This window comes from Collinsella sp. BA40 (genome assembly GCF_008014645.1).
Lineage (GTDB): Bacteria > Actinomycetota > Coriobacteriia > Coriobacteriales > Coriobacteriaceae > Collinsella.
The window spans coordinates 1-40,791 of the sequence record NZ_VOWY01000019.1; the positions used below are offsets into that span (position 1 = coordinate 1).

The window sequence follows — 40,791 nt, forward strand, 5'->3', positions numbered from 1 at the left end:
GGCCTGCCGCCCATGTCGCGAGTCTACGGCGTAAACAACCTATCGGCACACAACAGCTAGCGCGCGAGGCTCGGGATGAAGCGAGCCAGGATAGCGGTGAGGAACGATGCCTCCGGGATACGGAGCTTCGCCGCGATGCCGAAGGTGACCAAAAGCGCCGGTAGGCCACCCGCGACGGCATAGAGCATCGACTGGAGCATGCCGCCGGAAAGCGGTCCCACGAACGTCTGGAGCGCCCACAGGATAACGGCGCCCACGAGCGCGCCAAGGCCGCCGAGCGCGCAGGCGCGCAGCCCCGATACGACGATCGACCGGAACCCGATGCTTCCGAGTTCGCGCCGAAGGATGAAGAATGTGACCAGATCGATGGACACGAAGAAGAACGTCGAGCTGAAGCCCACGACGTTGAACCCGTACACCGGCGTGAACACAAGGCAGATGACGATCTGGATGGCGCCCGCGATGCACTCCGCGATAGCGAACAGGTACATCTTACGCAGCGACGAACAGGCCTTCTGCAGATACGTGCACACACCGTAGCCGGGCAGCGAGATGGAAAGCCACACGAGATAGTTGGCAAGCTGGGAAACCGACTCGCCCGTCATGCGCGAGCTGCTGAGCATGCCTGCCAGGCACGGTGCAAACACCATGAGATACATGGCGAAGGGTATGAGCAGGAACAAGATCTTGCCCGACCCGTCGCGGATGCCCTTGACGTACGCCTTCATGTTGCCGCTCGCCACGAACGAGGAGAGCTCGGTAAACATAGCCGTGGTGATGGGGATGGCGAACACCGAATACGGCAGCATATACCAGATGCGCGCGTAATACGTGATGGATGCGCCGTTGGGGTTCACCGACAGCGAGCAGCTGCTCTGCACCGACGTGGTGGCGAACGACACGAGCGTCACGATGAGCGTGGGGATGCCGATGGTAAGCGTTTCGCGGATGCAGGGGTCATGCAGATCGATGCGGAAACGCAGGCGCACGCCATGCCTTCGCAGCGCGGGTATCTGCACCGCCACCTGCGATAAGACGCCCAGGGGGCTGCCGATGGCCAGCGTGAGGATGGCGATATCCTGCATGCCGCGGTCGACCAGAAAACCGTAGAGGAAAAACGATGCCGTGGTGATGATGTTGTTGACCACGGGGGCCGCGGTGCTCCAGAAGTAGTCGCGCTCGGCGTTGAGCACGCTCGAGATAACCGACGACAGCGCGTAGAGCACGATGGAGATCGCAAAGAACCTGAAGAAGTAGACCGACAGGTCGCGATCGAACTCGGCGCTGGCATTGAAGGACTGCGTCCAGATGATCTCGCTTGCGAAAATAAAGGAGAGAACGGCCAATCCGGTCATGAGCAGCGTGACGAGCGACAGCAGGTTGGATGCGTACGCGCTCGCGCCCTCGCGGCCGGCCCGACGTTTCACCGACACGTATACCGGAAGGAACGCCGTGACGAGCATACCGCCCATCACGAGCTCGTACAGGGCGTTCGGCATGCCGTTGGCAACCGTGAACGCGCTTGCGGTGATGGAAGCGCCCAGGCCGTACGCCTGCGCCCACGTGCGGAAGAATCCCGTGATACGGCTGATGATGACGAGGCCGCTCATGAGGGCGGCCGACTTGCCAACGGCCTCGGCATCCATGCCATCGTCCTCCGACGCGGCGAGCTCCTCCCGCTCAACCCCCTCCTCGCTATCGGCAACAGCGATCGCGTTGGGCGAGTCGACGACGGCGTCGGCGAAATGCCTGCCCGCCGGACGCTCGACGCGCTCGGTATCCTGTCGAGCCATCTATTGCTCCTCCCTGCACAGCGGGGCCACACGAGCACCCGTGAACGAAATCAGATCGAGCGGCGCCAGCTTGAGCTGGATGCCGCGCCTGCCTCCCGAGATGAAGATCTCGTCGTACGAACGGCAGCTCTCGTCGATGAGCGTGGGAAAGCGCCGCTTCATCCCCACGGGCGAACAGCCCCCGCGCATGTATCCCGTCGTGGGGACCAAGTCCTTCACATGCAGCATCGTCAACGATTTGACACCGGCTTCGCGCGCGGCGGCCTTGAGGTCGAGCTCGCGTGCGACGGGGATGCAGCATACGACGTGCTCCCCCGTCGCCGAAACCGTGACGAGGGTCTTGAAGCCCTGACCCGGGTCTTCGCCCAGCTGCTCGGAAACGTGAATGCCCGAGAGATCGTTTTCATCCACCTCGTAGGTGAGAACGGAAAACGCGATGCCGGCTCGTTCGAGCTCGCGCATCGCATTCGTCTTTGCAATCTTTGCTTTTCCCGCCATGCAACCAGCTTTCCGCGGTATCGGTGCGGTGACCGCGCACCGCGGCCATCAATGAATAAAAAACCGGCGGCGACTTGCACGCCGCCGCCGGTGAACAACCTAAGGGCTAGACGATGGGGCCGCCGCCCATGAAGCCACCGATGAAATCGAGCGTGCGCACGCCCACACCGGCACCGGGGATCGAATCGATCATCTGGCCGTTGCCGATATAGATGCCCACGTGGCCGGGACGCCTGCCGGCGTGCTTGAAGAACACCAGGTCGCCATAGGCGAGCTTGCTGCGATCGGTGGTAAGACGCGAGCCCACCGAGTAGTAAAGGCTCTCGGGGCTGTTGCTGTTGGAGCCAAGGCCGAGCGCGTAGTCGATAACGCCCGAGCACGTGAACCAGGAGCTGTTGGGGTCACCGGTCCAGCGGTAGCCCGAATAGGAATAACCCGAGCCGATGATGCCCCACGCGCGGTTGACCATGGTCTGCGCGGCGCCGGAGGTGGTGTGGTTGCCACCGCCCGTGGTACCGCCGCCCGAGCCGCCGCCCTGGTTGCCGCCGCCCGATCCAGTCGAGCCGCCGCCCGTGGCACCGCCGCCCGATCCGGTCGATCCGCCACCCGATCCAGTAGATCCGCTTCCGCCAGTCGTACCGCCGCCCTGGCTGGTCGAGCCGCCGGAGCCGTTCGAGCCGCCCTGCTGCGGACGCTGCTGCGCCTGCTGCTGGGCTTCGAGCTCGGCCTTCTTGCGAGCCTCCTCCGCCTCCTGGCGGGCCTTCTCGCGCGCGGCCTCCTGCTCCTCCTTGATCTTGGCCTTGACCTCGTCGGAGAGCTGGTTGTAATAGGCCTGCGCGTCGGATGCCGCGGCAGCGGCAGCGTTGGCCTTGACCTTCTGGTCGGAGACGAGCTTCTCCTGCTTGACCTTATCGGCCTCGAGCGAGGCCTTCTTGGCGGCAAGCGACTCCTGGAGTTCCTTGGACTGGGCGATCACGCCCTGCTGATGCTCCGCCGCTTTATCGGCATAGCGCATGCTCGAAACCAGGCTATCGAAGCTATCGGCGTTGAACAGCAGGTTGAAAAGACTCAGGGATCCGCCCTTGTATTGATTGGTGGCAAGGATGCCGAGCTCCTTCTGAAGGAGTGCGAGCTGCGCCTGCTCCTCCTTGATTTCGGCCTCGGTCTGGACGATGCTGTCCTCGGTGGCCTGAAGGGCGGACTGAACGCTCTGCAGGTCGTAACCGGCCTGCTCGGCTTGGGAATACAGCCTGTTGAGCTGTTCCGACGCGGCGTCGAGCTGCTGCTGGAGCTCGGCGGACGTGACGCCGTATGCATTCATGGGCACGCCGGCAAGGCCGAGGCCCAGTACTAAGGCGAAGGTGGCTGTCGGAATGGCAACGTGGCTGCGTTTGAAGTGTGCCATTGGTACAAACATCTCCTAACGTAAGCGCCTCGCACGCACCGTGGCACGCGAGACACGTCTGGCTCGCGCATGGGCGAGCTATGGACGTCGCTATATTCTAGCAGCATGCCGCGCCACGACCACGGCTTCCATCCCCCCTCCACACGCCCCGAGCGCGGCCAGCCGCCGAACACCGGTGGGCCATCCGCCGACCCGATGTTTGCGATGCACCCCATTCGGGCATAATGCGACCAGTTTCTCGGGGCACGCGCCCCGCATCATGGAAAGGAGCACGTATGCTACTCGAAGGTAAGAAGGCCGTCATCACCGGAGGCACCCGCGGCATCGGCTTTGCCATCGCCGAGCGCTTCATCGAGGAGGGTGCCGCCGTCACGGTGTTCGGCTCCCGCCAGCAGACCGCCGACGACGCCGTAGCCAAGATGCTCGAGCTGCACCCCGACGCCAAGATCTGGGGCCGCACCTGCGACCTCACCTCGCTCGAAGCGGTTACCGAGGCTTTCGCCGCCGCTGCCGAAGATATGGGCGGCCTCGATACCGTCGTGAACAACGCCGGCATCTCCCAGTCCACGCCGCTGCTCGATTACACGGCGGATGAATGGCAGAAGGTCATGGACCTCAACGTGACCGCCGTCTTCAACGGCTGCCGCGCAGGCGCCCAGATCATGATCGAAGCCGGCCATGGCGGCACCATCACCACCACGAGCTCGATGGTCTCCAAGTACGGCCAGCCCTCCGGCTGCGGCTACCCCACGTCCAAGTACGCCGTGAACGGCCTGACCCAGTGCCTCTCTCGCGAGCTCGCCCCCAAGGGGATCCGCGTAAACGCCGTCGCCCCGGGCATTACCAAGACCGACATGGTAGCCGCCCTGCCCGAGAAGATGATCGCACCGCTCATCGCCACCATCCCGCTGGGTCGCATCGGCGAACCCGAAGACGTTGCAAACGCCTTCGTCTACCTCGCGAGCGACATGGCGTCCTACGTTACCGGCGCGGTCATTCCCGTCGATGGCGCCGCCCGCTCCTAATCGCTCGCAGCCCTGCCGTGCGGCGCCCGTAGACCAGGGGCGCCACGCATGCTCGGCCGACCAACAGATTCGGTCTTCACAATGAAGGGACGAGGTATGCGCCTCGTCCCTTCATGTTTGCATCTCATTATGCCTGACCAGCGCTTTGGCGCGCGCGGTCCCGCTCGAGAAGAGGCGCCAAGAAGCGACCCGTATAGCTCTCGGGGCACGCGGCGACCTCCTCGGGCGTTCCGCTCACCACAACGGTGCCGCCGCCGCTTCCGCCCTCGGGGCCCATATCGATCAGGCGATCGGCTACCTTGATGACATCGAGGTTATGCTCGATGACCAGCACGGTGTTGCCCGCATCGACCAGGCGCTGCAGCACATCGAGCAGCTGGCGAACATCCTCGAAATGCAGGCCGGTCGTGGGCTCGTCCAAGATGTAGAACGTTTTGCCCGTCTGCCTGCGGTGCAGCTCCTTGGCGAGTTTCACACGCTGCGCCTCGCCACCGGAAAGCGTGGTGGCGGGCTGCCCCAGGCGCACATAGCCCAAGCCCACGTCGTAGAGCGTCTGCAGCTTGCGCTTGATCTGCGGGATGCTACCGAAAAAGGCCAACGCCTCCGTAACGCTCATATCAAGTACATCGGATATGCTCTTGCCGCGATACGTGACCTCGAGGGTCTCGCGGTTGTATCGCTTGCCCCCGCACACTTCGCACGGAACGTAGATATCAGGAAGGAAGTGCATCTCGATCTTGATCTGCCCGTCTCCCTTGCACGCCTCGCATCGACCGCCGGGGACGTTGAAGGAGAAGCGCCCCGGTGCATAGCCGCGCGCCTTCGACTCGGGCACGCTTGCAAACAGCGCGCGCAGATCATCCCACAGCCCGATATAGGTAGCCGGATTGGAACGCGGAGTACGCCCGATAGGCGACTGGTCGATATCGATGACCTTGTCGATCTCCTCGACGCCTTCCAGCTTCCTATACGGCCCCACCACGCGCGTCGAATGATGGATGGCGTTGGTGAGCGCGGGAGCGATGGTATCGGTGACCAGGGAGCTCTTGCCTGATCCAGAGACACCCGTAACCACGGTGAGCGTTCCGAACTCGATCTTCGCCGAAACGTTCTTAAGGTTGTTGGCACGGGCGCCCGTGATCTTCAGCGCGCCGCGTCCCGGTTTGCGACGCGTCTCCGGCACGCGAATCATCCGACGGCCCGTAAGGTAGGCGCCGGTGAGAGAATCCTCGGAAGCCATGATCTCCTGCGGCGTGCCCGCGCACACCACCTCGCCGCCATGTTCGCCGGCGCCCGGACCCATATCGATCACGTAATCGGCCGCGCGGATCGTGTCCTCGTCGTGCTCGACGACGATAACGGTGTTGCCGATATCGCGTAGACGCTCAAGCGTTCCGATAAGGCGCTCGTTATCGCGCTGGTGCAAGCCGATCGAAGGCTCGTCCAGGATGTAGAGAACGCCCATGAGGCCGGCGCCGATCTGCGTGGCCAGGCGGATGCGCTGCGCCTCGCCACCCGACAGCGTCGCCGAGGCGCGATCGAGCGTGAGGTAATCGAGGCCGACGTCGACGAGGAAGCGCAGGCGCTCGAGAATCTCCTTGACGATGCGACCTCCGATGAACTCCTGGCGCTCGGTAAGCTCGAGCCCCTCGAAAAAGCCGAGCGACTCACGGCACGACATGCGGCAGACATCGTAGATGGATGCGCCGCCCACGGTGACCGCGAGCATCTCGGGGCGCAGGCGCGCGCCGTGGCACGCAGCGCAGGGCTCTTCTCGGATATAGCGTTCCAGGCGCGCCTTGGTCTTCTCGTTCGTCGTCTCGATATAGCGCTCGTAGAGAATGTTGCGCACGCCGGAATACTTCGTATCCCAGCAGGTATCGCGACCGTCCTGCGTGCGGTAGTTGACGCGCATCTTCTTATCGCCCAAGCCGTCAAGGAAGATGCGCCGAACGCGCGCGGGCAGATCCCTCCACGGCGTGGCGGCGTCGACGCCCAGGTACTCGCAGAGCGCGCGGAAGATCTGCGGATAATAATTCGACTTTCCAAAGAAGCTCCCGAACACGCCCTCCTCGATGGAGAGGGATGGGTCCTCGATCAGGGCCTCGGCATCCACGACCTTCTTGAACCCCAGGCCATCGCACTCCGGGCACGCTCCATACGGGGCGTTGAAAGAGAAATCACGGGGTTGCAGGTCATCGATGGAATGGCCGTGCTCGGGGCATGCGAGCGCCAGGGAATACGTGTAGACCTCGCCTTCGGTGCCTTCGGGCGCATCGCGATCGGGCAGCAGGTAGACGCTTACGTTTCCATGGGCCAGGCGCGTCGCCTGCTCGACGGCCTCGGCGACGCGCCCCAGGCCGCTCTCGCGGATGACGATGCGGTCGACCACCACCTCGATGGTGTGCTTGAACTTCTTATCCAGCTCGATATCGTCGTCCAGCGAGCGAACGTCGCCATCGACGCGCACGCGGGAAAAGCCCTCGGCGCGCAGGTCCTCGAACAGCTTGGCGAACTCCCCCTTGCGGCCCACCACGACGGGGGCCAGCACGTAGGCGCGCCGCCCCGACCCGACCTCGAGAATCTTATCGGCCACCTGATCGGTTGTCTGGCGCTCGATCACGCGCCCGCACTCCGGGCAATGCGGCGTGCCGATGCGCGCGAATAGCAGACGCAGGTAATCGTAGATCTCGGTAACGGTGCCCACGGTCGAGCGCGGATTCTTCGACGTCGTCTTCTGATCGATGGAGACAGCCGGTGACAGGCCGTCGATGGAGTCGAGGTCGGGCTTATCCATCTGCCCGAGGAACTGCCGAGCGTAGCTGGACAGGCTCTCGACGTATCTGCGCTGGCCCTCGGCGTAGATGGTATCGAAGGCGAGGCTCGACTTGCCCGAACCGGATAAGCCGGTGATCACGACGAGCTCGTCGCGGGGTATCTCGACATCGATATCGTGCAGATTATGCTCGCGTGCGCCGCGGATGCTGATGGAAGCGTCTGACATGGGCGTGCTCCTTGAACAAATGAGGTTTTCGACCTCCCATACTATCGCAAGCATGGCGCGGAATCACGAACGTTTGTACGTATCATATGCTCACCATGAACGAGCGCGGGCGCCGCGTTGCTCGGGGGGTACAATGAACGGCGTACGAAATCGAAGACAGTCGAAAGGGGTCTTCCATGGGATGCGAACACGCACAGGCCGCAGGAGGCCAAACCGCCCCGCAGCAGTTCGAGGAAAACAACCTATCCGAGGTCAAGCACGTCATCGCGGTGCTCTCCGGCAAAGGCGGCGTAGGCAAGTCGCTCGTCACCGGCGCGCTGGCCGTCGAGCTTTCCCGAGCCGGCAACAAGGTCGGCATCCTCGACGCCGACATCACCGGCCCCTCCATCCCCAAGATGCTCGGCATGAGCGGTCGCCGCGCCCACGGCATCGGCAACCTCCTGCTGCCCGAGATCTCCACCCACGGCATCAAGGTCATGTCGAGCAACCTGCTGCTCGCCAACGAAACCGACCCCGTTCTGTGGCGCGGACCGGTCATCGCGGGCGCTATCCGCCAGTTCTGGAGCGAGACCTCCTGGGGACCGCTCGATTACCTGCTCGTTGACATGCCCCCGGGCACGGGCGATGTCGCGCTCACCGTCTTCCAGTCGCTTCCGGTCGACGGCATCGTCGTCGTCACCAGCCCGCAGGACCTCGTGAGCATGATCGTCGCCAAGGCCGTCAACATGGCCGACAAGATGAACGTCCCCGTCCTGGGCGTCGTCGAGAACATGAGCTATGTGGAATGCCCCGATTGCGGCAAGAAGATCGAGGTCTTCGGCCAAAGCCATCTGGACGAGGTCGCCGCGCAGTACGGCGTCGACGTGCTCGGCCGCCTGCCCATCAACCCCGCCTTCGCCGCGATGTGCGATGCGGGAACGATCGAAGAGAACCTTCCCGCCGGCATGCTGCCCGCAGCACTCGAGGCCATCCGCGTGACGGCGGAGCTCGCCGACGCCAAGGCCGCCCTCGCCCAGGATGCGAACGCCTGCGACTGCGGCTGCGACCACGCGTGCGATCGCGACGAATGCGACTGCGCCGAGCACTGCGAGTCGGCCGGTTCCAACTAGCCATGACGCCCGCCTTTCACACCTACGACGTCGCCATCATCGGCGGCGGGGCATCCGGTCTCGCCGCCGCCATCGCAGCGGCCCCCGTCGGCGCGAGCGTCTGCATCATCGAGCGCGACGTTGCCTGCGGCCTTCCCATCCTCGCCACGGGCAATGGCCGGTGCAATCTATCCAACTCCCGCCTCGCGCCCGCGCGCTATCACCACGAAGCGGCGGCGCGCGCGGTGCTGGGGCATCGCGGAGAGGATCGCATCGCCGACTTCTTCCAGCAGCTGGGCTTGCTCACCTGTGAAATCGAGGAAAGGCTCTATCCCGTAACGAAGCGCGCCGAATCCGTGCGCGATTGCCTGCTCGCAGCCTGTAAGCGACAGGGTATCGACCAACGCTGCGGCGCGCACCTCACGCACGCGGTCCGCACCGATTCGCGATGGCACCTCGAAATCGAAGAGCCCGATCGGCCGCGTCGGATCGAACCGGCTGATTCCAGCCGCCCCGCACTTCGCCGCGCCCGCAAGGCCCTGGCCGAGTCCGACCTCGTACACCGTTCGGTGGACGCCAGTGCCGTGATCATAGCTACCGGAGGCCGATCGGCAGACGTATGCGCCCTCTTCGGACTACCCCACAACGAGGAGCAACCCCTCCTCTGTCCCATCGAAGCCGCCCTCACCGCCGCCGATGGCACGGCGCTCGCAGGCGATGCCTCCCCCCTGCCGTCCCTCGACGGCCTGAGGCTCGACGGCATGCTCGCCCTCAAGCGCAACGGAGCCGCCATCGCATATGAAGACGGCGAGGTGCTCCTCCGTCCCTACGGCATATCCGGCATCGCCGCCTTCAACCTCTCACGACGTTGCCGGCCAAAAGATCGCATCGAGCTCGACCTCTTCCCGGACCTGACGACAGACCGCCTCGCACGCATCCTTCATGAGCGCCAGGCGCATGTTGGACCGTGGACCGGCGAGGCATCGTGGTTCGATGGCGTGCTCGCGCGACCGCTTGCGCGCTACATCGCGCAGGGCCTCGACGGCCATGCCGACCCGCTAACTCGCTGCGCCCACCTGCTTCACCACCTCACCTTCGAGGTGATTGGTACCTGCGAGCACCAGCAGGCGCAGGTTCATCGCGGCGGCATCCCCATGGATTCCGTCGACCTAGCAGACCTGTCCCTGCACGACGCTTCAGGCCTCTATGCGTGCGGCGAGGCACTCGACCAAGACGCCGATTGCGGTGGATACAACTTGGCATGGGCCTGGCTGTCAGGCATCTGCGCCGGAGAGCACGCCGGTGCCGTTTCGCGCCCGTCATACTAGATCCGATCGCTTCCGCTCGCGCTCCACGCGCTCGTCCGAAAGGGATTCACATGATTGAAGTCACAGAAATCAAGGTCGCGCTCGACGATGGCGTGGACGAGCACGCTTTCCTCGAGGCCGCCCTCAAAGATGTCTGCAGCATGCTGCAGGTTTCCCAAGGCGACATCCTCGATGCACAGCTCTACCGTACCTCGGTCGATGCCCGAAAGAAGCGCGATGTGCACTTCACCGTCACGATTCGCTTCGAGCTAGCCTCATCGGGCGCCGAGGAAGAAGCGATCGGGCGTGTTGCGGAGAAGGCGCGGCGACGCGTTCGAATCATCGAACCGCGCACCACGACATTTCCCCAACCGCTGGGCGCGCGCGGCGCGACGACGGACCGGCCCATCGTCGTAGGTGCAGGGTGCGCCGGCCTCTTCGCCGCGCTCACGCTCGCCGAAGCAGGACTGGAGCCCTTGCTCATCGAACGAGGCGACGATGCCGAGCGGCGCGGGGAAGCCGTCAGGCGCTTCAATGAAACGGGAGTTCTCGACCCCGAATCCAATATCCAGTTCGGGCTCGGCGGTGCGGGAACGTTCTCGGATGGCAAGCTCAACACGGGTACGAAAAACCCCGACCACCGTCTCATCCTGGAAACGCTGGCAGCCGCTGGCGCGCCGCGCGACATCCTCTGGGACGCCAAACCCCATATTGGCTCCGATATCCTTCCCTCAGTTGTAACGGCCATCATCGCGCGTATTCGCGCATGCGGCGGCGAGGTGCGCTTCCGCACCAAGCTGCTGGACATCGAGCGTTCCGATAGCGGCGCCGTCGTCGGCGTCACCGTCATGTCCGACGAGCGCGAAGAGCGGCTCGCAACCAGGCATCTCATCCTGGCATGCGGGCACTCCGCTCGCGATATCTTCGAGATGCTCCAGCGGCGCAATTTCACGCTCGCCCGCAAGACCTTTGCAATGGGCGCGCGCATCGAGCACCTCCAGGAGGCGATCGACCGCGCACAATATGGACCGGCGGCAGGTCACCCCGCCCTAGGAGCCGCCCCTTACAAGCTCGTTTCCCACGCCCCCAACGGCCGCAGCCTCTTCACCTTCTGCATGTGTCCCGGAGGCGAGGTCGTAGCAGCCGCCTCCGAAGAAGGCGGCGTCGTAACGAATGGCGCCAGCCTGCATGCGCGCGCCGGCCGCAACGCCAACGCCGCCCTCCTCGTTAACGTCACACCTAAAGACCTCCCCGGCGACGATGTCCTTGCAGGCATCAAGCTGCAGCGCGAATGCGAACAAGCCGCCTTCCAACTAGGCGGAGGCGACTATCGAGCCCCCGCGCAGCTCGTCGGCGATTTTCTCATCGGCATCCCCAGCACATCCGGAGCGGGCGTGATCCCCACCTATCCGCGCGGAGTCACCTGGACCGCCATCGGTCTCGTGCTGCCCGCATACGTCAGCGACACCATGAGACTCGGCCTACCCGAGCTCGCACGCCATCTCAAGGGCTTCGATGACGAGGAAGCCGTGATTACGGGCGTCGAAACCCGCTCCAGCGCCCCCATCACCGTCGTGCGCGATAAATCCTGCCATGCCGAACATGCCCCCGGCCTCTATCCATGCGGCGAAGGCGCGGGGTATGCAGGCGGCATCATGAGCGCGGCAACCGATGGCATCCGCTGCGCACGAGCGCTTATCGACGACCTCACGGCATAGAGGCAGAAGAGCTTGATCGAACCAACCCATATATGACGAAGAGGCTCGACGGACGTCGAGCCTCTTCGCTATCGATTCATATGCCGTGCGAACGAAACGGGATGGGAGATCGAGCGCAGCGTCCATCCGCCTTCGCGCCCGCATTCAAGCTCCAAGATCGTACAGGGTCCAAATCGACCCCTATAATCGCATTCCTCGACGCCAAGTTCGACGCGCAACATGTACGCAACCCCGGAATCGCACGCAGCGAGGACGCAGTCGTGCCCGGGGCGGCTCAGGAGGACATCGAGATCATGCAGCACGCGACCGCTGAAAGCATCCCAAGATTCGCCGCCGAACGGCACGTAAAACGAACCGTACGGGATGGGCGCCATAACGTCTTGGGGCAGGCCCTCGTAGGATCCGTAGCATCCATCGCAGAGTTCGACGCGATGCTCGAACACCGCACCCGGCAGGGCATACGACAAGGTCTCGCGCGAGCGCCCCGAAGCGCTCGCGTAGACATGATCGAAACACAATCCCCGTTCCGCCATCCAGGCCCCAGCCTGCCTAGCCTGCTCTACGCCCCGGAGCGTGAACGGGGAGTCGCAACGCCCCTGTATCCGGTGGAGCGAGTCGAACAGCGTCTCGCCCTGGTTAAGGACATATAATCGTCCCACAACGTGTCCCACAGACCTTATGCAGCGTCGGACGCCTTCGAGCCGCAGCGAAACGGGCAGGAACCCTTCACGGGCTCAACGCCGTTCAGCGCCAGCGCACCATACACGAAGCCCCAGCCGGCCAAAAAGAACTGCAGGCACGTCAGGGCAACGGAGCCGCCTTCGCCCGCGAAGTTCATCATGTTGAAAAAGGAAACCACCCAGATCACCGCGGCGAGAACGAGCGTTGCGATCCAATTGCCCGCACGCTTTCGCTCGATCTCCAACGCGATGAACATAACGTAGAACGCAAGGAAGATGCCCACAAATGAAAACGCGAGAGAAAACACCTTGATGTCGTACGGGAAAAACAGCTCCCAGAAACCGGCTACAAACATGAGGATGCCCAACGCGGGCTCTACCCAGCCCAGCACCCACGTAGAGGTAGATACGAACGAGGAGACGAATGTTGCGGCGCCTAAAAAGATACCGATCCACGGCAGCATCTGGAGCAAGCCGGCAAGGCCGTTGCGGGGCGTGATCATGAACATGCCCACACCGCCCTCGACGGGCGTAACGTACATATAGACCGCGAACAGGAAGCAGAATGCGGCCATAAGCACCAAGTTCCACTTAACCCCGCGGAGCGTCTTTACCAATTCCTCAACCATCTCGACCCCTTCATCGCGAAAGACGGCATAGCGGCTCACGCCGCACGACACTAAAACCGCATAAGTATACACTGTCGTACACTGTCGCGGTAAATCGCAAAGCGGCGCGGCGCGAGCCTTCGCATCGCAGTGCGCCGTCGCATGACCCCATCTTCGCTCTCCCCCATACAGGGACAACCACATCGGATAACAATCGCGATGAACGGATCTCGGGGCGTTATCTACCGAACCGAGCGCCCTTACGGACGCGGCCGCTTGCGAACGTCGAACCCTTGCGCGCATCACGGCGCAGCCGTTCGATGACGTCGTCTTCGCTCTCGCCCTCGACAAGGGCACGGATGTGCACGACGGCATCGCGCAAACGCGCCGCCTCCTCGAAATCCATGGCTTCGGATGCCGCGCGCATATCGGCTTCCATCTGCTCGATCACGCGATGCAACTCCTCGGGGGGCAGATCCGCGAGCTCCTCGGCCCAGCGCTGACCGTTTGAGGCAGACGTGGCGGGAGCGGTATCGGCGGCACCCTCCCCGGCAGGCGTAAAGAACTCGCCATGTCCAAGCGAGTCCCCGCGGCTGCGATCGCGCTTCCCTACCGATTCGGTCGCCTCCGAGATGAAGCTCGAGATGTCGTTTATCGCCTTGTGGACCGTACGAGGCCGAATGCCGTGGACCTCGTTGTACTCCGTCTGAATCGCACGTCGTCGCGACGTCTCATCGATCGCCTCGCGCATCGAATCGGTAATGGTATCGGCATACATGATGACTTCGCCGTCGGCATTGCGCGCAGCGCGGCCAATCGTCTGGATCAGCGAGCGGCGGTTGCGCAAAAAGCCCTCTTTGTCGGCATCCAAAATGGCAACCAACGAGACCTCGGGCAGATCCAAGCCCTCGCGCAGCAGGTTGATGCCTACCAGCACATCGATCTTTCCTTCGCGAAGACTGCGCAGGATCTCGACGCGGTCCAGCGTCGCCGTATCGGAATGCATGTAGTTCACCTTGATGCCGGCGTCCAGCAGATGATCGGTCAGATCTTCCGCCATGCGCTTGGTCAGCGTCGTCACCAGCACGCGCTCATGACGGGCTGTGCGCTCGCGAATCTCGTCGAGCAGGTCGTCAATCTGCCCGCGCACCGGTCGCACGTCGATCTTGGGATCGAGCAGGCCGGTCGGGCGGATGATCTGCTCGACGTTGTTCTGGCTCACGCGCAGCTCGTAGTCGCCCGGCGTAGCGGAAACGTAGATGAACTGCGGAATGCGCGCCTCGAACTCATCGTAGCGAAGCGGGCGGTTGTCCAGGGCGCTCGGAAGGCGGAAACCATGCTCGACCAGCGTCACCTTGCGCGAACGGTCGCCTTCGTGCATGCCGCGAATCTGCGGCACGGTCACATGGCTCTCGTCGATGATGCAAAGCATGTCTTTGGGGAAGTAGTCGATCAGCGTGAACGGCGGCTCACCGGGCTTGCGCCCATCGAGGTGGCGCGAGTAGTTCTCGATGCCGGTGGTAAAGCCCATGGTCTCGAGCATCTCGAGGTCGTAATCGGTCCGCTGTTGCAGTCGCTGCGCCTCCAACAGCTTATCCGATGCCTTGAGCTCGGCCACACGTGCCTCGAGTTCCTCCTCGATGCTCTTGAGCGCCGCTGTCACCTTGGGTTTCTCCGTAACGTAATGGGACGCGGGCCAGACCGGAATCGCATCGTATTCGCGCAACACCTCGCCCGTGACCTCATCGATCTCGGCGATGACCTCGACTTCGTCGCCGAAGAACTCGAATCGCAGGGGATGCTCGGCATACGGAGGGTAAACGTCGACAACATCCCCGCGCACACGAAAGCATCCACGCGACAGATCGTAGTCGTTGCGATCGTATTGGATGTCGATCAGCGCATGGATGAATTCGTCGCGCTCCAGCGGAACCTTTTTATCGATATTGGGCGCCAGGCCTGCGTAGTCCTCGGGGCTGCCGATGCCGTAGATGCAAGAGACTGAAGCGACAACGATAACGTCTCGACGGGACAGCAGCGAAGCGGTCGCCTGATGACGCAGCATCTCGACCTCCTCGTTGATGGAGGAGTCTTTCTCGATATAGGTATCCGATTGTGGAACATAGGCTTCGGGCTGGTAGTAATCGTAATAGGAGACGAAATACACAACGGAGTTGTTGGGGAAGAACTCCTTGAGCTCGCTCGCAAGCTGCGCGGCAAGCGTTTTATTGGGCGCCATGACCAGGGTCGGCTTCCCCAGCGCCTCGATGGTCTTTGCCATGGTAAACGTCTTGCCGGACCCCGTAACGCCCAGCAGCACCTGGTAGCGGTCGCCATCGCGCACCCCCTGAACCAACGATGCGATAGCCTGGGGCTGATCGCCCGACGGCTCGAACGGGGAAACCACCTTGAAGGGCGCGGGCTCGCCCTGCACGCCGAAGCGACGCAGCTCGCCGCCTACGCGTTCAACCTCGAAACTCTCCATGCCGCACACCCCTCACCACAGCGCGCGGAGCATCGAGCGGGCCGCCACGCGATAGCCGTCTCATACAATCATCGTACACATGTTCTAATGGATTGCAAGGCAAAACCGATGCGGAGATATGGAGGGCGCCCTCGGACCGGGCCCTAAAGGGTTGCACATCTCCGGCTGGTACCCTCTTACAGAAACGCCTCCGGATAGATCTGCTGATAGCGATCGTGCGCGTTGTTCACGCGAATCAGATATGCCTGGGTCTCCGGGAACGTGATGGCGTTATGCAGGACCGTATCCTCCTGCGCCCAATCGTTCACGTTACCCATGCCCGCGTTATAAGCGGCGATGGCGCGGTCGGTAGCCCCGTTGAAATATCGGATGAGATACGACAAGTAGGCACAGCCGAATTCGATGTTGGTTGCAGGGTCCTCGAGGTTGTCAGCCGAATACCTCGAGCCGTCCACGATGCCCTTCACCACCATATCGCGGGCGGTTTCGGGCATGAGCTGCATGAGGCCCCTCGCACCCTGGCTCGAACGCGCCTGGGGATCCCAGCCGGACTCCGTCTCGATGACGGCGGCGACAAGATAGGGATCGACTGCGTGATCGGCGGCGGAGGCAACGATATGGTCCTCGTAGCGCAACGGATAGATAGCGGTGAACAGCAGCGCGGGCGCATAGGAGTACACGGCAGAGATCGTGCCCATAAAGGCGACGGCCAGCAAGGGGACAAGACGAAACCATGTGAAGAAGCGCGTCCCGGAACTAGACATGGCGTCCCTCCATCCGCGCGGATCGGGAGGAAACCGGCAACGATACACCCAGTTCCTCCACCAAACGGTTGAGGGAATCGAAAAGCGAGTCGTCGGCCGAGGAGTTGTCGATGACACGGGATGCGAGCGACGCCAACCGTTCGTCGGAAGGCTGGCACTCGGCACGCCTATCGAAATCGGACGGCACCATACCTCGATCGATCGCGCGCACGCGGCGCACCTCGACCGGCGCTGTAATAGCGACCACCTCGTCTGCCAACGCGAATGCATCCGTAAAGCCCTCGGGGGCAGATACCTCCACAACGGCCAGGTCGTGCTCGGGAACCATCACCGAACAGCAATTCGCGGGGAGCAGGCGCAGACCGAGCTGCTCGAGCACCACGGGGTGGACGATAGCGTTCAGCCGCTGCGCGTCTTCGGGCGACGCGAACGCGCGGGCGGCAAGGGCGGATCGATCGATTCCGCCGCATGCGTCGAGCACGCCCCAGCCAAACTCCTGGGCGATCTCGTCCACGACGGCGGAACCCGGTTGGTAGAGATCCTTGGCAAGCTGGTCGAGATCGATGCGCAGGGCGCCCCGTCGCTCGAGGTAGCGAGCGGCAGTCGACTTGCCCGAAGCGATGTTTCCTATGAGAAATAGCGTAATCATAGCTACCTATCTTACGCATCGGACAAGACGTCGGCGCGATGGGCACGCGTATCCGTTCGAACTCCACGGGTGCACGAAGAAATGACAACAGTAGGACCAGTCGCAGGGGCACCGCAATGATACGAACACGTGTTTGCATCTGTGCTACACTGGATACGTATCCACAACTACGCAGTCGGCGGAGAGGAGATGTGGGCATGGAAGACAGATGCAGCGGCAGGAGCTCGCGGGCGCGAGACATCATCGATCGGATCGTAAGCGACGAGCGCTTCCGCGCCAGCTCCCATTTCTCGACGACGGTCTATCGGGACGAGCCGCTCCTCACCACCGGCAGGCAGATGGCGGGATACCTCCCCGACGAATACGCCCCTATGAAGGCCGTATCGCGCTGGGAGGAACAGCCGGGCGGCGCGCGCGGTAGATGGCTCAGCGAAGCAGAGCTCTTTTACCGCCAGGGCCTCGCCCTCGCAGACGTCGAGGACGACTGTCCGTATCGTGGAACCTACAAATCAACCTATCCCACCTACAGCACCATGAGCGACCGCCAGCTGCGCGGCTACGTCAGCTGGCGGTCGCGCGTACGAAAAGGCGATATCGAGGCCACGTTACCAGCCTTTGCCATAACCTACCTGCAAGAACTGATCTGCGGGATCGGCACCTCGGGCCCGCTCGATGGATTCGAGCGCCTCTCGTCGTTTGCGAGCGCGTATCGCGGGGTCTCTCCCGAAGTCGACAGGCGGGCGCCGGTATGGTTGCAAGACTATGCGATCTACCACGGCCTCGCTCCGCAGCTGCTCCCCTGCAGCGCCGAGCTACAGCGCGAAGAACACATCCTGCGATTCACCGAAACCCTGGAAAGGGTTCGCGAGGCCACGGGGCTCTCCTCTAAGGAGAAGCCCCGGCGGACACGCGGAGGACTAGCGGGCATAGGCGACGCAGACGCGGTCACGCTGTATGAGTCGGCACGCTCCCTCGCAAACACGGGCAGCACCCCGAACCATGAAGATGCGGGCGCGCGCGAAGACCTCTGCCATGTAGTGTGCGCCGTGCTCGCACGCCTCGATGAGCACTACCGACGCACCAGGAAAACAAGGCTCGCCGCTTCGTTATTCGGAGAAGCGGTGGAGCTGCCGTACACCATGTTCGCCTCGGCCGTGTTCTTCGATCCGAAGCCGCACCCCGATGCCGAGGTCGCCCTCAGCGCACTGCATCGCTATCGATGCCGCAACGGGCTGTGGACCTGCACTCACATCCATGGCGCCCAAGCGGGGACCATGCGTCTTGCGGATCTGCTGCGCGATATCGAATCCACCACGCGAGCGCGCTGGGAAGGCGCAGACGCCCCCGATACGACTCTACCGAAATACCTCGTCAAGTTCGTGGTGAGCGAGGCCGACGCCCGCGCCGCATGGCGGTCGGAACACGCGCCCGTCCGGGTGCGCATCGATACATCGAAGCTCGCCGGCATACGAACGGCGGCCGCGTGCACCCGCGAAGCCCTTTTAATCGACGACGAACGCCTGGAGGAGGGCACCGAAGGGTCCGCTATCCTGGCAAGCGCCATCGAGGCGTCGCGCACCTCGGCGCACACGGCCGCTGGCGCTATCGAGACGTCGCGCACCTCCGCGCACACGGCCGCAAGCACCGAAGAGACCGCGCCGTGCGGGAACCGCCATATGGACACAGAGCGAGCGCAGCCACGGCTCGCGTCGGAAAGCGAGGCGGGCCCGTTGTCAGCGGAGCAGAGCGCCTACCTTGTCGCGCTGCTCGACGGAGGCGCGCGCATCGAGCTCTCGCAATCCGAAGACCTCGTTGTCGACCAAATCAACGAGGCGCTCTTCGACCTCGTGGGCGATACCGTTTTGGAATTCGGGCCGCAGGGCGTCTGCATCATCGAAGATTATCGTCCCGATTTGGAAGGATTCGTGCATCATGACTAGTTCGCGTCCCATCGACCTCGAGGGCGCCCCTCGCATCCCCAAGCGCATCGCGGCAGTGATCCTGAACTCGCTCAAAGGCGGCGTCGTGCCCCGCATCGGTCTGCCCTACATCACCGTGGGGCGTGAAAACGAGATTCGAGCCCTGCTTACCGACCTCGACCTCATCGAGCACGGCGGCGCCTCGTTCCGATTCCTGGTTGGACGCTACGGCGCGGGCAAGAGCTTTCTTCTTCAGACGATCCGCACCCATGCCATGGGCGAGAACTTCGTGGTAGCCGATGCAGACCTCTCCCCCGAGCGCCGCCTGCAGGGAGGTCAGGGGCAGGGTCTGGCAACGTACCGAGAGCTCATTCGCAACCTATCCACCAAGACGCGCCCCGAGGGCGGCGCCCTCATGCTCGTCCTCGATCGATGGGTGGCCGCGATGCAGGACGGCGCGCCCGACGATGGCGCAAGCAGAAGCGATGCCGCTGCCCGGGCATTCTGTCGCCCCTTGGAAGAGATGGTCCATGGATACGACTTCTCGCAGATGCTGCTCCGCTATTACCATGCCACGTGCGAGGGCGACGACGAGATGCGCGGAGCGGTCGCCCGATGGCTGCGCGGCGAGTTTCGAACCAAGACGGAAGCGCGCGCGGAGCTTCAGACGAGCGTGATCATAGGCGATGACGACTGGTACGACTACATCAAGCTCCTGGCCGCGTTCCTGCAGGGCGCCGGATATAAAGGCCTGCTCGTGCTCATCGACGAGCTCGTGAACCTCTACAAGATCCCCAATGCCATCACGCGGCAATATAACTACGAGAAGATCCTCCAGATGTATAACGACACGCTGCAGGGCAAGGCCGCGCATCTTGGCATCATTCTCGGAGGAACGCCCACATCGGTCGAAGACCGTCGACGCGGCGTCTTCAGCTACGAGGCGCTTCGAAGCAGGCTTGCCCAGGGTCGCTATGCACGCGATGACATGCAGGATATGCTCGCCCCCATCATCCACCTGCACCCGCTAACCTATGAGGAGCTGCTCGTCCTTATCGAAAAGCTCGCGCAGATTCATGCAGGATACTTCGCATACACGCCCACGATCACCGAGCAGGACCTGATCAACTTCCTCACCGCGGAGTTCGAGCGCGTGGGCGCCGATACGCACCTCACGCCACGCGAGGTCATCCGCGACTTCATCGAGCTGCTCGACATCGCATTCCAGAATCCGCAGGCGTCGATCGACGAGCTTCTCAATAAGACAGCGATCGGGGGCGGGGCCGCGGCCCCCCTCCACCAAGCGAACAGCCTGCCCGCGCGCAGCGAAGCCGAGTTCGTCGAGTTCACGCTGTAACAGCGCGATGACCCCTCGGCTCCGCCGCGGCCGGACCTCTTCGCGCTATGCACCGGGATGGGCCGCGTCGTCACTCGGCGTCGCGGCCTCGACCGTCTCGGCAACGGCATCGGCCGCCGCGCGCTTGCCGTACGCATCGCGCTCCAGCTCGTCGAGCAGCCCGCAATGCGCGTTCTCGGGCGCGGTCTTGATGGGCGCCTTCTTGGCGTAGAGTTTGACAGCGCCCGCTGTCTTGTTGATGGGCTGCAGCGTGCCGGGACCCGCGATGCAGCCGCCCGGACACGCCATGCCCTCGAGCAGGTAGCCGTCGAACTTGCCCTTTGTTGCCATCTTCATCATCTTGCGGCACTCATCGAGCCCTTCGGCATTGGTGACGTGCACGTCCATATCGGGATGGTCGCGATGAATGGCATTGACCACGGCGTTAGCGACCCCGCCCGCCACCGCGAACGAGCGACCGTCGGCGCTCGCCACGTCGAAATCGGTCGAACCCTCACCCGTCAGCTTCGCATAGTCGATGTCCCTGGCCTCCATCATGCCGGCCATCTCCTCGAACGTGAGGACGAAATCGACCTCGCTCTTCACGCTCTTACGCTGCGCCTCGAGCTTCTTGGCAGAGCACGGCCCCACGAACACGATCTTGGCGTCGGGGTGCTGCTTGCGAATCAAGCGCGCGGTCAGCGTCATGGGCGTAAGGGCCATAGAAACGCAATGCGCATGCTCGGGAAACTCCATCTTTGCCATAACCGACCACGCGGGACAGCACGAGGTTCCCATAAACGGCTGCTTGTCGGGCACTTCCTCGAGAAAGTCCTCGGCCTCCTGCACCGCGCAGAGGTCGGCGCCGAGCGCGACCTCCTCCATGCCGGAAAAGCCGAGCTCCTTGAAGGCTTCGCGCAGCTTGTCCACGTTGCCCTTACCGCCGAACTGGCCCACGAACGCCGGGGCGACCTCGGCGATGACCTCGTCGCCCTCCTGGATGGCATTGATCACCTGGAATATCTGGCTCTTATCGGCGATGGCCCCGAACGGACAGTTGACGAGGCACTGCCCGCACGACACGCACCGGCTGTAGTCGATCTGCGCGCGACCGGCTTCATCGGAGCTGATGGCGTTCATACCGCAGGCCGCCGCACAGGGGCGCACGCGATGCTGGATCGCGCCGTACGGGCACACGCTCGCACAGCGCCCGCATTTGATGCACTTCTCCTGGTCGATATAGGCCTTCTTATCCTTGAAGGTGATAGCCCCCTTGGGGCAGATCTCGCGACAAGGGTGGGCCAGGCACCCCTGGCACGCGTCGCTCACCTTGTAGGCGTCCTCCTCGCAGGCGTTGCAGGCGAATTTGATAACGTTGATAAGCGGCGGCTCGTAATAGCGCTCGGGCTTAGCGGCCTCGGCAACGCCCTCCGACAGCCTGGCGGGCTTATCCACGCCCTGCATAGGCAGGCCCATGGCAAGGCGGATGCGCTCGCCCACGATCGCGCGCTCAAGAAAGACGCTTTCACGATACGTTGCCACATCACCGGGAATGATCTTGTAGGGAAGCTCATCGACCCAGCCGAAATCACCTGATTGGCTCTCGTATGCCAGGCGCGCAACCTCGCGAAAAACGGTGCGACGAATCTGAGCGAGACCGGTGTAGACCCCGCGCATCGAATTGCCCATAGCGAAAATCCCCTCTCATGAGCGCGATTGTTCACAACATTTTATCGCCCGGGCATGGCATTCGCCGTGAGACTTGCCCGCTCGTGTGCTAATATAGAACGCGTGTTCGTATTGGAGCGTGGGGAGGGTCCATGAGCGCATTCGATCGGTACGCGCCGTTCATCCAGGACTTCATCTACAACAACAGCTGGGAGAGCCTGCGTTCCATCCAGGTTGCCGCCGCGGAGGCCATCTTCGACACCGACGAGAACGTCTTGCTTACCGCAAGCACCGCGTCGGGAAAAACCGAGGCCGCGTTCTTCCCCATCCTCTCTGAATTCTGGGAGAATCCGCCTGCGTCCGTCGGCGCCATCTACATCGGACCGCTCAAGGCCCTCATCAACGACCAATTCCAACGGCTGCAACCGCTGTGCGAGGAAGCCGGCATTCCCGTATGGCACTGGCATGGGGACGTATCCTCGTCGCACAAGGCGAAGATGCTCAAGCATCCAGGCGGCATCCTGCAGATCACGCCCGAATCGCTCGAAGCGCTTCTGCTCCACAAACACGCCCTGGTACCGCGTCTCTTTTGCGACCTTCGCTATGTAGTGATAGACGAGGTCCACTCGCTCTTGCGTGGCGACCGTGGCGGGCAGGCGCTCTGCCTCATCGAGCGACTGTCACGCATGGCGCAAGTCAACCCCCGACGCATCGGCCTGTCGGCCACCATCGGCGACCCCGCGCGCGCCGGCGCCTTCCTTGCAAGCGGCACGGGCCGCGCCTGCATCATCCCACGCTTCGAGGAACCCCGCAAAATCTGGCGCCTGTCGATGGAGCACTTCTACAACAGCGGACCGCAGGCATCAGAACGCGGACTGAACTCGCAGGGCAGCGTCCAACTCGCAGACGTGCTATCCGTAGAGTGCGTGGACGCATGCGACGACCGGTCGCTTCCAGGGTCGACGCACGACGCGAACGCAAGCCAGGACCAGACCGAGGACGTCACCGTTTTGAACGCCGAGGAGCACGCCCTGCTCGCCCCCACCGACGTCGCGCCGCAACAGGCCGATCCGGGCATCGGCTACATCTTCGAGCGCACGCGCGGGCGCAAATGCCTCGTATTCGTCAACTCGCGCGAGGAAGCGGAGGCCGTGTGCTCGGTGGTGCGCAGCTATTGCGAGGCGCGGCACGAACCCGACCGATTCCTCATCCATCACGGCAACCTCTCTGCAAGCTACCGCGAGGCCGCCGAGGACATCATGCGCGACGACGAGCGGATGCAGACCACCGTTACCACGGCAACGCTGGAACTCGGCATCGATATCGGTCGGCTCGAGCGGGCCTTCCAAATAGATGCGCCGTTTACCGTCTCGTCATTTCTGCAACGCATGGGCAGGACGGGCCGGCGCGACGATCCACCCGAGATGCATTTCGTCATGCGCGAGGAGCAGCCCGAGCCGCGTGCCATGATGCCCGAAACGGTACCTTGGAAACTGCTGCAGGGAATCGCACTGGTCCAGCTTTACCGCGAGGAAAAATGGGTCGAACCGCCCGCGTTGGATCGGCTGCCCTACAGCCTGCTCTACCATCAGGTCATGTCCACGCTCGCCTCATGCGGCGAACTGTCGCCCGCCGAGCTTGCACAGCGCGTTCTCACCCTGAGCTATTTCCATCGTGTCTCCGCCGAAGACTTGCGCGAACTCCTGTACCACCTCATTGAGACCGACCACATCGAGCAGACCGAGACCGGCGGTCTTATCGTGGGAATCGCGGGCGAACGCGTCGCCAACTCCTATAAGTTTTACGCCGTCTTCCAGGAGAACGAAGAGTTTACCGTGCGCTGCGAATCAGCGGAGCTGGGCACCATAGTGAACCCGCCGCCGGCCGGCGAGCGCATCGCCATCGCCGGGCATTGCTGGCTGGTGGAAGAGGTGGACTGGAAGAGGCATCTCGTATTCTGCTCGCAGGTGAAAGGGCGCGTTCCCGCCTATTTCGGCGACTGCGCCGGCGACATACACACCCGCGTGCTAGAACGCATGAAACAAGCACTCGAGGAACACCAAGCGTACCCGTATCTGCTGGGCAATGCGCGAGCGCGTCTCGCCCAGGCGCGACGGGTGGCGGAAAATGCTGGGATAACGGGAAGGCTCGGCCGCCCGCTCATCAATCTAGGAGGAAGTACCTGGGCGCTCTTTCCCTGGTTGGGCAGCTACGCGTTTCTGGCGCTGGAACGGCTCTTAAAAATCAAATGCGCGAAGGAGCTCGGTCTAAAAAAGCTTGACCCCTCGCGGCCGTACTTCATGATGCTCACCATGAGCGCTGACGAGCAAACGTTCTATGAAGTCGTTGCGTCCGAGGCCGAGGCGGACTTCGATCCCATCGAACTCGTCTACGACAGCGAGGTCCCGTACTTTGACAAATACGACGAAATGCTTCCCGCGCACCTCGTACGAAAGGGATTCGCCGAGGGCGTGCTCGATATCGAGGGCATGCGGCGGCGCGTGCTGGGATGGCGCAAAACATGAGCCCCGGGCCATCGCCCGCCGGAGCGACCACGGTCAGATGAGAGCGCCGGCGACACGGTTCGATAGGCGCCCGGGAGCACCTCGGATCGAGCGGGCGCACGCTCGTCGATGCCGATTCGCTAGCACACGTCGGCGTCGAAGAGCGGCGTTCCGAGAAGTTCATGGGTGATGGGCATTTCCCCTGCAAAAGCGTAATCGCCATCGGTCGCGATGAGCAGGTAGTTGTCTTCGGCGCCAAACGCCTCGTCCGCGCATGGAACCACGTGCACGTGCTGGAAAACGGCTGCAGCCGATGCCATGGCATCGCGCAGGAATTCGATGCTCTCGCCACCGTCACCGGTCACCAAGTTGGCCGCATACAGGCCCCCGGGGACAAGGCACCCCTTCGCCTGGCCGAGCGCTTCGACCGTTGCGAGCGAGCGGACGGGCTCGGCACCGGCGAAGCAATCGTTCGCGACCACGTCGTACCGAACGCCCGCCGCAGCCGCATCCGCCATGTACGAGCGCGCATCCGCATCGATGAGGCGCAGGCGGTCGCCCGCCAGGCCTTCGAGCTCATCGAGATAGAAGTGCCGGCGGGCAAGCGCGGTCACCGCTGCATCGAGCTCCACGACGTCCATCGCCAGGTCGAGGCGCGTCGTAAGCGCATGCTTGGGATAGGAGTACCCACCGCCGCCAAGCATCAGGACGCGCTCGACCCCGCGCCCCGTCTGGGCACGCAGGACGCCCTCCGCCTCGAACATCGCATCGAAGGCGCGGATGTACTCGAACACGGGCTCGAATCGGCGCTTACCCAGGTACGTGGCGCTTTGGTACACGCCGCCCTGCTGGAGCACGCGAACGCGCTCCCCATGGGCGCCGCGCAGCGTCTTCACCCGCGCCCGCCCGGCATGGGTGCGCGCGATCCAGAAGCAGGCGGAACCCACCGCGACGGCGGTCGCGACAGCGCGGGCGGCCGCACGCACGGAGAAGCACATGCCGTCCTTGCCATGCTCCTTCATCACAGCCCCCTTTGCTGATACAGGCCATGGTCGGCAAAGCCCAGGCCGCGGTAATACTCGCGCGTACCCACCGCGCTGATGACGTTGATGCGGTCGTATCCCTCCGCGGCGGCGATCTCGCACGCCCGCTCCACGAGCCGCCGACCAAGACCAGCGTGCTGGGCGGCATCGCCCGCCTCACCCAAGCGCGCTACGGCGCCGTACACGTGCACCTCGCGGATCATGGCCTCGCCGGGACGAACGGGCAACTCGTCCGCATGCTTTCGCACATACTCCGGGTTCGGCAGCGATAACCGCAGGAAGCCCGCGATGCGGTCGCTCGGATCGACCCACTGCAGGAAGCGCTCGCAGGTGTTCGTTGTCGCGTAGGGCACGACCTCGAGACGCAGCTCATCGAGGCGAACCGAGCCGGTGCCGACCTCGCGGTAGCGAATCTCGCGAACCGATCCGCCGCGCGGCAACCGCTGCTCCACCAGCTGCCGCAGGTTCGGCTTCTTGTTGCCCGCCTTGATATCGTTGGACGAGAAGTCGCGAATCATACGCGAGATGCGGCAGAAGGCAGGCGTGGCCAACACGTCGCTCGCAAGGACGTCCATGAGCTCGCCTTCGGTATACGGCACCCACTCGCCCGCATCGTGGCGACGGCACAGGCGCGCACCCTCGATGAGCGCACACGGATAGAGCTTGATCTCGTCCGGCTGGAAGGCGGGTTCACGCATCAAGCGCTCGTAGTCGCGCTTGTCGCCCTCGGGCGTGGCGCCCAGAAGGTTGACCATCGCGTGCGCATGGATCTTGAAGCCGAATACGCGCAGCAGCTCGAACGCATGCGCGATGCGCTCGACGCGGATGCCCCGATCGTTGGCATCGAGAACATGCTGGTCCAGGCTCTGGATACCCATCTGCACCTTCGTGCATCCCAGGCGGCGAATCAACTCGAGGGAGCGCGGCGTCACGGCATCGGGGCGGGTCTCGATGACCAACCCGACGACGCGATGGCAAGCGGTCTCGTTGGCGCGCTGCTGCTCCTCGAGCTCCCCGAGCGTCGCCCGCTGCATATCGGCCGCTGCCCGCCACGCATCGCTGGCGCCATAGAGAGCGCGAAACGCCGCGTTGTACCCCATCGCACCCGCGTCGATCGAAGCTTGGGCGGCCGTCGCCTTAACCGCAAACGCATCCTGGTCCTGCGGGAATCCGTGCTCGCGATAGAACGCGCGGCGCGCGGCGACCCGCGGGGGCAGGTCGGCGTCGCGTCGAAGATCGGAGCACGCGGCATCCGCCGCCGAAGCCGGTCCGCAACATGTCGCCGCTTCGCGGGAAGGTGCAACGGCGCCGGCGCGAGATGAAGGCGGCACATCGACAACGCCCGCATCCCACCCCGCCAGCATGGGGTTCGCCGCCGTGCCTGCGATAGCCGAATCGTTGAGCGCGCGAAAGAGCTCGGTGATAAACCAGACCTGATAGCCGCGCGGGTAGTCGCTCCACGTGCCCCCCAGCACGATGAGCTCGATCTTATCGATGGCGTGCCCCATCTGCGAAAGCGCCGTAAGCCGGGCGGACACCTGGAGATAGGGGTCGAACCAATTCTGCTCGGCGCGCTCGCAGGCGGGCTCCCCGTGCAGGTAGCTCTTGGGCATGCGAATGTCGTTGGGGCAGTAGAGGCAGTCTCTCGAGCACGGCCACGGTTTGGTTATGACGGTGATGGTCGCCACACCCGACGCGGTGCGCCTCGGCTTCATGCGAAGCGCCGAGAGCAGCCCGTCCTCGAGCTCGGGAGTTACGTTCCACGACGCCCAGCGCACGGTCTCCTCGCGCTTGACCCGCTGGTAGAACGGCAGCAAGCGCCGCTTGGCGAACGCCCGCTTATCACCGCCGGCCTCGCGCGCCCGCGCATTGATAAGCTTGACCAGGCGCCGATCGTCCACGATGCGACCCGCGCGCAGATCCTCGAGTATGTTCAAGATAATCTGTTCCATAGCTCGAGATTGTACCCCAGCCACAGCGCGCCCCCTCTCGAACGATGCGAGGCGCCCTCGCGGTGCCTCCCGCGGTCCAGGCAACGCGGAGCGAAGCGCCGAGCCTCCGGCCATCGCGATCGACCTCCCGTTCTATTCCCGCGGTCTGCCGCCGAGGAACGAACCGACCCCGCACGCGGCCGCGCAATGACCCCAAGCGCACTTCCCCATCCGGCAAAACACCGGCAAACACCTGTCCATCGTCCGCCGGACGGCCCCAAAGACACGCGCTCAAAAGCCCTCCCCCTCGAAGTGAGTGGAAAATCCAAAGAGGGCCGAGTATCCCGCTACAATTGGCAACAAAACCCCAGTTGGCAGAATCCGATGCACCGGGTCTACTTGCCTGCATCAGAAAAACCCACTCACTTCGAGGGGGAGGGCGGGAAAAGACCGCCAAATCGGTCCGATCGACGCAGCAAGCCATCGAAGAGCATGGAGGGAGTCCATGAAAAGCCACGTCGCACGCGAGCTCATCGCGCTCAACACCGCCTTCTACGCCAAGCACGCCGACTCGTTCTCGGCCACGCGCACCGCGCCGTGGGAAGGCTGGCGTCGCACCATCGATATCGCCCGGCAACTTGGCGCACTCGAAGGGCGCGAGCCCCGCATCCTCGATCTTGCGTGTGGAAACCTGCGCTTCGAGCGCTTTCTCGCCGGAGAGCTGGAGCCGACGGCCGCGCATGTCGACGCCATCGACAACTGCCCTGCGCTCGCAGCCGATGCCGGCCTCCCGGGGCTCGTCTTTCACGACGTCGACATCCTGGACGACCTCATGGCCTATCGAGATGATCGCGAGCTTGGACCCAAAGTAGGCAGCACGCCGCCGTGCGCGCAGCCCCGCCTCTGCGTCGACACCGCCCCCGGCGACCTTTCCGTCTGCTTCGGGTTCATGCACCACGTCCCCGGGGCAGACCTGCGCGCAGCGGTGCTTGACGAGTTGCTCGCACGGACCCGTCCGGGCGGCATCGTCGCCGTCTCGCTCTGGCAGTTCATGGATGACGACCGCCTTGCGCGAAAAGCGCGGGCAGCAGACGCCGCAGCCCAAATTCTGGAGCCCTGGCGCGACTTCGACGCCTCCGATCTCGAGCCCGGCGACCACTTCCTGGGATGGCAGGACCACGAGGGGCCGCTGCGCTACTGCCACCATTTCAGCGAGACGGAAGTCGATGAGCTCGCCGCCTATGCCGCGGACCGTGCGACGGAGGCTGCGCGCTTCTCGTCCGACGGATCGAGCCACCGGCTCAACCGATACCTCTTGCTGCAGCGCAGCATGCAGTAGCGTCAAAGCCCCCGGCACCGCAGCGTACGCGGCGGCCCCGAAAGGCGACCGCGCGCCATCCCCCGCCCATCGCGAACCCCGCACGACCTGCACAAGTCCAAGCCCGCAAGCCATTACAATAGAAAGTTCGGAAATCCATCGTTCATGCAGGGGGGAATCACGCGCATGGGCTCAACACGAGCAAGAACACCGAAGAACTTCGTTCTAGACGAGCGCCTCGAGCGCTATCGCGACGCCATCGAGTACGAGCCCGCGCGCTGGTCGGGGCGCTGGGCGCACATCGCCGCGCCCTCCATCGGCGCGGACGTTGCCGTACCCGCCTATCGCGAGGTGCGCCTCGACCTGGGCTGCGGCAAAGGCAGCTACCTGGTGGCCGCCGCGCAGGCCGAACCCGACGTCCTGTTCATCGGCATCGATATGCAGCCGGTATGCATCGCCTACGCCGCCCAGCGCGTCTGCGAGGCGGGCCTGGCGAACGCGCTTCTCGTCCCCGGTAACGGCGAGAAGCTCGCGCACATGTTCGCCCCCGGCGAGCTCGCCTCCATCACGCTCAACTTCCCCACGCCGCATCCGCGCAAGCGCGAGGCGGCCGAACGCCTCACCACCCTCGACAACCTGCTGGGTTACCGCCCGCTCCTCGCCGAGCGCGGCACCATCGTCTTGCGCACCGACAGCGAACCGCTCTTCGACTACTCGCTGCCGCAGTTCGAGGCCGCGGGCTTCACCGTGCGCTGGACCAGCCACGACGTGCGCGCCGACCACCCTGCCATCCCCATGAGCGAATACGAGGAGCGCCTGGTGGAAGAGGGCGCGACCGTCCACGGCATCTGCGGGGAGCTGGGATGCGCGCCGGCGGCCGAGCAACTCGAAGCCGGCCGCAAGCACATGCTCGACAGCCTCTACGACTACATCCCCGATGACCTCTACGAGGGCGCCTACATCCCCCACGGCATGAACTTCGCAATCCAGGCGTTCCGCAACCGCCGCCGCAACCAGGAGCTGCGGGCGCGTCATAGCGCCCCGACCTCCTCCGAGCCCAACGCAGAAGGGTGATCCCATGCCAGCAATAACCCCCGAATTCGACGCATCTGCCCACGGTTCGCTGGGTTCACTAGCCCCGAGCTGGTGGGAGCCAGCGGAAGGCGAGGAAGCCGAGCCCTGGCTCGACCTGGAAACCGCCTACCAGCGCTTCCTCGAGTGGGTCGAGGCGCGCGGCATCGAACCCTGGGCGCACCAGGAGGAGGCCCTGTTCGCGCTCGCCGCGGGCAGCAACGTGATCTTGGGAACGCCCACGGGCTCGGGCAAATCGCTCGTGGCCATCGGCATGATGTTCATGGCCATGGCAACCGGACAGCGCGGCTACTACACCGCCCCCATCAAGGCGCTCGTCTCCGAGAAGTTCTTCTACCTGGTCGATATCTTCGGTCGCGATAACGTGGGCATGATCACGGGCGACTCGCATATCAACACGGGCGCCCCCATCATCTGCTGCACCGCGGAGATCCTGGCCAACCAGGCGCTGCGCGAGGGCGAGGACACGGACATCGGCGTGGTGGCCATGGACGAGTTCCACTTCTTCTCCGACCCCGATCGCGGCTGGGCCTGGCAGGTTCCGCTGCTCACGCTGCCGCACACCCAATTCATGCTGATGAGTGCCACGCTGGGAGACACCTCGGCGATCGCCGCCGCCCTCGAGCGCCACACCGGCCGCGACGTCGAGGTCATCGCCGACGCCCCGCGCCCCATCCCGCTCTCCTACGAATACGTGAAAACCGGCTTGGAGGGCACGGTCGAGCTGGCGCTGCGCCAGGGAGACTCGCCCCTCTACATCGTGCACTTCTCCCAGGACGCAGCGTTGCAGAGCGCCCGCGCCCTGGCCAGCTACGGCGTGGCCAGCAAGGAGCAGCGCGAGGCCATCAAGGAGGCCATCAAGGGCGGCCGCTTCACCACGGCCTTTGGCAAGACGCTCAAGCACCTCATCTCGTGCGGCGTGGGCCTGCACCACGCCGGCCTGCTACCCCGCTACCGCCTGCTGGTCGAAAAGCTCGCCCAGCAGGGCCTGCTGCCCGTCATCTGCGGTACCGACACCCTCGGTGTTGGCATCAACGTGCCCATCCACACTGTGCTGCTCACCGGCCTCACCAAATTCGACGGCTACAAGCAGCGCCGCCTGCGCTCGCGCGAGTTCCACCAGATCGCGGGGCGCGCGGGACGATCGGGCTTCGACACGGAGGGCGTGGTCATCGCCGAGGCGCCCGAATACGAGATCGAGAACCACAAGGCCGAGCTCAAGGCCATGGGCGACCCCAAGAAGATGAAGAAGCTCAAGAAGAAGAAACCGCCCGAGGGCTTCGTGACCTGGAACGAGGGCACCTTCCAGCGCCTTATCGAGAGCACGCCCGAGACGCTCAAACCCCGCCTGCGCATCACCAACTCCATGATCTTGGCCGAGGTAGAGCAGGGCGGCGACGCCTGGCAGCGCGTGCTCGCGCTCATCGACGACTCTCTGCAGACACCCGAGGAGAAGACTGCGCTCAAGGCCCGCGCCGCCGAGATCTTCGCCACGCTCATCGACGCCGGCGTGGTGGTGCGCGAGGAGGTGGAAGACGAGGCGCCGGGCGAGGTCGACGCGACGGCGGGGAACCGAGAAACCGTCGATGCGGACGGCCCGGGCGATGCCGCAGCTGCCGCCGGCGCCGAAACCGACGCCGACTCCGCCGACGCCGAAACCACAGCCGCCGTCGCGGCCATCTCTGCCGCCACGGCCGCCGACGCTGCCGACGCCGAAACCGCAGCCGTCATCGCGGCCGATACCGGAGCCGAAAACGCCGCCTCCTTCCTCGACGGCGCCGCCTCCTACTACCTCACCGTCGACCTGCCCGAGGACTTCGCGCTCGACCAGCCGCTCTCGCCCTTCCTGCTGGCGGCCCTCGAGCTGCTCGACCCCGAGAGCGACACCTACGCGCTCGACGTCGTCTCCATGGTGGAGGCCACACTCGAAGACCCCAAGCAGGTGCTGCGCGCCCAGGAGCGCATGGCGCGCGACCGCGCCATGAACGCCATGAAGGCCGAGGGCATCGACTTCGAGGAGCGCGTGGAGAAGCTGCAGGACGTGACCTATCCCAAGCCGCTCGAGGAGCTGCTGGACACCGCCTTCGCCCAGTACCGCGCCGAGGTTCCCTGGGCCAACGACTACGAGCTCTCCCCGAAATCGGTCCTGCGTGACATGTTGGAGACCGGCTGCGACTTCAAGAGCTACATCGCTCAGTACAAGATCGCGCGCTGCGAGGGCATCCTGCTGCGCTACCTGGCCGAAGCGTACCGCTCGCTCGACCGCACCGTGCCGCACGAGCACCGAAACGAGCAGCTGAACGACATCGTCTCCTGGCTCGGCCTGGTGGTGCGCTCCGTCGACTCCAGCCTGGTGGACGAATGGGCCAACGCGGGCGCAACCGAAGACGTGGCCCCGCTCGCCATGGGCGACGCGGTGGTGGCCGACCGCCGCGGTATGACCCTGCTCGTTCGAAACGCCCTGTTCCAGCGCGTCCGCCTGGCGGCGCGCGGCAAGGCGGCCGAACTCGGCGCACTCGATGAGGATTGGGGGTTCGGCGAGATCCGTTGGAAGCGCGTACTCGATGCGTTCTACGACGAGCACGACGAGCTGCTCACCGACGGCGACGCGCGCTCCGCGGCCTTCCTCGCCATCGACGAGGCCGACGAGCTCTCCGAGCACGTGTGGCATGTGCACCAGATCTTCCACGATGCCGACGGCGATCATGATTTCGGCATCATGGCCGACGTTGATCTCGATGCCACGCAGGACGGCGACGGCATCGTATTCAAAAACTATCGCGTGGGCGCGATCGAGGAGCTCATGCAGTAAACACGCGAGCAGCACCCCGGACCGCCGTTCGAAGGGACGGCGGTCCGGTTTTTAGAACCGGGTCGCTGTTTACAGGCGACCGACCCTCGTGGAAGACCCAAACAAGCCCACCCGAACGCTCTCACCCCCGAAGTGAGTGGAAAAATCATGACAGGAAAGTATGCTTTACTATGGCGTAGTGCTTACCTGGTATTTTGATGGCAGATTTCATGCTCTAAAGCGGCGTTACTCGCTCGTCTAGATTTTTCCACTCACTTCGGGGGCAGAGCCCCGGCAGCCCGCCCTCACCCGTACAATCGACCCAATTCGCGAGACGCGCGCCCATCACCGCGCCGTATCCGCACCCGCAGCACGAGCACAACAAGAACGAACGGGCAGAATCGAGGCGCACGGAGCCCTACCAACCCGTGCAAGCGACGACAAGCGCACATGCAAACGTTAGCACGCCAAGAAATGCAACCCCGTAACCAGTCTCGCGCATAACGCTCAACCGCGCGAAAACAGGATGCTGCCTGCGAAGTCTGCGACGATCGAGCAGCAGGTAGGCGACGACCATCATAAAGGGGTCAATGAAGCAGATGGCGCGAAAAACCAGGTATGCCATTGGAAGCCCGACATCCCTTGGAAGAGGATGCACAATAGTATCGATACTCTGCCAGACCATGCCTGCAAAAAAGAACAGAACAACGGCGTTCCAAACGACTCCAACCCAATCGGGAACCACCGCAGAAGCCCGCACGGCTAACCCAGAGATACCATCTCGAAGGAGCTCGAGCGCATGGGACGCAACTCCCCGTACCCTGAACGGTACAGCAGCTGCCCGCAAGGCAGGGCCAGATATGCCATCTGAAACCCCATCGGTAACAGCGAAGACGCCGTCGGACGACTTCGGCGAAAGGGCACTCCCGCCTCTCGTGACAGCGCCCTCCGCTAACGCCGCAAACACACCCTCGACCGCTGCGCCAAGATCGGCCGCCGACTCATAGCGCTCTGCAGGGTCGAACGAACACGCGCGCTCGACGACGCGGGCAAGCTCCGGGTGGATACCAAGAGCACGGCACGCATTCGCATCGCACAAGTTGGGAGGCTGCTCGCCCGTCAAGCAGAAGAACAGGACCTTGCCCAGCGCGTACACGTCCGTTCGCTCGTCGGTCTGGCCGAATCCGAACTGCTCCGGCGGCGCATAGCAGCGCGTAAGAAAATGCGTGGTGTCGGACTCCGCATCCGGATGCCACGCGCGTGCGCAGCCAAAGTCGATAACCATGGCCTCACCGCCGCGCATAATGATGTTGGAGGGCTTGAGATCACGATGGATCAGCGGCATTTGCAGGCATGTATGGAGCATCTGCACCGAACGGCAGAGCGTCGTCATAACCTGCGCGGCTAAGAACAAACCCGCCCCCAATGAAGCGGCCAGCTGCTCGACGGTGCACCCGTCGACGTGCTCCATCACCACCACAAGAGACGAGGCGCCGCGCCTGCACTCCACGAGCCGCGGTACGCAGGGCAGCGATACGCCCTGTAGCTGCTGCGCCCATAGCTCCTCATATGCGCAGCCCGCACCAGAGGCGACATCGATGGTCTTTCGCACGTACAAGCCCGAAGCGCCCTCGCGCGGCGTGCCGCGCACGAGCTCAGTCGTCTCGAAGTCCGACTGTTTGAGCACGCGAGCGTCATGCCAATCGGTCGCCTCCGCCGCACGGGCGAGAAAGACGTCGAGTTCATGCTGGAACGAGGCGTCCGCCTGCTCCCTGCGAAAGTCTATGTCGTCACCGGTATGCTTCATGCCCTATATCATAGCAAGGTGTGCTGACACCGAGCGGAGCCCGCGGGGCGACGCGTCCCCGCCGACAACAGCCGGCTCCCCGCCCATACCGTGAGCACGGGCCGACATCCCGACTCGACAGACAGCAGCGAGCGCACCCTAGCAGACCGTCTCCTCGCCGAGGCGGTAGAGCTCTTCGTTTACCTTCTGCAAGCTGCACCCCTGGTCGAGGCAGAAGATGATAATCGCATCGCGGCGACACTTCGGATCGAGCGAACTGGCACCCGCGGCCATCAGTGCCCGATTCGCCTCACGCAGGCTGAGCGCCATCGCAAAGGCGATCTGCAGCACCTTGTTGCGCGACGGATTGCGCTGGCCGGTGAAAATCTGGTACCCGAAGGTCTCGTTCAGATCGGCCATGCGAACGACTCGCGAGCGCTTGAGCCCCTTTTTGCGCAGCATCTGATCGAGGAACTCGGCGAGCGAGCCCGCCGAGAACTCGTGCCCACCAATGAAATCGTCGAGGCTCTTAGCTTCCAAGAGCTCTTGCAGCACCTGCTCCGTAAAACGCTCGGTCATACTCCCCCTTCCGCCGGCACGATTTACAACCATTGTAGAAGAACAGCGAAGCGGGACCCGCACCTCGGCGCGCCCCGCCCATGGCTGAAAAACCCTGTCGATACTATGCAAGCTGCCAGGTCGCAGCAGGCTCATCCGCAAGCATATTCGAAAAGTAAAGTGCAGCAGTAAGATCGCCCTTGAAATACAGGTTGCCGGAAACCGTGCCGCCGGCAGCGAGATCGCCGGAATTCAGCTCCTCGGAGGCCTCGCTGTAGTAGGCGATGTCGCTCCGCACACCGGAAGCGCTCTCGCCCTTCCAGTCGTACGGATTGAACGAAAGCGTCTCGCCGCCCTTGTTCGTATACGTGACGCGCACGCAGGTGATAACGGAGCCGTCATAATTGGAAAGGCCGGGCGTCACGCTATCGACGGCGACCACCATGCCGTTCTCGAGCTCGACGGAGGAACCCACCGACAGCACCTTCGCCGTATCTTCGGGCTTGCCAGCGTCGTCCCCCTGCTTGGCGTCGCTGGACACGTCGACGGCCTGAGGTCCGTTCATAGCATCATCGATCGCCGCTCCGTACATGCTCTGGCTTGCGAGAACAGCGACCACGGCAACAACGTTAACCGCCACGGCGGCGATGGCGAGGCCCTTGCCAGCCCGCTTGCCGCGCAGGCAGCCTACGAGGCCCGCAACGGCCAGCACAGCGCCAACCAGGGCAATGAAGAACGAGATGTTGTTGATGATGGGCATCAGCGATGTGAGCAGGGCCACGATGCCGACAATGAGGCCGGCAACGGCCAGACCAGACCGGCGCTGCGTATCAGATGCGTTTTCCATAACGTCATTCCTTCCAATAAACGCCGCTCGACCTCCGAGCGGCTCCCTGCTGCCATTATTGGAAAGTGAGCGGATGATTTCATTAGCTCTCAGCTAAGGCGGGCTGACGGACGGACCCGCGGCACGGAGGTCCTACGGATGATACGGGCAGCCATCCCCCAGACAGGCGGAGTTAGCGCCCGCCGCGGCGCACGCGACGGGCGCGCCATCCAGCACGAGGCCGGCATCGAGATGCTCGTTGAACCACGGCACCGCAGCCTGAACCGCGATGCGCGCATCGCGCTTGCAGCATCGAGGAGAGCCGGCGGCGGCGATGCGGCCCAGGACGTCGGCAACCATGGCCTGGCCCTCGCTCCAACCCTCCGCACGCAGGGGCGCGTTGCCCGCAAGCACCGCGAACGCCATGCCGCACGACGACGCCGCGCCGCATACGCCCCACTTCGCGCAGGACGCCCCCGGTACGCAACGGGCGCGAGCACCGAGCTCGTCCAGGGCGGACGCGAGGTCACCGTAAGTCGAACGGGCGTGGAAGCGCGGCCACGAGCAGGTAAGAAGCGCCGCACCGACCAGGAAATGATGGACGGGACCGAAGGCAACGCACCGCTCATCAGCCATCAGGCGCTCGAGCAGAACACCGGGATCCACGCCCTCCCATGCCAGGCACACCTCGCGCGACCACGCGCATTCATCGTTGAACGCCATATCGTCCTCCCCTTTATCCGAGTTTTACACGCCGCCACCCGACGGCGCCCGTGGAGCATGCGGCGCGCATACTCGCGGCGCGTCGGTGCTCAATCGCATCGCCCTCGAATCATAACGGGTATCATACGGTATGTATGGCTACGCGAAAGGACGATGGCCATGAACCTCGATGAAGAAAAGCGCTGCGAAGACCGCGAAGCCGCGCCGCCCTCGCCCGAAGAGGGCAAGGCGAGCCGCTGCAAGCGCTTCCTGCACAAACACAGCGGACTGATCTGCACGCTTGCCATCTGCGCCTTTTTCGGCGCGGTGGTCTACGCGGAAAACCCCTGGCTCTGGCCGCACGAGAAGGCCGCCTCCAGCGAAGCGGCCTTCGATCCTGCAAACCTGAAGGACTCCGACGGCAAGCCACTTGCCGAATGCCTGCCCTACGAGGGCATGCCCGAAGCCTACATAGACTACACCCTGCTGGGGCGGCCCGATGAAATCAATGTGCTTGACGTGACCATCTACAAAAGAGGTGGCACGTGGTATACCTGGAAGGCTCATACGGGAGCGGATATATTCCTCGTATTCGCGCGCAATGAGAAGGTTGAAGAGACGTACAAGAAGCAGGGGAACACCGACTATTGGCTTGATCCCGTCACCAGAGGCGACCTCAACAAGCCGAATCTCGATGGAACGGGGGCCGTGGTCTACGAGCGGGAGCCCCAGCCCACGGCCGAGCCCGAGAACAACATCCCGACGCCGGAAGAGCTCAGCGACCGCCTACCCTACATCGGCTTGCCTGCAGACCTTTGTCGACAGCACCTGGCTCGGACCGCATTCCTCGGAGAGCGAGCCCGTTGAGTCCGGGATGCTGGAGGGAGCGACCCCGTACCACTGGGTCGCCCACGACGGCACCCAGATCTTCGCCGCCTACATTCGCGACGGGAAGGTTATCAAGGTAGCAAAGTTCTATGTCGGAACGGACTATTGGAACGCTGCAGATGGATCTGATCTCGGCAAACCCAATCTCGACGGAACGGGCACCCAGATCGATAATCGGCTCCCACCTCAACTCGTTGATCCCGAAGACTTCGATAACGCCGAAGACTACGCCGACAACGCGGCGGATTACTTCGAATACTACGGTGCAAAAGACCCGTGGATGGCTGCGGTAGATTTCTGGGACCTCAACGGACCCTGATGCACCGACCGCCACAGCCCCGCACACGCGAAGGCCGGCTCCACCAGGGGTCGGCCTTCTGCGGAACAACCATCAACGAGCACGCGAACCGCCCCACGTTGCACGGCCGCGCACGCGCATGCTATACTCGGCTCGTCCGTCCGCGGGATGCGGACCCCATGCGAGGACACCACCGCGAAGAGACAAGGCGGCCATGCGCTTCTAGACATCCCTCTCAACTGTCCCGTTGACCTCCACGCACACAAGGAGGGGATGTCTTCATGCAGCTCGCGCTTTCTCGCGTGTCCTACACGCACCCCGCAGCTCAAGACCCCATTTTGAATACCGTGACCATCGCCTTCGCACAGGGCTGGACCGGCCTGCTGGGCGACAACGGATGCGGCAAGTCGACGCTCGCCCGCATCGCCTGCGGCCTCATCGAGCCCGATGCCGGCTCGGTCACGCGCGGCCTCTTCTGCACCTACTGCCCGCAAGAAGCGGATGTGCAGCCCGATTGCCTGCACGATTTCGCCCTCGACTTCGACCGCGAGGCACGCAGCCTCAAAGAACGGCTGGAACTCACCGATGATATGCCCTGGCGCTGGAACGAGCTCAGCTTCGGCGAGCGCAAGAAGCTCCAGATCGCATGCGCCCTCTGGCAGCGCCCCAACGTGCTCGCTATCGACGAGCCGACGAACCACCTCGACACAGCGGCGCGGCATCAGCTCGAAAGCTTACTCAGAGAATTCGACGGCATCGGCATCCTCGTCAGCCACGACCGCGGGCTTCTCGACGCGCTCGTAGACCGATGCGCCTCATTCGAGGCGACCGGACCCCACGGGAGCACGCGAATCACGATCAGGCCGGGCGGCTACACGGCCGCGCACGCGCAGGCAGAGCTCGAGCGCTGCTCCATCGTCGCTGAGCGATCGGCAGCGAAGGCCGAGCTCGCGCGCCTCACGGCCGAACACGAGGCGCGCGCTCGCGAGGCGGCGCGGGCGGGCGCCCGACGCTCGAAGCGCGGTCTGGACCCCAAGGACAAAAGCGCACGCGCGAAGATAGACCTGGCGATCTGGAGCGGGCAGGACGGTGCGCGCGGCAAGCTCGCCAACCAGATGGAGAAGCGCCTCGTCACGGCGAGGGCCCGCGTCGAGACCGCGCGGGTAGCGAAGAGATACGACGGCGACCTCTTCCTCGATGCCGCCCCGAGCCATCGCAAGACGGTCCTCCACATCCCCGCCTCTGCCATCCCCTGCGGGCCCGGCTCCCTCGAGATTCCCGAGCTCTACGTGGGAAACACCGAGCACATCGGCATCATCGGTCCCAACGGAGCGGGAAAGACGACCTTCCTGGACCATGTGCGACGGCTATTGACGATTGCGATGCCCGCCGGGCCAACGGCGCCGGAGGTCGTCGAGGTGCTCGACATCCCGCAGGAACCGGACCGACGCCAAAAGGAGCTGGCGCTCGCAGAGATGCGGCAGCTTTCGCACGAGGAGCTGGGCAGCGTGCTCTCCTGTGTGGCCCAGCTGAACTCCGACCCCGCGCGTATCCTGGAGGGCGCCGAGACCAGCCCCGGCGAGCTACGGAAGCTCATGATCGGCCTAGGCCTGCGCGAGCGACCCTCGCTGATCATTATGGACGAGCCGACGAACCATCTCGACCTGCACTCCGTCCAAGCCCTCGAGCGCGCGCTCGCGGGCTATCCCGGGGCGCTCCTCGTCGTTAGCCACGACGCCGCCTTCATAGAAGCGTGCACATCGACGACCTGGAGAATCGAGGATGGACGGCTTCGACCCGTCCGCTGAGCGCGGATGGGCCGCGAGCGATCAGGGACACATCAAAGCAGAAAGCCGGCCCCAGAAGGAGCCGGCTTTCGTGTCATGATGCGTATTTCCGCAGTTCAGACTACTCGAACTCGATGGTGCCGCAGGGCTTGGGGGTGAGGTCGTACAGGACGCGGCAGATGCCGGGGACCTCGGAGGCGATGCGGTCGCCGATCTTCTTGAGGAGCGCCCAGTCGAGCTCGGGTACCTCGGCGGTCATGGCGTCGACGGTGTTGACGGCGCGGATGAACGCCGGCCACTCGTAGAGGCGCTTGTCGTCCTTAACGCCGGTGACGCGGAAGTCCGGCACGGAGACGAAATACTGCCATACCTTGCCCTCGAGGCCCGCGTTGGCGAACTCCTCGCGCAGGATGGCGTCGGCCTCGCGCAGGGCCTCCAGACGGTCGCGGGTGATGGCACCGAGGCAGCGCACGCCAAGGCCGGGACCGGGGAACGGCTGGCGCTCGACCATGTTCTCGGGCAGGCCGAGCTCGCGGCCGACCACGCGAACCTCATCCTTATACAGCAGGCGAACGGGCTCGCAGAGCTCGAACTGCAGGTCGTCGGGCAGGCCGCCCACGTTGTGGTGCGCCTTCACGCCATCGGACTCGAGGATGTCGGGGTAGATGGTGCCCTGAGCCAGGAAGCTCACCTGGTCGCCCACCTTGCGGGCCTCTTCCTCGAAGACGCGGATGAACTCGGCGCCGATGATCTTGCGCTTGGTCTCGGGCTCGGCAACGCCGTCGAGCAGGCCGAGGAAGCGGTCGGTGGCGTCGACGTACACGAGGTTGGCGTCCAGCTGGTTGCGGAACACGTCTACGACCTGCTCGGACTCGCCCTTGCGCATGAGGCCGTGGTTCACGTGAACGCAAATGAGCTGCTTGCCAACGGCCTTGATGAGGAGGGCCGCCACGACCGAGCTGTCAACGCCGCCGGACAGGGCGAGCAGCACGTTCTTGTCGCCGATCTGCTCGCGGCACGCCGCCACCTGCTCCTCGATGAAGGCCTGAGCGAGCTCGGGGGTGGTGATGCGAACCATGTCGTCGGGACGCTTGTTAAGATCCATGTGGAATCCTCCTCAACGTGTAAGGCTTGAAACTGCAAGAAAGTATATCGAATAACAACCGCTCGCACGCAGCTGGATGCAAGCATATTCAGACGAAATCAACGTATATCCCAGCTCGCACGCGCCACGGCCTTGACCCGCCTCACGCCGGAGCTAGCTGTTGTGTGCCGATAGGTTGTTTACGCCGTAGACTCGCGACATGGGCGGCAGGCCCC

The 40,791-nt window shown here is 63.9% G+C and carries 30 protein-coding genes; 13 read left to right on the plus strand and 17 right to left on the minus strand.

From position 1 onward, the window contains the following. Positions 1-56: 56 nt before the first annotated feature. The 3 genes from murJ to E4J93_RS07615 all read right to left on the minus strand — a co-directional run bounded on the left by murJ (position 57) and on the right by E4J93_RS07615 (position 3,696). Positions 57-1,793, minus strand: a complete 1,737-nt coding sequence (gene murJ, locus E4J93_RS07605; RefSeq protein ID WP_147588865.1) for a murein biosynthesis integral membrane protein MurJ — start codon at positions 1,791-1,793, stop codon at positions 57-59. Then, the gene (gene ybaK, locus E4J93_RS07610) at positions 1,794-2,291 is read right to left on the minus strand and encodes a Cys-tRNA(Pro) deacylase (RefSeq protein WP_147588866.1); all 498 of its coding nucleotides are present in this window, start codon (positions 2,289-2,291) and stop codon (positions 1,794-1,796) included. A gap of 106 nt (positions 2,292-2,397) precedes the next feature. Then, a complete protein-coding gene (locus E4J93_RS07615) occupies positions 2,398-3,696 on the minus strand; it encodes an NlpC/P60 family protein (RefSeq protein ID WP_147588867.1) in 1,299 nt (432 codons plus the stop codon). Between the two features lie 275 nt (positions 3,697-3,971). Between E4J93_RS07615 and E4J93_RS07620 the strand changes: the two genes are divergently transcribed. Then, positions 3,972-4,721, plus strand: coding sequence for an SDR family NAD(P)-dependent oxidoreductase (locus E4J93_RS07620; RefSeq protein WP_147588868.1), 750 nt, complete (start codon positions 3,972-3,974; stop codon positions 4,719-4,721). Between the two features lie 127 nt (positions 4,722-4,848). Here E4J93_RS07620 and uvrA read toward each other — a convergent pair whose 3' ends face one another. Then, positions 4,849-7,725: an excinuclease ABC subunit UvrA gene (gene uvrA / locus E4J93_RS07625; RefSeq protein ID WP_147588869.1), complete on the minus strand. Its 2,877-nt coding sequence runs from the start codon at positions 7,723-7,725 to the stop codon at positions 4,849-4,851. 176 nt (positions 7,726-7,901) lie between these two features. On the opposite strand from uvrA, the gene E4J93_RS07630 reads away from it, so the two are divergent. From E4J93_RS07630 to E4J93_RS07640, 3 genes are read left to right on the plus strand one after another with little or no spacing between them, the layout of a single operon-like run. After that, entirely contained in the window at positions 7,902-8,834 is a 933-nt protein-coding gene (locus E4J93_RS07630; RefSeq protein WP_147588870.1) for an Mrp/NBP35 family ATP-binding protein, read from the plus strand. A gap of 2 nt (positions 8,835-8,836) precedes the next feature. Further along, complete coding sequence (locus E4J93_RS07635; protein WP_147588871.1) at positions 8,837-10,141, plus strand: NAD(P)/FAD-dependent oxidoreductase; 1,305 nt, start codon at positions 8,837-8,839, stop codon at positions 10,139-10,141. A 50-nt stretch (positions 10,142-10,191) separates the two neighbouring features. Beyond that, positions 10,192-11,838, plus strand: coding sequence for an NAD(P)/FAD-dependent oxidoreductase (locus E4J93_RS07640; RefSeq protein WP_147588872.1), 1,647 nt, complete (start codon positions 10,192-10,194; stop codon positions 11,836-11,838). A gap of 68 nt (positions 11,839-11,906) precedes the next feature. Here E4J93_RS07640 and E4J93_RS07645 read toward each other — a convergent pair whose 3' ends face one another. The 5 genes from E4J93_RS07645 to coaE form a co-directional block, all read right to left on the minus strand. Continuing rightward, positions 11,907-12,509 carry a histidine phosphatase family protein gene (locus E4J93_RS07645; protein ID WP_370511763.1) on the minus strand — a complete coding sequence of 201 codons (603 nt, stop codon included), beginning with the start codon at positions 12,507-12,509 and terminating at the stop codon, positions 11,907-11,909. Positions 12,510-12,514: 5 nt separating this feature from the next. Beyond that, a complete protein-coding gene (locus E4J93_RS07650; RefSeq protein ID WP_147588874.1) occupies positions 12,515-13,147 on the minus strand; it encodes a hypothetical protein in 633 nt (210 codons plus the stop codon). 217 nt (positions 13,148-13,364) lie between these two features. Next, entirely contained in the window at positions 13,365-15,611 is a 2,247-nt protein-coding gene (gene uvrB / locus E4J93_RS07655; protein WP_147588875.1) for an excinuclease ABC subunit UvrB, read from the minus strand. A gap of 176 nt (positions 15,612-15,787) precedes the next feature. Beyond that, positions 15,788-16,375 (minus strand): lytic transglycosylase domain-containing protein, encoded by a 588-nt coding sequence (locus E4J93_RS07660; RefSeq protein ID WP_147588876.1) that lies wholly within the window; start codon positions 16,373-16,375, stop codon positions 15,788-15,790. Then, positions 16,368-17,024 carry a dephospho-CoA kinase gene (gene coaE / locus E4J93_RS07665; protein ID WP_147588877.1) on the minus strand — a complete coding sequence of 219 codons (657 nt, stop codon included), beginning with the start codon at positions 17,022-17,024 and terminating at the stop codon, positions 16,368-16,370. Before coaE ends, E4J93_RS07660 begins: the two co-directional genes overlap by 8 nt. A gap of 197 nt (positions 17,025-17,221) precedes the next feature. Here coaE and E4J93_RS07670 point away from each other — a divergent pair, with 197 nt between their 5' ends. Together E4J93_RS07670 and E4J93_RS07675 are read left to right on the plus strand one after the other, a co-directional pair. Further along, the gene (locus E4J93_RS07670) at positions 17,222-18,964 is read left to right on the plus strand and encodes a TerB N-terminal domain-containing protein (RefSeq protein ID WP_187231668.1); all 1,743 of its coding nucleotides are present in this window, start codon (positions 17,222-17,224) and stop codon (positions 18,962-18,964) included. After that, positions 18,957-20,300: an ATP-binding protein gene (locus E4J93_RS07675; RefSeq protein WP_147588879.1), complete on the plus strand. Its 1,344-nt coding sequence runs from the start codon at positions 18,957-18,959 to the stop codon at positions 20,298-20,300. The genes E4J93_RS07670 and E4J93_RS07675 overlap by 8 nt, the downstream gene beginning before the upstream one ends. Positions 20,301-20,345: 45 nt before the next feature. Here the strand turns inward: E4J93_RS07675 and E4J93_RS07680 are convergent, their stop codons facing one another. Continuing rightward, entirely contained in the window at positions 20,346-21,968 is a 1,623-nt protein-coding gene (locus E4J93_RS07680) for a 4Fe-4S dicluster domain-containing protein (protein WP_147588880.1), read from the minus strand. Between the two features lie 131 nt (positions 21,969-22,099). On the opposite strand from E4J93_RS07680, the gene E4J93_RS07685 reads away from it, so the two are divergent. Continuing rightward, entirely contained in the window at positions 22,100-24,472 is a 2,373-nt protein-coding gene (locus tag E4J93_RS07685; RefSeq protein WP_147588881.1) for a DEAD/DEAH box helicase, read from the plus strand. Between the two features lie 119 nt (positions 24,473-24,591). Here the strand turns inward: E4J93_RS07685 and E4J93_RS07690 are convergent, their stop codons facing one another. Both E4J93_RS07690 and E4J93_RS07695 read right to left on the minus strand, forming a co-directional pair. After that, complete coding sequence (locus E4J93_RS07690; protein WP_147588882.1) at positions 24,592-25,473, minus strand: spermidine synthase; 882 nt, start codon at positions 25,471-25,473, stop codon at positions 24,592-24,594. Continuing rightward, positions 25,473-27,446: an elongator complex protein 3 gene (locus E4J93_RS07695; protein WP_147588883.1), complete on the minus strand. Its 1,974-nt coding sequence runs from the start codon at positions 27,444-27,446 to the stop codon at positions 25,473-25,475. The genes E4J93_RS07690 and E4J93_RS07695 overlap by 1 nt, the downstream gene beginning before the upstream one ends. A gap of 484 nt (positions 27,447-27,930) precedes the next feature. Between E4J93_RS07695 and E4J93_RS07700 the strand changes: the two genes are divergently transcribed. From E4J93_RS07700 to E4J93_RS07710, 3 genes are all read left to right on the plus strand, one after another. Next, entirely contained in the window at positions 27,931-28,764 is an 834-nt protein-coding gene (locus E4J93_RS07700; RefSeq protein WP_147588884.1) for a hypothetical protein, read from the plus strand. A gap of 165 nt (positions 28,765-28,929) precedes the next feature. Continuing rightward, on the plus strand, positions 28,930-29,817 hold the full coding sequence (locus E4J93_RS07705; RefSeq protein WP_147588894.1) for a tRNA (guanosine(46)-N(7))-methyltransferase TrmB: 888 nt from the start codon (positions 28,930-28,932) through the stop codon (positions 29,815-29,817). A 4-nt stretch (positions 29,818-29,821) separates the two neighbouring features. Beyond that, positions 29,822-32,647, plus strand: coding sequence for an RNA helicase (locus E4J93_RS07710; RefSeq protein WP_147588885.1), 2,826 nt, complete (start codon positions 29,822-29,824; stop codon positions 32,645-32,647). Positions 32,648-33,044: 397 nt separating this feature from the next. Here the strand turns inward: E4J93_RS07710 and E4J93_RS07715 are convergent, their stop codons facing one another. The 4 genes from E4J93_RS07715 to E4J93_RS07730 all read right to left on the minus strand — a co-directional run bounded on the left by E4J93_RS07715 (position 33,045) and on the right by E4J93_RS07730 (position 36,519). Further along, on the minus strand, positions 33,045-34,433 hold the full coding sequence (locus E4J93_RS07715; RefSeq protein WP_147588886.1) for a protein kinase: 1,389 nt from the start codon (positions 34,431-34,433) through the stop codon (positions 33,045-33,047). A 138-nt stretch (positions 34,434-34,571) separates the two neighbouring features. Beyond that, complete coding sequence (locus E4J93_RS07720) at positions 34,572-34,991, minus strand: XRE family transcriptional regulator (RefSeq protein WP_147588887.1); 420 nt, start codon at positions 34,989-34,991, stop codon at positions 34,572-34,574. Between the two features lie 103 nt (positions 34,992-35,094). Continuing rightward, positions 35,095-35,817, minus strand: a complete 723-nt coding sequence (locus tag E4J93_RS07725; RefSeq protein ID WP_147588888.1) for a DUF4352 domain-containing protein — start codon at positions 35,815-35,817, stop codon at positions 35,095-35,097. A gap of 132 nt (positions 35,818-35,949) precedes the next feature. Further along, on the minus strand, positions 35,950-36,519 hold the full coding sequence (locus E4J93_RS07730) for a DUF5714 domain-containing protein (protein WP_147588889.1): 570 nt from the start codon (positions 36,517-36,519) through the stop codon (positions 35,950-35,952). A 153-nt stretch (positions 36,520-36,672) separates the two neighbouring features. Between E4J93_RS07730 and E4J93_RS07735 the strand changes: the two genes are divergently transcribed. The 3 genes from E4J93_RS07735 (at position 36,673) to E4J93_RS07745 (ending at position 39,492) form a co-directional block, all read left to right on the plus strand. After that, on the plus strand, positions 36,673-37,365 hold the full coding sequence (locus E4J93_RS07735; protein ID WP_147588890.1) for a hypothetical protein: 693 nt from the start codon (positions 36,673-36,675) through the stop codon (positions 37,363-37,365). A 7-nt stretch (positions 37,366-37,372) separates the two neighbouring features. Then, on the plus strand, positions 37,373-37,705 hold the full coding sequence (locus E4J93_RS07740) for a hypothetical protein (protein WP_147588891.1): 333 nt from the start codon (positions 37,373-37,375) through the stop codon (positions 37,703-37,705). A 260-nt stretch (positions 37,706-37,965) separates the two neighbouring features. Beyond that, complete coding sequence (locus tag E4J93_RS07745; RefSeq protein ID WP_147588892.1) at positions 37,966-39,492, plus strand: ATP-binding cassette domain-containing protein; 1,527 nt, start codon at positions 37,966-37,968, stop codon at positions 39,490-39,492. Positions 39,493-39,592: 100 nt separating this feature from the next. Here E4J93_RS07745 and guaA read toward each other — a convergent pair whose 3' ends face one another. Next, positions 39,593-40,576, minus strand: a complete 984-nt coding sequence (guaA, locus tag E4J93_RS07750; protein ID WP_147588893.1) for a glutamine-hydrolyzing GMP synthase — start codon at positions 40,574-40,576, stop codon at positions 39,593-39,595. Positions 40,577-40,791: the final 215 nt, after the last annotated feature.

Bases quoted from the DNA above. Each gene is read 5' to 3' on its own strand.
- E4J93_RS07660 (WP_147588876.1), bottom strand. From the start codon at position 16,375: ATGTCTAGTTCCGGGACGCGCTTCTTCACATGGTTTCGTCTTGTCCCC.
- E4J93_RS07690 (WP_147588882.1), bottom strand. From the start codon at position 25,473: ATGAAGGAGCATGGCAAGGACGGCATGTGCTTCTCCGTGCGTGCGGCC.
- coaE (WP_147588877.1), bottom strand. From the start codon at position 17,024: ATGATTACGCTATTTCTCATAGGAAACATCGCTTCGGGCAAGTCGACT.
- E4J93_RS07650 (WP_147588874.1), bottom strand. From the start codon at position 13,147: ATGGTTGAGGAATTGGTAAAGACGCTCCGCGGGGTTAAGTGGAACTTG.
- E4J93_RS07635 (WP_147588871.1), top strand. From the start codon at position 8,837: ATGACGCCCGCCTTTCACACCTACGACGTCGCCATCATCGGCGGCGGG.
- uvrA (WP_147588869.1), bottom strand. From the start codon at position 7,725: ATGTCAGACGCTTCCATCAGCATCCGCGGCGCACGCGAGCATAATCTG.
- E4J93_RS07695 (WP_147588883.1), bottom strand. From the start codon at position 27,446: ATGGAACAGATTATCTTGAACATACTCGAGGATCTGCGCGCGGGTCGC.
- E4J93_RS07615 (WP_147588867.1), bottom strand. From the start codon at position 3,696: ATGGCACACTTCAAACGCAGCCACGTTGCCATTCCGACAGCCACCTTC.
- E4J93_RS07740 (WP_147588891.1), top strand. From the start codon at position 37,373: ATGCTGGAGGGAGCGACCCCGTACCACTGGGTCGCCCACGACGGCACC.
- E4J93_RS07630 (WP_147588870.1), top strand. From the start codon at position 7,902: ATGGGATGCGAACACGCACAGGCCGCAGGAGGCCAAACCGCCCCGCAG.
- guaA (WP_147588893.1), bottom strand. From the start codon at position 40,576: ATGGATCTTAACAAGCGTCCCGACGACATGGTTCGCATCACCACCCCC.
- E4J93_RS07640 (WP_147588872.1), top strand. From the start codon at position 10,192: ATGATTGAAGTCACAGAAATCAAGGTCGCGCTCGACGATGGCGTGGAC.
- uvrB (WP_147588875.1), bottom strand. From the start codon at position 15,611: ATGGAGAGTTTCGAGGTTGAACGCGTAGGCGGCGAGCTGCGTCGCTTC.
- E4J93_RS07725 (WP_147588888.1), bottom strand. From the start codon at position 35,817: ATGGAAAACGCATCTGATACGCAGCGCCGGTCTGGTCTGGCCGTTGCC.
- ybaK (WP_147588866.1), bottom strand. From the start codon at position 2,291: ATGGCGGGAAAAGCAAAGATTGCAAAGACGAATGCGATGCGCGAGCTC.
- E4J93_RS07730 (WP_147588889.1), bottom strand. From the start codon at position 36,519: ATGGCGTTCAACGATGAATGCGCGTGGTCGCGCGAGGTGTGCCTGGCA.
- E4J93_RS07675 (WP_147588879.1), top strand. From the start codon at position 18,957: ATGACTAGTTCGCGTCCCATCGACCTCGAGGGCGCCCCTCGCATCCCC.
- E4J93_RS07735 (WP_147588890.1), top strand. From the start codon at position 36,673: ATGGCCATGAACCTCGATGAAGAAAAGCGCTGCGAAGACCGCGAAGCC.
- E4J93_RS07720 (WP_147588887.1), bottom strand. From the start codon at position 34,991: ATGACCGAGCGTTTTACGGAGCAGGTGCTGCAAGAGCTCTTGGAAGCT.
- E4J93_RS07745 (WP_147588892.1), top strand. From the start codon at position 37,966: ATGCAGCTCGCGCTTTCTCGCGTGTCCTACACGCACCCCGCAGCTCAA.
- E4J93_RS07620 (WP_147588868.1), top strand. From the start codon at position 3,972: ATGCTACTCGAAGGTAAGAAGGCCGTCATCACCGGAGGCACCCGCGGC.
- murJ (WP_147588865.1), bottom strand. From the start codon at position 1,793: ATGGCTCGACAGGATACCGAGCGCGTCGAGCGTCCGGCGGGCAGGCAT.
- E4J93_RS07670 (WP_187231668.1), top strand. From the start codon at position 17,222: ATGGAAGACAGATGCAGCGGCAGGAGCTCGCGGGCGCGAGACATCATC.
- E4J93_RS07710 (WP_147588885.1), top strand. From the start codon at position 29,822: ATGCCAGCAATAACCCCCGAATTCGACGCATCTGCCCACGGTTCGCTG.
- E4J93_RS07685 (WP_147588881.1), top strand. From the start codon at position 22,100: ATGAGCGCATTCGATCGGTACGCGCCGTTCATCCAGGACTTCATCTAC.
- E4J93_RS07715 (WP_147588886.1), bottom strand. From the start codon at position 34,433: ATGAAGCATACCGGTGACGACATAGACTTTCGCAGGGAGCAGGCGGAC.
- E4J93_RS07705 (WP_147588894.1), top strand. From the start codon at position 28,930: ATGGGCTCAACACGAGCAAGAACACCGAAGAACTTCGTTCTAGACGAG.
- E4J93_RS07680 (WP_147588880.1), bottom strand. From the start codon at position 21,968: ATGGGCAATTCGATGCGCGGGGTCTACACCGGTCTCGCTCAGATTCGT.
- E4J93_RS07700 (WP_147588884.1), top strand. From the start codon at position 27,931: ATGAAAAGCCACGTCGCACGCGAGCTCATCGCGCTCAACACCGCCTTC.